This window comes from Pseudomonas sp. Pseusp9, assembly GCF_059491265.1.
This window is the reverse complement of sequence record NZ_CP168500.1, coordinates 5,599,164-5,655,363: the sequence shown is the minus strand read 5'-3', so window position 1 is coordinate 5,655,363 and position 56,200 is coordinate 5,599,164. Positions and strand designations below refer to the sequence as shown.

The following is a 56,200-nucleotide window of genomic DNA, read 5'->3' as shown; positions in this document are numbered from 1 at the left end:
GTCGGGGCCAGCGACGGCGGCATCGACATCACGCCACCGAAAGGGGTGAAGCCCATCGCGATCGAAACAATGGTCACCACCAGAATGCCGATCAGCACCGCACCGCGCACGGCAAGGGCTTCAAGCGCGACGATCAGGGCAAAACCGAGGGTAGCGAGGATCGGCGCCGGTTGTTTCAGGTCACCAAGGCCGACCATGGTCGCCGGGTTGCTGACCACGATACCGGCGTTGTGCAGGGCGATCAGCGCCAGGAACAGGCCGATGCCGGCAGCGATCGCCGAGCGCAGCGGCAGCGGGATGCTGTTGATGATCCATTCACGGATGCGGAAGATCGACAGCAGGAAGAAGCACACCGCCGAGATGAATACCGCGCCGAGCGCCACTTGCCAGGTATGGCCCATGTGCAGGACTACGGTGTAGGTAAAGAAGGCGTTCAGGCCCATGCCCGGTGCGAGGGCGATCGGGTAGTTGGCGATCAGGCCCATGGTCGTCGAGCCAATGGCAGCTGCCAGGCAGGTGGCGACAAACACCGCGCCCTTGTCCATGCCTGTCTCGCCGAGGATGCTCGGGTTGACGAACAGAATGTAGGCCATGGCCAAAAAGGTCGTGACGCCCGCCAGAATCTCGGTCCGCACGTTGGTGTTGTGTGCCTTGAGTTGAAACAGCCTTTCCAGCATGTCTGCTCCCCGTGGCGCGCCGGGCGCCGTGAATGTATCGACCTCAACAGCAAAGCACAGGCAGCAGAACGCGCCTGGAAATTACTGTGGGCCGGAAAAAGCCGCGCATCATACCAGTAGCTTGGGAATATGGCTGCTTATGGTGGTGATCGTCGTCGATGTTTTGCGACAAAGCCAAGTGCGCCATACTGCGCGCTGGTTTTTTGGGGTGGGTGGGTCCTGCATGAAAAAGCGTCTGGTTGCCGCCTTCGGAGTATGGATGGCGTTGTTTCTCGGGGCTCAAACGGCCGTGGCGGCCTCGGCTCCGCCATTGACGCAATTGAAAGTACTCAAAGTCGCGTCGCCGTCCTGTGGCGTCGAGAACATCGAGGAAGGGCAAACCCGGACCCGCTGCGATCACAATGGCCCGAACATCACGGTGTACGTGTTGGAAGTGGGTTACGGGCGCGAGGCCCATGTCGCGCTGGACGGTTTCGAAGTGAATGGCACCCGCACACCGGTCTGCGCGTTCAAGAACGGCAATCTGACCAGTTGTACCCCAGGGGAAAAAACCGTCGGCTATTTGTATGCCTTTGATCTGGCAGGCAAGCAGGAAGGCACGCTGACCTTCAGCAACACTTCGATCAATGCGCCCGGCAATACGATGTCGACGCAGCTTTATATCCAGTAACCGCACGTATCGAACAAGGGGCAGGAAAGCTGGCTACGCTTAAAAGATCACTCCGTGGACAGTACCCGATGACTTTTAGAGCCTTGATTGCCCTCGCCGAGGGCACCGACGACCTGCAAACCGTGACCCTGATCGACGTGCTGCGCCGCGCAAAAATAGAAGTGGTGGTGGCCAGCATCGAAGGGCGGCGCATGCTCACCTGCGCCCGCGGCACTCGCCTGACGTCCGATGCGATGCTGGTGGACTTGCTGGCACAACCCTTCGACCTGATCGCCTTACCGGGTGGTGCGGTGGGTTCGCAGCACCTGGCGGCACACCAACCCCTGCAACAATTGATCAAGGATCAGGCGGCAGCCGGTCGCCTGTTCGCCGGCATCGCCGAAGCACCTGCCGTGGCACTGCAGGCCTATGGCGTATTGCGCCAGCGACGCATGACCTGCCTGCCCTCGGCCAGCCATCAACTGTCGGGCTGCACCTTCGTCGATCAGCCGGTGGTGGTCGACGGCAATTGCATCACCGCCCAGGGCTCAGGCGCCGCTTTGGCGTTTGCCCTGGCACTGGTGGAGCAACTTTGCGGCAAAGCCATGCGTACGGCGGTGGCGGGGGAGTTGCTGGTTTAGATTACTTCAGGCTTTCGCCTCTTCCTTCTCTTCATCTTTAGCCACGTGCATGCGATCGCGGCTGGCCAGTGTCGGGAACAGTTTGACCCACACCCCGGTCACCACCAGCGTGCCGATCCCGCCCATGACCACGGCTGGCACTGTGCCGAACCAGTGGGCAGTCAGGCCCGATTCGAACTCACCCAGCTGGTTCGAGGCACCGATGAACAAGCCGTTCACGGCGCTGACCCGGCCGCGCATTTCGTCCGGGGTTTCCAGTTGCACGAACGAGGCGCGGATCACCATGCTGATCATGTCTGCCGCGCCCAACACCACCAACACCGCCAGGGAAAACCAGAACGAGGTCGACAGGCCGAAGGCGATGGTTGCCACGCCGAAGATGCCCACGGCGGTGAACATCACCCGTCCGACATTGCGCTCCACGGCAAACCGCGCCAGCAACAGTGACATCAGCAGTGCGCCCACCGCCGGTGCCGAGCGCAACAGGCCCAGCCCCCACGGGCCGGTCAGCAGGATGTCCTTGGCGAACACCGGCAGCAGAGCTGTCGCACCGCCCAAGAGCACAGCGAACAGATCGAGGGAGATCGCCCCGAGAATGTCCGGACGACTGCGGATAAAGCGAATACCCGCCAGCAGTGAATCCAGAGTGGCCTTGCCCTTGTTCAGCGGGGTTTGCCGGGCTGGCAGGTTGAGCATCAGCGAACAGGCGATGACATACAGCAGCACCGTCGGGCCATACACCCAGACGCTGCCGAAGGCGTAGAGCAAGCCGCCAAGGGCCGGGGCGACAATGGTGGCCGATTGCTGGGCCGATTGCGCGGCGGCCACCGCACGGGGAAACAGTGCGCTGGGCACGATGCTTGGCAACAGGGCCTGGGTGGTCGGCATTTCAAAGGAACGGGCGGCACCGAGCAGGAAGGCCAGGATGAAGATCATTTCCCGGGTGACATGGTCGGTCGCGCTGCCGATGGCCAATGACAGGGCGATCAGTGCCTGCAAGGACTGGCAGATCGCCGCCACCTTGCGCCGGTCATAGCGGTCGGCGACATGCCCGGTGTGCAGCATGAACAGCACGCGCGGGGCGAACTCGACCAGGCCGACCAGACCCAGGTCGAGCACGTTGCCGGTCAGTTGATACAGGTTCCAGCCGATGGCCACGGTGAGCATCTGGAAGCCGCTGGCGGTGAATATCCGGGCCAGCCAGAACGCGAGAAAAGGGCGATGGTGACGTAACAGCAAGGGCTCTTGGCTGGGCATCTGCGGGCAAATCTGGGGAGAGGGGAACGGCGAGATTATCACCAACCTGTAACAGGAAGTTGCCATTACAAAAAATTTAGTTAGCCAGACATCGATTTCTGTAGAGCTCCCACAAGGAGATGTGTTTCTGCCTGTTGCCGCAGCCATGAGGCAACTTGTCACGCGGCAAAAGACCACGCGGTTCATCCCCGGAAATGGGACTACTCTTTCAACGTTGATTGATCCAGATCAAAACCCGCAAAAGGAATTGATCCGGCGGCCGCAAGGCCAGACTCCCTGCGTTGTGATGCGTGCAAAAAAGAACAAAAAGGGATTCGCCACACTCCATATCCGTGGGGGCCGTGGGTGCAGGCTTCCAGCCGGCAGCCGTACTACCTGACAGAGGAAGACTTATGTTCGGTTTAGAGGCACTTGATCTCGCCCGAATCCAGTTCGCGTTCACCATCTCGTTCCACATCCTGTTTCCGGCCATCACCATCGGCCTGGCGAGTTACCTGGCGGTACTCGAAGGCCTCTGGCTGAAAACCCATAACGACACCTACCGTGACCTCTACCATTTCTGGTCGAAGATCTTTGCCGTCAACTTCGGCATGGGGGTGGTTTCCGGCCTGGTAATGGCCTATCAGTTCGGCACCAACTGGAGCCGCTTCTCGGACTTCGCCGGTTCCGTGACCGGGCCGTTGCTGACCTATGAAGTGCTCACGGCATTCTTCCTCGAGGCCGGGTTCCTCGGCGTCATGTTGTTCGGCTGGAACAAGGTTGGGCGTGGCCTGCACTTCTTCGCCACCGTGATGGTCGCTATCGGTACGCTGATCTCGACCTTCTGGATTCTCGCCTCCAACAGCTGGATGCAGACCCCGCAGGGCTTCGAGATCGTCAATGGCCAGGTCATCCCCACCGACTGGCTGGCGATCATCTTCAACCCCTCGTTCCCCTATCGCCTGATGCACATGGCCACGGCGGCGTTCGTTGCCACGGCGTTCTTCGTCGGTGCCTCCGCGGCCTGGCATTTGCTGCGCGGCAAGGACAACCCGGCGATCCGCAAGATGCTCTCGATGGCCATGTGGATGGCATTGATCGTGGCGCCGATCCAGGCGGTCATTGGTGACTTCCACGGCCTTAACACGCTGGAGCATCAGCCAGCGAAAATCGCCGCGATCGAGGGGCACTGGGAAAACAAAGGCAACGAGGCGACTCCGTTGATCCTGTTCGGCTGGCCCGACATGAAGGAGGAGAGGACCAAATTTGCTGTCGAAATCCCGTACCTGGGTAGCCTGATCCTCACACACTCGCTGGACAAGCAAGTGCCGGCGCTCAAGGAGTTCCCGCCTGAAGACCGGCCAAATTCGACCATCGTGTTCTGGTCGTTCCGGATCATGGTGGGCCTGGGCATGCTGATGATCTTCACCGGGTTGTGGAGCCTGTGGCTGCGCAAGCGTGACACCCTCTACACTTCTCGGCCGTTCCTGTACCTGGCGTTGTGGATGGGGCCGTCGGGCCTGATCGCGATCCTCGCCGGCTGGTTCACCACGGAAATCGGCCGTCAGCCGTGGGTGGTCTACGGGCTGATGCGGACGGCGGATGCGTCGTCCAACCATAGCTTCATGCAGATGAGCATCACCCTGATCCTGTTTGTCGTGGTTTATTTCGCGCTGTTTGGCGCCGGTCTTGGCTACATGATGCGCCTGGTGCGCAAGGGACCGAAGATCGACGAAGGCAAGGAAACCAACGACGGTGGCCCCGGCCAGAAACGCACACCGGCGCGTCCGTTGTCCGCAGCTGACGACGATCACGCCGATGCCGACCACAGCCTGACCAAGGAGATTTGAATCATGGGTATTGATCTTCCGCTGATCTGGGCCGTGATCATCATCTTCGGCATCATGATGTACGTGGTCATGGACGGTTTCGACCTGGGCATCGGCATTCTCTTCCCGTTCATTCCGGGCAAGACCGATCGCGACGTGATGATGAACACCGTTGCCCCGGTCTGGGACGGCAACGAGACCTGGCTGGTGTTGGGGGGCGCGGCGTTGTTCGGCGCGTTCCCGCTGGCGTATTCGGTGGTGCTCTCGGCGTTGTACCTGCCGCTGATTTTAATGTTGATCGGGTTGATCTTCCGCGGTGTGGCCTTCGAGTTCCGCTTCAAGGCCAGGGATGACAAGCGTCACCTGTGGGACAAGGCGTTCATCGGTGGCTCGGTCACTGCGACGTTTTTCCAGGGCGTTGCACTCGGTGCGTTCATCGATGGGCTGCCGGTGGTCAACCGGCAGTTCGCCGGTGGTTCACTGGACTGGCTGACACCGTTCACGATGTTCTGTGGTGCGGCGCTGGTGGTGGCCTATGCGTTGCTCGGTTGCACCTGGCTGATCATGAAAACCGAAGGCAAGTTGCAGGAGCAGATGCATGACCTGGCACGGCCATTGGCTTATGTGCTGCTGGCAGTGATCGGCATCGTCAGCATCTGGACCCCGCTGGCCCACACGGAAATCGCCGCACGCTGGTTCACCATGCCGAATCTGTTCTGGTTCATGCCGGTGCCGATTCTGGTGCTGGTGACGATGTACGGCCTGATCCGCGCCGTGGCCCGCAATGCGCACTACACGCCATTCCTGCTGACCCTGGTGCTGATCTTCCTCGGTTACAGCGGGTTGGGCATCAGCCTGTGGCCGAACATCATCCCGCCGTCGATCTCGATCTGGGATGCCGCCGCGCCGCCGCAAAGCCAGGGCTTCATGCTGGTGGGCACGCTGTTCATCATCCCGTTCATCCTGGGCTACACCTTCTGGAGCTACTACGTGTTCCGCGGCAAGGTCACCCATGAAGACGGTTATCACTAGTCTGCTGCAATACGAACCTGTGGGAGCGAGCCTGCTCGCGATGGCGTCCTGACAGACGCCATTGATCTACATCGGAGGATTTATCAATGAACGGCAAACACACTCTGCACGACATTGAAGAAGCCGAAAAAAAGCCGCTGTGGCAGCGGCTCGGCTGGTTGGCCCTGATCTGGTTCGGCAGCGTGGGCGCCTTGTTCATCGTCGCCAGCCTGATGCGTCTGTTCATGAGCGCGGCCGGCCTGACGACGCACTGACATCTCTCCCGTAGCCTCAAGGCACTGATTTATAACCCTCCGTCCGGAGGGTTTTTTTTTGCCTGTTATTTACGCGCCTTGAGGATCACGAATTTCGGGTTGGCCGCCACTTGCTCGACGCCACGGAACAATCGCGCCAGCTTGCTGTGGTACCCCAGGTGACGATTGCCGACGATGTACAGCGCGCCGCCCACGACCAGCGCTTCGCGCGCTTGCTGGAACATCCGCCAGGCCAGGAAGTCACCCACCACTTGTTGCTGGTGAAACGGTGGATTACACAGCACGACGTCAAGCGATTGCGGTTCCTGGCCGGCAAGGCCATCGCCGGCATGCACGGTCACTTCCCGTTCCCCCAACGCGGCGCGCCAGTTTTCGCGGGCCGATTGCACGGCCATGAAAGACTCGTCCACCAGTGTGTAGTGGGCCTCGGGGTTTTGCAGGGCGCTGGCGATGGCCAGAACGCCGTTGCCGCAACCGAGATCGGCGACCCGTGCCGAGCCGAGATTTTTTGGCAGGTGTGGCAAAAACGCCCGGGTGCCGATGTCCAGGCCTTCGCGGCAAAACACATTGGCGTGGTTGAGCAGTTCGATGGCCGGTTCGTCGAGTCTGTATCGCGTCGGGTAAGGCGATACGACTGGCGTTTTGTCTTGAGCCGTGGCAATCAATAGCCGCGCCTTCTTCACGGCCAACGAGGCTTGCACCGGGCCGATGTAACGCTCCAGCAGGTCGCCCGCCGCCCGGGGCAGATGTTTGATCATGGCCGCGGCAACCACTTGGGCGCCGGGTGCCAGTTGGCCTTGCAGGCGTATCAGTTGTTCTTCCAGCAGCGCCAGGGTTTTCGGCACACGAATCAGCACGCAGTCGAACGGCCCGACAGGGGCCTCGCTGGCGGGGATGCCCGGCACCGCATCAAACGCCAGGCCGTTGCGCACCAGGTTCTTCTCCAGGCCTTGAAAAGCCAGGAACGAATCACCGCTGCTGACCACCCGCACCTTACCTGCCAGGCTGGCCGCCAACGCGCCGAAACTGTCATTGAGCACCAGGACCCGGGTAACCGACGCCGGCTGCTGTTCGGCCAGGTGGTTGAGCAGGTATTCATCGGCCGCGTCGAAAGCTTGCAGCGGTTCGTTCTGCTGTTCGGGCTGGCGGATCAGGTCGAGGCTGGCGAAGGGTGTTTCGAGCAAAGGCATGGGGCGGGGCTCTGGGTAATCAACGGATGTCCCGCTGCCCTAAGGCGTTGGAGCGGGCGGAGCCGTCCGAGTGTACTGCGCCGTGTAGGTCTACACGCTATCACTCAGGAGGGACCGCAAATGGTACGTTTTTTTTGACTGGATTGCCCGCAGGTTTTCCCGCAGTCGGGCGCTTTCAGATGGCGCCGGACCGGGCCGCGGCGATGACGGCTGCAATCTTGTTGTTGACGCCGAGCTTCTCGATAGCCCTGTGCACATGAAAGTTGACTGTGCGCTCACTCAAATTGAGGATCCTGGAAATCTCATAAGCCGTCTTGCCGTCGGCCGACAGTTTCAATACTTCGAGTTCGCGTCGTGACAAGGGGGAAGCCTTGGGGGGAGCCGGCTTTTTCGGTTGCATGGCGATCGCCAGAGCGTGCAGGTGGCGACTGATGAACACCGAGAATCCAAGATTCTCGTACAGCTCGTAGGCTGAAATCGGGCAATGGCTTCTGGCCAGGCTGAGAATGCTGCGCAGACCGGTTTCCTCATCGTGGACCGCCTGGGACCAGCCATGCTGCAAACCTTGTTGCTGCAACAACTGCCAGAGCCATGGCGCACTGGAAAAAAGCTCTTTGCTCCAGAGAACAGGCAACATTGAATGATTGCAATGCGCCACTACTGGATCTATTTGCGTGGCGTTGTTCTTTTCATATTGAATATTCCACTCATGGGGGAAATTGTTCAGGTTCACTGTACTGGTGTCGACCCCGACTGAGTTCAAAGTAATTGAAAATCCACAAAATTTATATCCAAGGTTCCTGGCGAAGTTGAGCGCGATTCTATAGGCGGTATTGATCTCTTGCGTGTGTGCCAGTTGATTAAGCTGTGACTCCTTCCAGATCTCCATGGAAATTCTCCGTTGACATGTCTGCAGGGTGCAATATTGGATCCGAGATCCGGCACGTCACGAAGTGTAGGATATTTCCTAGTAAAATGGTGCGACAATTTTGTTCTTTTGAATGTTGAAAAATTACGTTCAAGGTTCTTAGGTCATAGATGATTTATAAAATGCCATGTGTCATTTTACAAATATGGTTTGTATTTGGTAATCGATCGCCAATGCACGTTAATGCCACTACAAATTGTCGGTGTTTATGTTGCTTTCTTTGCGGGACACTGGGGTGTCTTTTGATTGGAGCCTTCCATGTCCGTCAGTGAAGAAAAATTTACGCGTCAGATCTTGCGCGAGGTTCATCCGTTGACCCCGAATCTGTTTACCCTGCGCGCCACCCGGGACGCAGGGTTTCGTTTTCGGGCGGGGCAATTTGCCCGATTGGGCGTCACCAAGGCTGACGGCGGCACGGTATGGCGCGCCTACTCCATGGTGTCCTCGCCCTTTGACGAATTCCTCGAGTTCTTTTCCATTGTCGTACCGGGTGGTGAGTTCACCAGTGAACTGAGCCGCCTGGGTGTTGGCGATACGCTTCTGGTCGACCGACAGGCCTTCGGGTATCTGACGCTTGACCGCTTTGCAGACGGGCGTGATCTGTGGTTGTTATCCACAGGCACGGGGCTGGCGCCGTTCCTGTCGATACTCCAGGACTTCGAAGTCTGGGAGCGATTCGAGCGGATCATCCTGGTGTACAGCGTTCGAGAAGCCCGGGAACTGGCTTATCTGGAACTGATCGCAGGGCTGACGCAGCGTGAGTACCTGGCGGAGTACGCACACAAACTGCAATTCATCACCACGGTCACTCGTGAGCAGCATCCTGGCGCATTGAACGGGCGGATCACCACGCTGATTGAGAACGGCGAGCTGGAGCGCGTTGCGGGTGTTGCGCTGACGCCTGAGCATTCACGGGTCATGCTGTGCGGCAACCCGCAGATGATTGATGACACGCGCAAGCTGCTTAAACAGCGGGACATGCACTTGAGTCTCAGCCGGCGGCCCGGCCAGGTGGCGGTGGAAAACTTCTGGTAAGAAAAACGGCGCCTCAAAGGCGCCGTTTTTCCCTCTGCCAATGTAGTCACGGCCGGTTGTTCTGGGCCTTGAGCAAGTCGCGGATCTCGCCCAGCAGTTCTTCTTCCTTGGTGGGGGTCGGTGGCAGGCTAGGGGCTACGGCCTCTTCGCGCTTCAGGCGGTTGATGGCCTTGACGCCCATGAAAATCGCAAAGGCGACGATGACGAAGTCGATGATGGTCTGGATGAATTTGCCATAGGCCAGCACCACGGCTGGAGTAGCGCCTTCTGCTGCCTTGAGCGTTATGGCCAGATCACTGAAGTCCACGCCACCGATCAGCATCCCGATTGGCGGCATGACCAGGTCACCTACAAACGACGTAACGATCTTGCCGAAGGCCGCACCGATAATGATGCCGACGGCCATGTCGACCACGTTGCCTTTGACCGCGAAGGCCTTGAACTCGTTTAGCACGCCCATAGGTTATTTCCTTGTTACGGATGAGGTTGATAGACGCAGTGTAAATCAGCAAATCGCATCCTGCTCGAATCAATGGCCTGTTGTGTTTGTCGGCAAGCGAGCCGGGCGGTGTTGAAAAATTCACCGATTGATCTCGTCTGTGAGCAGGTCAGTCCTTCTACGGGGTTCGCAGACGATGTTTCTTTCAGCGATATGGCGACGTTTGTATGAGCGAGGCAGGATTGAGAGACCGCTACTGAATCGTGACGTTGAAGTTGATCGGGAAGTTAGTGATCAGGAGCTAGTGTTGAAAGTTAATTGTGTATGTAGTGATGCGAACTGTTTAGTTAGTTTTTGTTGTTTAATAACTTGTGTATTTCTCTGGATTGGCTCCGTGTTATGTGTGAGTGTTTTCGGGGTTGTGCATGAAGAATGTAAATGAATAGGTCTTGTATAGGTTTTCAAGTCGTGCGGTATGGTATGTCTCTAGAGTTTGTTGGCTGTGTTGAGGAAAAAACTTATACAAAGTTTTATCGGGTCGGTGTATCTCAATATGCATGAGTTGATAAAGGCTATTTGAGATCATCAAGGAGGGTGCGAAATATCTGGACGCACTCGCGTACCTCAGCTGAGCTATCATCGCGTTTTTTTCCGGGAGTTCCGATGGCCAAGGCCAAGCGCATGTACGGCTGCACCGAGTGCGGCTCGACTTTCCCCAAATGGGCCGGCCAGTGCGCTGAGTGCGGGGCCTGGAACACACTCACCGAAACCATGGTGGAAAGCGGCGGGGCAGCCGCCCCCAGCGGACGTACCGGCTGGGCTGGCCAACAGGCGCAGATCAAGACCCTGGCCGAAGTCAGTGTCGAAGAAATTCCACGTTTCTCCACCGCTTCCGGCGAGCTCGACCGGGTTCTGGGTGGTGGTCTGGTGGATGGCTCGGTGGTGCTGATCGGTGGCGATCCCGGTATCGGCAAGTCGACCATTCTGCTGCAAACCTTGTGCAACCTCGCCAAGAGCATGCCGGCGCTGTACGTCACCGGTGAAGAGTCCCAGCAGCAAGTGGCCATGCGTGCACGGCGCCTGGGATTGCCTCAGGATCAACTGCGGGTCATGACCGAAACCTGCATCGAAGCCATCATTGCCACGGCCCGTCAGGAAAAGCCCAGGGTGATGGTGATCGACTCGATCCAGACGATCTTTACCGAGCAACTGCAATCGGCACCGGGTGGTGTATCCCAGGTGCGTGAAAGCGCGGCGTTGCTGGTGCGTTATGCCAAACAGAGCGGTACGGCGATTTTCCTGGTGGGCCACGTCACCAAGGAAGGTGCGCTGGCTGGCCCTCGAGTTCTGGAGCACATGGTCGACACCGTGCTGTATTTCGAAGGCGAGTCCGATGGGCGCCTGCGTCTGCTGCGGGCAGTGAAGAACCGCTTCGGTGCCGTCAATGAGTTGGGCGTGTTCGGCATGACCGACAAGGGCCTGAAAGAAGTCTCCAATCCGTCGGCGATTTTTCTGACCCGTGCCCAGGAAGAAGTCCCGGGCAGTGTGGTGATGGCAACATGGGAAGGTACGCGGCCGATGCTGGTGGAGGTTCAGGCGCTGGTGGACGACAGTCACCTGGCCAACCCGCGTCGGGTCACGCTGGGGCTGGATCAGAACCGGCTGGCGATGTTGCTGGCGGTGCTGCACCGTCACGGTGGCATTCCGACCCACGATCAGGACGTGTTCCTCAACGTGGTCGGCGGGGTCAAGGTGCTGGAAACGGCGTCCGACCTGGCGTTGATGGCGGCGGTGATGTCCAGTTTGCGCAATCGGCCGTTACCCCACGATCTGCTGGTTTTCGGTGAAGTCGGGTTGTCCGGTGAGGTGCGTCCGGTGCCGAGCGGTCAGGAGCGCTTGAAAGAGGCGGCCAAGCACGGCTTCAAGCGGGCCATCGTGCCCAAGGGCAATGCGCCGAAAGAGGCGCCGGCAGGGTTGCAGATCATTGCCGTCACTCGCCTGGAGCAGGCACTCGACGCATTGTTCGAATAAACACTGACCTTGTGGGAGCGAGCCTGCTCGCGAAGGCGGTATGACAGACAACATCAGTGTTGAATGTGATGCCCTCTTCGCGAGCAGGCTCGCTCCCACATTGGACGGTTGTCAGGCCGTCAGACTTCGATCAGCGCACCCAGTTCTCGTTCCAGTTCTTGCGGATCAGCCAGATTGAGCTCGATCAACCGCCGCAGGCGTTCAATAGACTCAAGGCTGATGTGCAGGCAGACAAAACCGAGTTGGCCATGGTCGTCGTGGGCCAGTTGCACATCCATGGTGATGTCGGCCTCTTCGCTCAGATGAATGTCGACCAGAAAATCCTGCTGCGGATTGCCCGACCACGGGTCGGGTCGCTCGATCAGTAACCCCTTGAGCGACAGATCAACCAGCTTCACCGGCCAGGTGGATTCACCCTGACTCAGCTCGGTTCGGGCATCGAACGCAATACGTTTGAAGCGGCGACGTTCGGCAGGGTGCTCGCTCATGGCGCGATCCTCGGAAATGTACGCTGACTATAGACCCGCCTGATCAAAGGCTGCCAGCGGGTGTCGGTATCCAGACCAATGTCGGGGTATGGCCTTTGCCGTCAGGAGCGCTAAACTCGGGGTGGCTGTCTTTCTTGTCCACTCTGGCTGGAATACTAAAATGAAAAATAATAATAGCCCGCTACGCCATTTGCCTTGGCTGCTGCTGGCAATCGTAGGTGCGTGCGCCCTGGGTGTCGTGGCATTGCGCCGAGGCGAGGCAATCAACGCCTTGTGGATTGTGGTCGCTTCCGTGGCCATCTATCTGGTTGCATACCGCTACTACAGTCTGTTCATCGCCAACAATGTCATGCAGCTCGATGCGCGACGGGCCACTCCCGCTGTACTCAACAATGACGGTCTGGACTACGTTCCGACCAACAAACACATTCTTTTTGGTCACCACTTCGCCGCCATCGCCGGTGCGGGGCCGCTGGTCGGCCCGGTGCTGGCCGCGCAAATGGGCTATTTGCCTGGCACGCTGTGGCTGATCGCCGGCGTGGTGCTGGCCGGTGCCGTGCAGGACTTCATGGTCCTGTTCATGTCCACCCGCCGCAACGGTCGCTCCCTGGGCGACATGGTCCGCGAAGAGATGGGCCGCATCCCCGGCACCATCGCGCTGTTCGGTTGCTTCCTGATCATGATCATCATCCTCGCGGTGCTGGCGCTGATCGTCGTGAAGGCCCTGGCCGAAAGCCCCTGGGGTATTTTCACGGTGATGGCGACCATCCCGATCGCGATGTTCATGGGCATTTACATGCGCTACATCCGCCCGGGTCGCATCGGTGAAATCTCGGTGATCGGTGTGCTGTTGCTGCTCGGTTCGATCTGGCTCGGTGGGCAGATTGCCGCGGATCCGGTGTGGGCCAAGGCATTCAGCTTCACGGGCGTGCAAATCACCTGGATGCTGATCGGCTACGGTTTCGTTGCGGCGGTATTGCCGGTGTGGCTGATCCTGGCACCGCGTGACTACCTGTCGACCTTCCTGAAGATCGGCACCATCGTCGCCCTCGCCATCGGCATCCTGGTGACCATGCCCGAGCTGAAAATGCCGGCCCTGACCCAATTCATCGATGGCACCGGCCCGGTATGGAAGGGCGGTCTGTTCCCGTTCCTGTTCATCACCATCGCCTGTGGCGCGGTCTCGGGTTTCCACGCGCTGATCTCGTCCGGCACCACGCCGAAACTGCTGGATAACGAAACCAACGCCCGCTACATCGGTTACGGCGGCATGCTGATGGAGTCGTTCGTGGCGATCATGGCAATGGTCGCTGCCTCGGTGATCGAGCCGGGCGTGTACTTCGCCATGAACAGCCCGGCCGCGGTCGTCGGCGGTGATGTGGTGGCGGTAGCGACAGCGGTCAGCAACTGGGGCTTCGCGATTACCCCGGAAGCCCTGCAGGCGGTGGCCCACGACATCGGTGAAACCACCATCCTGGCCCGTGCCGGCGGCGCGCCAACCCTGGCGGTGGGGATCGCGCAGATCCTGCACAGTGTCCTGCCGGGTGAAAACACCATGGCGTTCTGGTATCACTTCGCGATCCTGTTCGAAGCGCTGTTCATCCTGACCGCGGTCGACGCCGGTACCCGTGCCGGGCGCTTCATGCTCCAGGACCTGCTCGGCTCGTTCGTGCCGGCCCTGCGTCGCACCGAATCCTGGACCGCCAACCTGATCGCCACCGCCGGTTGTGTGGCCATGTGGGGCTGGTTGTTGTACCAAGGGGTGATCGACCCGCTGGGCGGCATCAACACCCTGTGGCCGCTGTTCGGTATCTCCAACCAGATGCTGGCCGGTATCGCGCTGATGCTCGGCACCGTGGTGCTGATCAAGATGAAACGCCAACGCTACATCTGGGTAACTTTGGTGCCTGCGGTATGGCTGCTGATCTGCACCACCACCGCCGGCTTCATCAAGCTGTTCGATGCCAACCCGGCGATCGGCTTCCTGTCACTGGCGAAAAAATACAGCGATGCCCTGGCCAGCGGTCAGATCATCGCCCCGGCCAAGGACATCACCCAGATGCAGCACGTGATCTTCAACGCCTACACCAACGCAACGCTGACGGCGCTGTTCCTGTTCGTGGTGTTCAGCATCCTGTTCTATGCGCTCAAGGTCGGTATTTCCGCTTGGGGCAGCAAGGAGCGTACGGATAAAGAATCGCCATTCCATGCGCTGCCGGAAGCGTGATCGAGGATTTGCACCATGTTCAATGACCTGAGTCGCCTCGGTAAATACCTCGGTCAGGCTGCGCGCCTGATGGTCGGCATGCCCGACTACGACAACTACGTCGAGCATATGCAGACCAAGCACCCGGACAAACCGGTGATGAGCTATGAGATGTTCTTTCGGGAGCGTCAGGAAGCCCGTTACGGTGGCAAGGGTGGGCCGAAGTGCTGTTGATTCGTTAGACCCTCTGTAGGAGCGAGCTTGCTCGCGAAGATCCCAAAGACTGCGCGTGTGTACAGAAAACATGCGTTATCGTTGACGACCTTCGCGAGCAAGCTCGCTCCTACAGTTGTTTTTGTGTCGACTAAAAGCAGGAGATCCAGTTTGTCCTCTCCCATCCCGGTCACGATCCTCAGCGGCTTCCTCGGCGCTGGCAAGACCACCCTGTTGCGTCACCTGCTCAAGGCCGAGCACGGCCTGAAAATCGCCGTGATCGAGAACGAATTCAGCGACGCCGGTATCGACACCCAGTTGTTGGGCGATGAACCGGTGCAAGTGATGACGTTGTCCAATGGCTGCGTCTGCTGCACCATCCACACGGACCTGACCAAAGCGCTGTATCTGTTGCTCGAGCGTCTGGACCAAGGCGACATCGCCTTCGACCGCCTGGTGATCGAATGCACCGGCCTGGCCGACCCGGCGCCCGTGGCGCAAACCTTTTTCATCGACGAAGAATTGCGCGAGCGCTATATCCTCGACGGCATCATCACACTGGTCGATGCGGCACATGCCGACCTGCACCTGACCCAGACCATCGCCCAGGCGCAGATCGGATTCGCCGACCGCTTGCTGGTGAGCAAGCGCGATCTGGTGGACGAGCCGACCTTTACCGCATTGAGCGAGCGCCTGACCCGCATCAACCGGCGCGCGCCGATCCGCGTGGTCGACCACGGCAAGATCGACCTGGCGGAATTGCTCGACGTGCGCGGTTTCAATCTCAACGCCGACCTCGGTGGTGGGGTGAGTTTGCGACCGGTCAGCCAGGCACCGTCCATCGACCGCATTTCCAGCCTGGTGCTGCGCACCGAAAAGCCACTGGATATCGACAGGCTCAGCGAGTTCATGAACGAGCTGCTGGAGGAGCATGGCAAGCAGTTGCTGCGCTACAAAGGCGTGTTGAACATCCTCGGCGAACCGCGGCGCATGGTGTTCCAGGGCGTCTTGAAGCTTTATGGTTTCGACTGGGATACCGAATGGGCCGACGATGAAACCCGCGAAAGCGTGATCGTGTTCATTGCCGATGATTTGCCGGAAGAAAAGATTCGAGAGGGGTTTGCGCGGGTGGCGGCGGAGTAAGCTCCGACATTTTCAGCGGGCCTGATGCCGCCATCGCGAGCAGGCTCACTCCCACATTTGTAATGCAGTCCCCTGTGGGAGCGAGCCTGCTCGCGATAGCAATTTACCCGGCAACACGATTTTGGCTGACTTCCAATCCAGAGTTCAGTAGTACCTCCTCAAGATGATCCAGATGCCGGTTCATCAATATTTCGGCCATCACAATATCCCCACGTTCCACCGCATCGACAATCTGCATGTGCTCTCGCCAACCGCAATAGTCACCTGTCTGCTCCTCACATTGCGCAAGCGCCAATGAAGTCAGCGGCACCAGGCTGCCAAGAAAATGCGCCAGCGGTGCATTTCCCGCCATTTCGGCCAGTTGCAAGTGAAACTCCCCCGATAACCGAATCGATGGACCACGTTCCTTGCATTGGCGCTCGCTTTCGATCAGGACACGCAACCGCTTCAGGTCTTGCGCGCAGGGTCGCTGACACGCAAGCCGCACCAGCATGATCTCGGCCAGTCGCCGGGCATGCAGGGTCTGCCGGGTCTGCTCGGCATCAAGTTCGGCGACGCGGGGGCGATGGTTGGCTCGCAGGAGGATGATTTGCCGATGGGACAGTCGCGTCAGCACATCACGCATGTCGCTGCGTCGAGCACCGAACATCTGCGCCAGGCTTTCTTCCGTAAAGCGGCTGGCCGAATGGATGCGCTGTTCGAAAATGGCATCGAGGACCAGTGAATACAGATCATCCACCGAAGGACGGACGGGCAGGGTAGCGAGTGTTTGTGGCGAGGCGAAGCCGTTCATGGCCAATCTCCAGTGCGAAGAGGTTTCAACTGCCGAGGTTGTCTTCCGGGATGTTCAGTTCGATGCCCATGCGCTGGCCTTCGCGCAAAATGTGCCGACGCATCTCGGCACTGGCCTGGGCGCTGTTCTTGCTGCGGATCGCGCGCACCACGGCTTCGTTTTCTTCAAGGCGTTCAGCCAGATGCTCCGGGGAGTTGCGCAACACTTCGGCGCTTTGCTTGAGGGCATTGCTGGTTTGCTGGACCACGCTCTGGAAGATCGGGTTCGAGGTCAGGGTGAACAACTCTTCGTGGAAGGCGATGTAAGCGCTGACTCCGGCTTCACTGTCGCCAGCCTCAAGGGCTTCGCGCATGTCCATCAGAGTCAGGCGCAGTTGCCCCACTTCCTTGCTGCTGATGGACTGCGCCACCAGGCCGACGATGAACGGTTCGAGGGTGTAGCGCAGTTGCAGCACATCTTCGAGGCTGGCGCCGGCCACGGCGCTGTCCTGGCTTGGGTTGTGGCTGAGTTGCGCGTCGAGCACCACAACGCCTTTGCCCGGCATTGAACGCACGAGGCCGAGGGTTTCCAGCACGATCACCGCTTCGCGCAGGCTCGGGCGGCTGATGCCCAGTTGTTCGGCCAGTTCACGCTGGCCCGGCAGCATGTCGCCGGAGCGCCACTGCCCCTTGGCCAAGGCGGCCCGAAGTTTTTCTACCACTGAGTTGACGACGGTTGATGAGGTAATCACTTGTTCGCTCCGTGAGCCGTGCCTGCGGGTCGGCAGGCACGGCGGTCATTCAGAATTCTTTGGCTGCCGCTTGAGCAACCGCTTTTCGCGGCTGGAAGGTATAACCCACCTGGCCGGAAAGTACCTTGTTCGCCCGCTGCACATCGATGTCCTTTTCCCACCGCGCGATGGCGACGGTCGCCACGCAATTGCCGATCAGGTTGGTCAGTGCCCGGCCGATGCCCATGAACCAGTCCACGGCCAGCACCAGCACCAGACCCACCACCGGAATTGCCGGAATGGCGGTCAGGGTGGCCGCCAGAATCACCAGCGCCGAGCCCGGAATACCGTGGGCACCCTTGGAGGTGATCAACGATACCAACAGAATCGTCAGCAGGTCGGTCATCGCCAGCGGCGTGCCGGTGGCGTTGGCGATGAACACGATGGCCAGGGTCAGGTAGATCGAGAAACCGTCGAGGTTGAACGAGTAACCCGTTGGAATCACCAGGCCGACCGTCGAACTGCCGATGCCCAGATGCTCAAGCTTGCGCATGATTTGTGGCAGCACGGCATCGGACGACGCAGTGCCCATGACGATGAGCAGTTCTTCGCGCAGGTACTTGAGCAACGGCCACATCTTCAGGCCGGAGAGGCGCATCACCAGGCCGAGGATCAGGGCAACGAAGGCCGCACAGGTCAGGTAGAACAAGCCGACCAGGCTACCCAGGTGTTGCAACGAATCCAGGCCATATTTGCTGGTGGTGAAAGCGATCGCACCGAACACACCGATCGGTGCCAGTCGCACGATCATGCCCATGATGCGGAAGATCACGTGGCTGAGTTCATTGATCAGCCGCGAAATACCCGATGCCGCCTCGCCCACCAGATTCAGGGCGCTGCCGAACAACACTGAAAACAGCAGGACCTGCAGGATATTGTTATCGGCAAAGGCCCCGATCACCGAGGTCGGAATCAGGTCCATCAGGAACTGGGTGGTGGTGTGCATGTGCTGGCCGCGCTGGGCAATGTCGCCCATGTCGGCGGCGGAGAGCTGCTCCAGATGAATGTTCGCGCCACTGCCGATACCGGTGCTGAAGGCGAATACCAGGCCGATCACCAGGGCGATGGTGGTCAGCACTTCAAAGTAGATCACCGATTTGAGGCCGATGCGCCCGACCTTTTTCAGGTCGCCGGCACCGCTGATGCCGCTGACCACTACGCAGAACACTATCAGGCCGATGAGCATTTTGATCAGCTTGATAAAACCGTCACCGAGCGGTTTGAGCTGAGCGGAGTATTCGGGAAGGGTCAGCCCACAGACGATGCCGAGCACCAGTCCGAGAACCACTTGGAGGAAGATTGAACGCGAGCACCATCTGAGCATGGGAGGAATCCTGGTCGGTGTCCTGGCTGCCGTGCGCATGGCGCATCGACTTCAGGACTTAATTATTGTGGTCTTACCGGTATGTCCAGTGCAGGCGCAGTCTAGGCGCTGTTTTTAGGTGTTAGCAAGCAAAAATTAGAAAATTGGCATGACCGGTCTTACCAGTTGTGTTGGTCCTGTAGGAGCGAGCTTGCTCGCGAAGGTCGTCAACGATAACGAGTGCTTGCTGGTTCAACGCATCATCATTGAAATCATCGCGAGCAAGCTCGCTCCTGCAGAAGCATTTCACGGGCGAAAAAAAACCGGCCATCTCTGGCCGGTTTCTTATGACTGCGGTTAAGCGGGGCTGATCAAGCACCGTATACCGGCAGCTTCTTGCAGATAGCCTTGACCTTCTCACGAACGGCGTCGATCACCGCTTCGTTGTTCAGGTCAGCCAGGATGTCGCAGATCCAGCCGGCCAGTTCCTTGCACTCGGCTTCCTTGAAGCCGCGAGTGGTCACAGCCGGGGTGCCGAAGCGCAGGCCGGAAGTGACGAACGGGGAGCGTGGGTCGTTTGGCACGGAGTTCTTGTTCACGGTGATGAATGCTTTGCCCAGAGCGGCATCGGCGTCTTTACCGGAGATTTCCTGCTTGATCAGCGACAGCAGGAACAGGTGGTTCTCAGTACCGCCCGACACTACGTCGAAGCCGCGCTCGATGAACACGCTGGCCATGGCCTGGGCGTTCTTCACCACTTGTTGCTGGTAAGCCTTGAACTCAGGCTGCAGCGCTTCCTTGAAGCAGATCGCCTTGGCCGCGATCACGTGCTCCAGTGGGCCGCCCTGGGCGCCCGGGAATACTGCGGAGTTCAGCTTCTTCTCGATGTCGGCGTTGGCGCGAGCCAGGATCAGGCCGCCACGGGGACCGCGCAGGGTCTTGTGGGTGGTGGTGGTCACGACGTCAGCGAATGGAACCGGGTTCGGGTAGACGCCAGCGGCGACCAGACCGGCCACGTGGGCCATGTCGACGAACAGGTAAGCGCCAACCTTGTCAGCGATAGCGCGGAAGCGCGGGAAGTCGAGGATCTGCGAGTAGGCAGAGAAACCGGCCACGATCATTTTCGGCTTGTGCTCAACGGCCAGGCGTTCGACTTCGTCGTAGTCGATCAGACCATTGGCGTCGATGCCGTACTGGATGGCGTTGTACAGCTTGCCGGAAGACGAAACGCTGGCACCGTGGGTCAGGTGACCGCCGTGGGCCAGGCTCATGCCCAGGATGGTGTCGCCAGCCGACAGCAGGGCCAGGTAAACGGCGCTGTTGGCTTGCGAGCCAGCGTGCGGCTGAACGTTGGCGTAGTCGGCACCGAACAGCTCTTTGGCCCGATCGATTGCAAGCTGTTCAACAACGTCTACGTACTCGCAACCACCGTAGTAGCGCTTGCCCGGGTAGCCTTCGGCGTACTTGTTGGTCAAGACCGAGCCTTGAGCTTCCATCACCGCAGGGCTGGTGTAGTTTTCCGAAGCGATCAGCTCAATGTGCTCTTCCTGGCGCTGAGCTTCTTGCTCCATGGCGGCAAAGAGATCGGCGTCGTACTTGGCAATAGTCAAATCACGGCTGAACATGGCGGTCCTCAAGGATCGGGGGCGGAAAAGGGGGGCATTCTAACCCAATGGGTTTTAGATGGCATATGAAACGGCATCATGTCGCAGACAAGTGGTGTTCATGCGGGGATTAGCGGTGATCGTGCCGGCCTCTTCGCGAGCAGGCTCGCTCCCACAGGGGATTGCATTCCAAATGTGGGAGCGAGCCTGCTCGCGAAGAGGACATCCGAATCACCACGAAGCTTCAGTCGAACATGAACAGCGCATCATTGCTGAACTGCCCTTCGAACCGGCCTGCCGGCATCGGACGGCCGAACAGGTAACCCTGCACCTCGTCGCAACCGTGCTCCCTCAGGAAATCAAGCTGCTCCTGGGTTTCCACACCTTCGGCGATCACTGCCAGGTTCAGGCTGTGGGCCATGGCAATGATCGCCCGGGCGATCTGTGCATCCTGCTCACCCGACGGCAGGCCGTCGACGAAGGTGCGGTCGATCTTCAGTACATCGATCGGGAACTGCTTGAGGTAGTTGAGCGATGAGTAACCAGTGCCGAAATCGTCGACCGCAATGCTCAGGCCGAGGTTTTTCAGGCCATCGAGGATCTGCATCGCCTCGCTGACTTCGCGCATCAGGATACTTTCGGTGAGTTCCAGCTCCAGGCACGCCGGCGGCAGGCCGGTTTCCCTGAGGATGGTGGCGATTCGCGTGCCAAGCTGGCCGTCGGAGAACTGCCGCGCCGAGATGTTCACCGACACCTTCGGCACGCGTACATTGGCCAGATGCCAGGCCTTGAGCTGGCGGCAGGCTTCGCTGATCACCCAGTCGCCGACATCCACGACCAGCCCGAGTTCTTCGAGCACTGGAATGAAATCCCCCGGCGGCACCAGCCCGCGGCGTGGATGGCGCCAGCGCAACAGTGCTTCGGCACCGGTCAGGCGCTTGCCGTCGCCGCTGAACTGCGGTTGGTAATACAGTACGAATTCGTTCTGTTCCAGGGCATGGCGCAAGTCGCTTTCCAGCTCCAGGCGTTCCAGCGCACTGGCGTTCATGTCCGCCTGATAGAACTGGAAGTTGTTCTTGCCACGCTCCTTGGCGTGGTACATCGCGGTGTCGGCATTCTTCATCAATTGGCTGAGTTCGTTGCCGTCCTGCGGACTCAGGGCGATGCCGATACTGGCCGTGACGAAGAACTCGCGGCCTTCAAGCACGAACGGTTTCACCAGGCTCGCGAGAATCTGTTCGGCCACATGAATGGCCCGGTTCAGGGCGATTTCACGGTTGGCCCGCGGTTGCAGGAGCAAGGTGAATTCGTCACCGCCCATGCGCGCCACAGTGTCGTCATCGTCGACGCAACCGAGCAGGCGCGTGGCCATTTCCTTGAGCATGCGGTCGCCGGCGGCGTGGCCCAGGGAGTCGTTGATCGGCTTGAAACGATCGAGATCGAGGAACATCAGCACCACCCACGACTTCTGCCGTTCGGCCGATTGCAGTGCCGTGTGCAGTCGATCCTGGAACAGCGTGCGGTTGGGCAAGTGGGTCAGGGCATCGTAGTAGGCGAGGCGGTGAATCCGCTGCTCGCTGGCCTTGCGCTCGCTGATGTCGCTGAAGAAACACACATAACTGGCCAGGTCGCCTTCATCGTCGAGTACGGCGGTGATCCCGACCCAGGCCGGGTAGTGCTCGCCGTTGCGGCGCTTGAGCCAGACTTCGCCCTCCCAGGTGCTGTGCTGGCCCAATTGCTTGAGCACGTAACGCAGATGGGTTTCCTGCTGCTCGTCGACGGTCAGCATGTTCGGCAACTGGTCGAGGACTTGCTCCACGGCATAACCGCTGACACGGCTGAAGGCTTCGTTGGCCTGGACGATGTAGCCGGCCGGGTCGGTGATCAGGATCGCCGAGGTCGAGTGTTCGAATACCGTGGCAGCCATGCGCAAGTCTTTTTCGGCCCGGCGTTGCTGGCTGATGTCGCGTCCGACGCCGAGCACGCCTTCAAACGTGCCGTGTTCGTCCCAGACCAGTACCAGGCGCAGTTCGATCGGGATCTTGCGCCCGTCGGCCCGCAGGCAATCGAACAGGAACAGTTGGGTTTGCACTTGGCTGCGCAACAGCGCCAGTTGGTCCGGCTGATCCAGCGCTTTGCTGACCCGGTCCATCAGGAGGTAGATACCGGTCAGTTGTTGCGGGTTGGCAATGGTCGATTGCCAGCCATTCTGGAAAATCCACTCGGCGTCGTAGCCCAGCACGGCTTGTACCGAAGGGCTGACGTAATTGAGGTTAAGGCGGCTGTCGGTGGAGAAAATCACGTCGCTGATGCTTTCGGCGAGCATCCGGTAACGCTGTTCGCTGTCGCGCAGCGATTCGCTGGCTTCGATCTGGTCGGTGATGTCCTTGGCCACGCCGATGATCCGCGTGACCTGATCGTCCTTGTCCCGCGCCAGTGCCTGTTCGCGAATCTCGAAGCGTCGCCACTGGCCGTCCCGATGGCGGAAGCGCAACTGGCACTGCATCAACTGGCGATAACCGGCCTGGCGCTGGACCTGGCGGGAGCGATGGTAATAGTCGGAGTCTTCGGGGTGCAGAAGGATTTCCCAGAAGTATTCGCCCATCTGGTGCAGTTCAGTGCGGTTGTAACCCAGGGTCTGGCCCAGATGGTGGTTGCTGAAGATCATGCGCTGGCTGATCACATCCTGCACATACAGGTGATCCGGCACCGTGCGCACCACGTCCGACCAGAACCCTTCGCGCTCCTGCAATGACAGTTCGATGAGTTTACGGCTGGTGATGTCGGTGATGCTCAGGATCACCGCGTCATAGTCGTCCGGGGTTTGCGGCAGACGCAGCACCAGCCACAGGTGCTGGTCGCGACCGCTGGCGTCCTGGAGCTTGATTTCCAGCTCCAGCTGTTGCTGCCGGTTGAGCAGCGCGTCGAGCACCTGGTTGCCGATGGCGGTGCCGTCCTGCGGATTGCCGTCGACCAGCAGTTTCCAGGCTTTGTCGGTGCTATCGACATTCAGCAGTTGCAGCGCGACCTGGTTGACCTCGGTGATCCGCAGTTCCTTCAGCAAATGCCGGCGTTGCTCCGGGATCGCCAGCCATGCTTGCAGTTGCTCGCTGTCCTGCAGTTGTGCCTTGTCGAAAATGACCTTGAGCCCCGACATGTCGAGCACGCACAGAGCCACGCCGGTGCCTTCGAAAATGTCTTGATAACGCCGGCGGCCTTCATTCAACTGGCGCTGACGTCGGCGCATGTTCAGCAAGGCAAGAAACGGCAGCATGGAAAACGCCAGGCCCAGCAGGCATTTGCCGATGAACGCCGGTAGCAGCTCCTCCAACACGCGCTGACGGTCAAACAAACCGCGCAATTGCCAATCGCTGCTGCTCAGCGGAACCGTCAGCACGCTGTTGGCGATGTCGTCGGCGGTCAGCGTCCCCGGCTTGACCGATGGCAACGCTTCGTCACGGCTGACGATCTGATGATTGATGCGGTTTTCCACCAGCCACAACGGACGGTCTCCGGCCTCGCTTTGCTTGGTCAGGGACGCAAAGAAGGTGGGGGTCAGGCGCAAGGCCCAGTAACCTCGGGAGCTGCCGCTGGCCTGATGCAACAATAGATGCACCACGGAACCGTCGGTGGCATTGCTGAAGTAGTGCGCCTGGGCGTGGCTGCGGCGTACCAGTTCACCCAGGTAGTCGCCGTCATCGCTGTCGGGAGCGCTGTCACTGATGACTCTTCCCGAGGGGCTGAGCAAAGCCATGCTGCGCAGGTCAGGCAGCGACTGTTGCAGCTTGCGCAGCAGGACCCGCAGCTCATCGGCGTCCTGCGGCTGTTCGACGATCGGCAACAGGTTGAGGGCGATCTGCGCGTTGAGTGCCATGTTCAGGCTGGCCTGCGCGGCCAGATCGGCGGTGTAGTCGATGGTGTACTGACGCTGGTTCTTCTGGGTTTCCCGCAACTGGTCGAGCAACTGCCAGAACAGCAGGGCCAGCAGCAATAATACGAGTGTCGCCAAGGTGCCCTTCAAAGTCCCGCGCAGGGGGGAGCCGGGCGCAGTGACCGGCGCACTGGAAGTCAGAGGCGGGGGGACATTGGACAAGCTGTAATCCTGCGGTTTGGCTGGACTGGCGCGACGTGCACTATAAGCCGGACGCCCGAAGGGCGGCTAGCATGCCTTGAGTTGTGGCGAAGTGCCAGCCCCTGCCCGTCGGCTGGACTGCCATCTGTCATTAAGGTAGCTTTGTCGGTTACGCGGGAGCGTTCCAGCTCCTAAAATCAGGCTTTTTCAGCGCGCTTATATTGAAAGCTCTCAATCGGGCGACGCGCATCGCCTGTGCCCTAATCATTCATCTGTCACTGACCCTAGGTTCTCCATGGCTCAATACGTATTCACCATGCATCGGCTGGGCAAAGTTGTTCCGCCGAAGCGGGAAATCCTGAAAAACATTTCTCTGTCGTTCTTCCCCGGCGCCAAGATCGGCGTACTCGGCCTCAACGGTTCGGGTAAGTCCACGTTGCTGAAAATCATGGCCGGTGTCGACACCGAGTTCGAGGGCGAAGCCCGTCCGATGCCGGAGCTGAACATCGGCTACCTGCCGCAGGAACCGATCCTGGACCCGACCAAGACCGTGCGTGAAGTGGTCGAGGAAGCGGTCAGCGTGATCAAGGACGCCCAGGCGCGTCTGGACGAGGTCTACGCGGCCTACGCCGACCCGGATGCCGATTTCGACAAACTGGCGGCCGAGCAGGCCAAGCTTGAAGCCATCCTGCAAGCCAGCGACGGTCACAACCTGGAGCGTCAGCTGGAAGTCGCCGCCGATGCGCTGCGCCTGCCGGCCTGGGATGCCAGGGTCGAACACCTGTCCGGTGGTGAAAAGCGTCGTGTGGCCCTGTGCCGTCTGCTGCTGTCCGCCCCGGACATGCTGCTGCTCGATGAACCGACCAACCACCTGGACGCCGACTCCGTTGCGTGGCTTGAGCACTTCCTGCACGACTTCCCGGGCACAGTGGTCGCGATCACGCACGACCGTTACTTCCTGGACAACGTTGCCGGCTGGATTCTGGAACTCGACCGCGGCGCGGGCATTCCGTACGAGGGCAACTATTCGGGTTGGCTGGAAGCCAAGTCCGATCGTCTGGCTGCCGAATCCAAGCAGCAGTCGGCCCACGAAAAAGCCATGAAGGAAGAACTGGAGTGGGTGCGTAAAGGCGCCAAGGCCCGCCAGTCCAAATCCAAGGCTCGTCTGCAACGCTTCGAAGAAATGCAGTCGCAGGAATTCCAGAAACGCAGCGAAACCAACGAGATCTATATCCCGGCCGGTCCGCGCCTGGGCGACAAGGTCATCGAGTTCAAGAACGTCACCAAGGGTTACGGTGACCGCGTGCTGATCGACAACCTGTCGTTCTCCATGCCTAAAGGCGCGATCGTCGGCGTGATCGGCGGTAACGGTGCCGGTAAGTCGACCCTGTTCCGCATGCTGATGGGCAAGGAAACTCCGGATTCGGGCAGCATCGAAGTCGGCGAAACCGTGCAGTTGGCCTGCGTCGACCAGAGCCGCGAAGACCTGGACGGCAGCAAGACCGTGTTCCAGCAGATCTCCGACGGTTCCGACCAGATCCGCATCGGCAACTACGAGATTCCGTCGCGTACCTATGTCGGTCGCTTCAACTTCAAGGGCGGCGACCAGCAGAAGTTCGTCAAGGACCTGTCCGGTGGTGAGCGTGGTCGTTTGCACCTGGCCCTGACCCTGAAGGAGGGCGGCAACGTCCTGCTGCTCGACGAACCGTCCAACGACCTCGACGTTGAAACTTTGCGTTCCCTGGAAGAAGCCCTGCTGGACTTCCCGGGCGCCGCCATTGTGATCTCCCACGACCGGTGGTTCCTTGACCGCGTCGCGACGCACATCCTGGCGTACGAAGACGACTCGCAAGCCGTGTTCTTCGAAGGCAACTACACCGAGTACGAAGCCGACCGCAGAAAACGCCTCGGCGAAGCGGCTGCCCAGCCGCATCGTGTACGCCACAAGAAACTGGCCTGATTTCGGGTTGGTTGCATAAAGAGCGGAGCCTTCGGGCTCCGTTTTTTTATGCCTGTGTTTTTCAGGGATACCCAGTCGCGGCATTCGCGAGCAGGCTCGCTCCCACAGGGGAACGCATTTCAATGTGGGAGCGAGCCTGCTCGCGAATGCGATCTCCTTGATGGTGCAAGACCTGAGTGGTGAGTCCCCATTCAGGTGCAAAATCACTCCAAATAACACCCTGATTTATATCCTGCGCACCATTTAATTTCATTAATGCGACATTTTGCGCTGTTCTTGTGCGCGAATCGTTTGTTACAGTCCGGCTCAATCTCCTCCAACGACAATAAATTTGCCGAGACTTTTCCATGATCGAATCCGTCGAATCCTTCCTTGCGCGCCTGAAAAAACGCGATCCGGATCAACCAGAATTTCACCAGGCTGTCGAAGAAGTACTGCGCAGTCTATGGCCGTTTCTTGAGGCCAACCCGCATTACCTGACCTCGGGCATTCTGGAGCGCATCTGCGAGCCGGAGCGGGCGGTGGTGTTCCGCGTGTCGTGGGTCGACGATCAGGGCAAGGTCCAGGTCAATCGCGGATTCCGCATCCAGATGAACAGCGCGATCGGTCCATACAAGGGCGGCCTGCGTTTCCACCCGTCGGTGAACATGGGCGTGCTGAAATTCCTCGCCTTCGAACAGACGTTCAAAAACTCCCTGACGTCATTGCCCATGGGCGGCGGCAAGGGCGGGTCGGACTTCGATCCGAAGGGCAAGAGCGACGCCGAGGTCATGCGCTTCTGCCAGGCCTTCATGAGCGAGTTGTACCGCCACATCGGTGCGGACGTTGACGTGCCGGCCGGGGACATCGGCGTCGGTGCGCGGGAAATCGGCTTCCTGTTCGGCCAGTACAAGCGCCTGAGCAACCAGTTCACCAGTGTGCTGACAGGCAAAGGCCCAAGCTACGGCGGCAGCCTGATTCGCCCGGAAGCCACCGGTTTCGGTTGCGTCTACTTCGCCGAAGAAATGCTCAAGCGCCGTGATCAGTCCGTTGAAGGCAAGCGGGTGGCGATCTCCGGTTCCGGCAACGTTGCCCAGTACGCAGCGCGCAAGGTCATGGACCTGGGGGGAAAAGTGATTTCCCTGTCCGACTCCGAAGGCACGCTGTATTGCGAAGCTGGCCTGAGCGAAGACCAGTGGCTGGCGTTGCTGGAGCTGAAAAACGTCAAACGCGGGCGGATCAGCGAATTGGCGGCAGCGTTCGGCCTGGAGTTCCGCGCCGGCCAGCACCCATGGGCGCTGCCGTGCGACATCGCGCTGCCATGCGCCACGCAGAACGAACTCGATGCCGAGGCTGCACACACTCTGCTGCGTAACGGCTGCGTATGCGTGGCCGAAGGCGCGAACATGCCGACCACGCTGGAGGCTGTGGATATCTTCATCGAGGCCGGCATTCTGTTCGCCCCGGGCAAGGCATCCAACGCCGGTGGTGTGGCGGTGAGCGGTCTGGAGATGTCGCAGAACGCCATGCGTCTGCTGTGGACCGGCGGTGAGGTGGACAGCAAGCTGCACGCGATCATGCAGTCGATCCACCATGCCTGTGTGCACTACGGTGAAGAGAACGGACGAATCAACTACGTCAAAGGTGCGAACATCGCAGGCTTCGTCAAAGTCGCCGATGCGATGTTGGCCCAAGGGGTGGTTTAAGACGGTTCGATGCGGATCACTTCAATCACTTGATCGCCAGCAGGGCGTTGCCACAGCACTTCATCGTTGAGCCGTGCACCGAACAGCGCCCGGCCCAGCGGTGAACCCCAATTGATCAGGCCGTGGGCGGCGTCGGCCTGATCTTCGCCCACCAGTTGTACCCGGCGTTCGGTGTTATGTTCATCGGCATAGGTCACCCAACTGCCGAACTGCACTTTCTCGGTCGACGTCGCATCAGGTACCACCTGAGCGCTGCCCAGGCGCTGCTTGAAGTAACGCAAATCACGTTCGAGATCCACCAGGCGCTGCTTGTCGGCCTCGTCGCCTTTTACCGATTGTTCAGTGTGCTGGGCTTGCAGTTCGGCGACCTTGGCCTGTAACAGGCTGAGGCCTTGCGGCGTGACGTAATTGGGCTGCGCGCTGACCTGCCGTTCGACAGGCTGATCGGTTTGCGCGGCGGCGTTATCTTCATGGACGAAGGCACGGCTCATGGAATTCTCCCGGTACAGGGTTTGGATCATGGTCGCAGGCATCTGGTTTCACTGGATGTCTGAAAGCGACTTACGGCGAGTAATAGGCCCGGGCCTATCACTCACCACATTTCGGACTCCCATGCCCCAACGGCCCATAAGGAAAGTCTAGAAGCAGGCTCGTCAGGACGGTGTGCCAGGGTGGTGAAAAATCCATTGAGCACCGCATACCCCTTGTAGGAGCGAGCAAGCCCGCTCCCACAGGGGCGGTGGTGTGTATCAGGTCAGTAGTGATACCACTTGAGCTCAAGCAGCACTTCGTTCGCGGGCGTCGCCAGATGGCTGAACTCGCGCCGGGCACTCAAGCGCAGTCCGAGATTGCGGGACATTTCCCATTGCTGATTCAGGCTCAGGCTACGACGTACTTCGCCATTGGTGAAGAAATCCCCCTTGGCCTCCAGGCTCAGGTTGCCCAGCGGGTTTTTCCACAGCACACCACTGTTGAAGCCAGCGGCCGGCGCGATGAAGGCGGCGAAGTCATTGTTGTGTTCGATACGCACAGTGCCCAGGGTAAATCCGAGCAGGTCATCGCCCAGTTGCCAGGTCCCACCGCCACCGCCGTTGACGTGGCTGACCAGGGTCTGGTCATCGTGCTTGCCCGGCACTCGCTCCAGACCACCGGTGACTTGCCATGACAGTGGTTGCAGCAATTGGTTACGCGGGGTCAGGGAGCGAATGGTCGCCAGGTCCAGTTGCTGCACTTGCCAGTCATTGCCTTCGTACTGGCGCAGTTTCAATTGCAGGATTTCGATCTGTGCGCCCAGTGGAAAGCTTTCGCTGTTGTCATTGAGGTCGTGATAAGCCATGCGCAAGCCGTACTCGCCAAAGGCCTTGTCACCACGGGTGCCGAGGCCGAGCTGCCAGGTCCGGGACTCGTGACCGTCTTCAGGCAGGCCGGGTTGCGGGATGTCCAGCTCCGGCGCCGGATTCTGGTTGATTGCCCGCAGCAGTTCGAAGCTGCGCTGGGCGCGTGCCGGGTCGCGCTCCTGGCCGTTGGCGCGGTAACGCTCCAGTCGATAGGCCGCATCGATGATCAGTGCCTGGCGCTCGCGGGGTTGTGCCTTGAACGCGGGGTCCTGCAATTGCTTCTGATCGGCGCTGACTTTCAGCACCCATTGCTGTTCTTCAGGGTTCAGCGGCTCGGCACGACTTAGCAGCTCGCGCTCCCGGGACGGACGATACTGGATGGACTCCACCAGCCCGGCATTCTTCACCGCTTTGACGGTGTCGGTCGGGATGGCCGTGAGCGGGAATTGCCCGGTCAGGCGCAAGCTCGGGCGGGCCACTTGCAGCAGTTCCAGTAAACGGTATGAGCAGTTTTCGTCGAAGAAGAAATAGTCGAACCTGATCTGCTTCAGCTCCCAGACGTGCTCGACCATACGTGCGGTTTCCGGCCGGGTCAGGTTCAGCCGGTATTCCCACAGGTCGCGGTTTTCCAGACTGCGGTATTCCGAGAGTTTTTCCTGGTAAGGCACCATTGCGAACAAACCGGGGTAGCCGCCCATCAGGCCTTTCCAGGCATAGAGGATGCTGTTGTCCGAGCCCTCGATATAGGCGCCGAAGTTGATCGCGTAACTGAGCAGCGAAGTCTTGTCGCTTTTCACTTCGGCCTGATCGATGCGCAGCAGGGTGTGGCCAAACATCGAGGACGGGCTGTTCAGATAGGCCGCCGGGAAGATCATCACCGCACTGTCCGGTGAGACGTCCTTGAACCATTGCCTGAACCCGGCGCAGTCCGGCGTTGGCAGGCCGGTCAGGCCGAGTTGTTCTATCAGCCAGCGGGTGCGGGCCGGGTAGACGCATTGAGCGTGTGTTTCACCGGCACTGGCCGGGGCGTACAAAGCTTGTACCGTCGCCGCCAGTTCATGGTCCGGGTGTTCATTGCCGTCGGCGGCGAGGAAGAATTTCCTGTCGCTGACATAGCTGCGCCAGCCGCCGAGCCTGGCGGTTTCGTAATGGCCCAGGGATATCCAGAAAGGGTCGTTGGCCAGTTGCTGTAAACGTTGTGGGTCGATGTGAGGCGCGGCGGACAGCGGGGCGCAGACACACAGCGCCAGCCAGGCAAGGCGTTTGAGCATAGATGGCAACTTGAACAGGAAAAAATGAAGACCCAACGGGGTGGATGCCGTTTACCTGTAGGAGCTGGCTTGCCAGCGATGGTCGTTAACGATTACGCGTGTTTATCGGATAAACACAGCGCCTTTGAAATCATCGCTGGCAAGCCAGCTCCTACAGTAGTCAGCAACATTACCCGGAGTGGGGGCAGGTCCGAAAAACAAAACCCGCTTCTCGAAAGAAGCGGGGCAGGTCGAGCTTATGCCTGGGTGGCGTACTTGGCCAGGCGAGGGTCGGCTCTGAGCACGGCCAGGGTATTGGTATGCACGTCTTCGGCAGTCACGTCAGCCTTGCTGAAGATCTGCTGGAAGTGCTCGTGAGTGACGGCGGCGAAGTGCGCACGGTCTGCCGGCGCCACGCCCAGTACCACGGCATAGGTGGTCAGCGCTTCGCCCTGACCTTTGGCCATGTCTTCGGACAGCTCGTTCATCATGCCATTCATGGCAATCCAGGATTTTCCGCCGTAGGTCAGCGACGCATTGGTCGCGCAACCGTTGGTGCCGGAGGTCATGCCGAAGGTTGCGTTGCCGGAGGTGCCGTTGGTGGTGGATGCCATGAAGTGAGCTGGAGTGCCACGCTGGCCTTCGAACAGCATGTTGCCCCAGCCGCAATCCGGGCCACCCGGCGCCTGAGCCATGGCGTTGATGGATATAGCGGTGAAGAGAGTACCAAGAAGAATCCGTTTCATAGCTTTGTTCTCTATAGGTGCCTACCAATGGACAAGGGTCTGGCCCGTCTGGTGCCAGTGGGCCGGTCATTAGTCCAGCCACGCAGTCTGGAGTTTAGGCACGATCACAGGGTTGCGTGATTTTTTGCAAATCATTCATGGGAAACGGCGGCGAAAGCCCGTCCCACCTGGGGTTGGTGGATTGACGATGCTCCGGCCAACGGCGCTCCTTGCCAGTCGGGCATGGGCGGCGCCAGAATGCTGCCATCTGCCCCGCCTGATTGTTAAGGAAGCCCGATGCCTGATCCTGTTGCTGCCAGCTTGCGTCTAGCGCCCGAAGCGCTGACCCGTCCGTTTTCCGCTGAACAGTTCAGCTTCTCTACCACCAATGATCTGGAGCCCTTTCGCGGTGTGCTTGGCCAGGAACGTGCGGTCGAAGCCTTGCAGTTCGGTGTGGCCATGCCACGCCCCGGTTACAACGTATTCGTCATGGGCGAGCCTGGCACTGGCCGGTTTTCGTTCGTCAAACGCTATCTCAAGGCCGAAGGCAAGCGCCTGCAGACCCCGGCGGACTGGGTCTACGTCAACAATTTCGATGAGCCTCGCGAGCCGCGCGCACTGGAACTGCCGTCGGGCAGCGCTGGCGCATTCATCACAGACATCAACGGCCTGATCGACAACCTGCTGGCGACGTTTCCGGCGGTCTTCGAGCATCCGTCCTACCAGCAGAAGAAAAGCAGCATCGACCGCGCCTTCAATCAGCGCTACGACAAGGCCCTGGACGTCATCGAGCGCCTGGCGCTGGAAAAGGACGTCGCGCTGTACCGCGACGCCAGCAATATCGCCTTCACTCCTATGGGCGACGGCAAGGCGTTGGACGAAGCTGAATTCGCCCAGTTGCCGGAAGCCGAGCGCGAGCGCTTTCACGAGGATATTTCGGCACTTGAGGAGCGCCTGAACGAGGAGCTCGCCAGCCTGCCGCAATGGAAGCGTGAGTCGAGCAACCAGTTGCGTCATCTGAATGAAGAAACCATCACCCTGGCCTTGCAGCCACTGTTGTCGCCATTGTCTGAGAAATACGCCGAGAACGCGGCGGTTTGCGGTTATCTGCAAGCCATGCAGGTGTACTTGCTCAAGACCGTGGTCGAGCAACTGGTGGACGACAGCAAGACTGACGCTGTCGCCCGCAAGTTGCTGGAAGAACAATACGCGCCGAGCCTGGTGGTCGGTCACTCGGCCAGCGGCGGTGCGCCCGTGGTGTTCGAGCCGCACCCGACCTACGAAAACCTCTTCGGCCGTATCGAATACAGCACCGACCAGGGCGCGCTGTATACCACCTACCGCCAGCTGCGGCCGGGGGCCTTGCACCGGGCCAACGGTGGGTTCCTGATCCTGGAAGCGGACAAGATGCTCAGCGAGCCATTCGTGTGGGACGCGCTGAAACGCGCCCTGCAGTCGCGCAAGCTGAAAATGGAGTCACCGCTGGGTGAACTGGGCCGTTTGGCCACCGTAACCCTGACTCCGCAACACATTCCGTTGCAGGTCAAAGTCGTCATCATCGGTGCCCGTCAGCTGTATTACACGCTGCAAGACCTCGATCCGGACTTCCAGGAGATGTTCCGCGTCCTGGTGGATTTCGACGAAGACATCCCGATGGTCGACGAGAGCCTGGAGCAGTTCGCCCAGTTGCTCAAAACCCGTACGTCCGAAGAAGGCATGGCGCCGCTGACCGCTGATGCGGTGGCGCGTCTGGCGACTTACAGTGCCCGTCTGGCCGAGCACCAGGGGCGCCTGTCGGCGCGTATCGGTGACTTGTTCCAACTGGTCAGCGAGGCTGACTTCATCCGCCATCTGGCCAGCGATGAAATGACCGACGCGGGGCACATCGAGCGCGCGCTCAAGGCCAAGGCCACACGGACCGGGCGGGTCTCGGCGCGGATTCTCGACGACATGCTGGCCGGGATCATCCTGATCGACACCGCTGGCGCGGCGGTCGGCAAGTGCAACGGCTTGACCGTGCTTGAAGTCGGCGACTCGGCCTTTGGTATACCGGCACGGATTTCCGCCACGGTGTACCCGGGCGGCAGCGGCATCGTCGACATCGAGCGCGAGGTCAACCTCGGCCAGCCGATCCACTCCAAAGGCGTGATGATCCTTACCGGTTATCTGGGCAGCCGTTACGCTCAGGAGTTTCCGCTGGCGATTTCGGCGAGCATCGCCCTGGAGCAATCCTACGGTTATGTCGATGGCGACAGTGCTTCCCTGGGCGAGGCCTGCACCCTGATCTCGGCCTTGTCGAAAACCCCGCTCAAGCAGTGCTTTGCCATCACCGGTTCGATCAACCAGTTCGGCGAGGTGCAGGCGGTCGGCGGAGTCAACGAGAAGATCGAGGGCTTCTTCCGTCTGTGTGAAGCGCGCGGGTTGACCGGTGAGCAGGGGGCAATCATTCCTCATGCCAACGTCGCCACGCTGATGCTCGACGAGAAGGTACTGGCGGCGGTGCGTGCGGGTCAGTTCCATGTCTACGCGGTCCGTCAGGCCGACGAAGCCTTGAGTTTGCTGGTTGGCGAACCGGCCGGCGAGCCGGACGAGAATGGCGAATTCCCTGAAGGCAGCGTGAACGCGCGGGTCGTTGAACGCCTGCGGGTTATCGCGGAAATGATCAGCGAAGATGATCTGAAAGAGGCCGAGAAAGAGTTGGCGCAAGAGGCTTTGGCGGAAACAAAGCCTGCTTGATGCACACTTGAACTAACTCACACCGCTCTACTGTGGGAGCGAGCAAGCTCGCTTGTATGTTTAGACTTGAAGGGGTGGGCGGGACTAAAAGCTCGATTCCGACTCTAGCCAGTACGGACCGTGGGAGACTTCTCGTTCCGCCCTTTCTACCTAAAGCGCCGATAAGGAATTCATCGGTTAATACCGACGATAGAGGCAAGCCAGCGCTACGGTAGACCCCGACAAGCACTTAAACCCTAGCTCCGAGGATTCGTCATGACAATCCTTACCTCGCCAACGGTGGTTGGTGTCGATGTGGCCAAGGCAGAAATCGTCGTTTACCGCGAAGATCTGAAAATCACTCAGTTCATCAACAACGATCGCACAGCTATTGGGCGCTGGCTCAAATCCCTGCCGGCGCAAAGCTCGATTGCCTTGGAAGCCACCAGTCTCTACCACCTGGATACCGCTGAACTGGCCCATGGCATGGGGCACCGAGTTTACGTTGTGGACCCTTATCGGGTGAGCCACTACCGCGAAAGCATTGGCCAGCGAGCAAAAACCGACCCCTGTGATGCGCGTTTGCTGGCACGTTACCTGACCAGTGAGCAGGATCGGCTTCGCATCTGGAATCCACCTCCGAAGCTCTACACCGTGTTGAAAAGCCTCCTCAACAAACGTGCAGAACTGATGAAAGCCCGGGTTAGCATCATGCTGAGTTGGTCGAGTGAGCCCCTTCTCAAAGACCTTCTGGCCCAAGAGCTGGAGCACTTCAAACAGACTGATCAGGCTATTCAGAAATTGCTGCGCAAAGCCAGCCAAGAGGCCGGGATCACCGAAAACATCAGACGTTGCCAAGCGATTGAAGGGATTGGCGAGCTCACGGCCACGGGTCTGGCAGCCACTTTTATGCGTGGTCAATTCGCCAGTGCCGATGCGTTTATTGCCTTTTTGGGAATGGACCTGAGGCCGAAGGACCCAGGAAAGAAGCACAGTCCGCGCCACTTGAGCAAAAAAGGCGATGGGGAGCTGCGGCGTCTTGCGCACAATGCAGCAATGGCGGCTTGCCGGTCTCCCGTCTGGAAACCGCTCTATGAGTCTTACTTGGCAAGAGGCCTGGCCAGAACTCAGGCTCTGGTCATCCTCGCCCGCAAGCTCTGCCGGGTGGCATTCGCCCTCATGAAAAATCAGAGCGAATACCAGCCAAATTTAAGGCTGCAGGGTTCCCCTGCAACATAGAATCTCCCACAGTTTTTTGTGGTGGGCGTCGAAAAGCGTCGTCAAAATGACGTCAATATCCACGCTATGACCATTCGGCGCCTTTCGGTCTCGCCCAGCCTGCAAGCCAGACTTTTCTTCTATTCTCTGCTCAGGGATATCGAGAGTAATCACAGGATCGAAACAGCCTTCCCGAGGGGGCTGAATACCGGATCTACCGAGGGTCGCCGCCATGTCGCGCAACCTCTGCCTCACCCGTCAATGCCTGGGCCTTGTGACCCGTATCGAGTGTGCCATCCGTCCATTGGCGGGAGACACAGGCATGTGGACTTTGCTGTTCGCCGCCGGAATGGCTGGCGAACAACCTTCGGCCATCAAGGCCCAAGGCCCGTTTCATGGGCCGGTCGTCGCTGAATCAATCCTCGACACCATCGTTGAAAGCCTGACCCTGCACGGCTACGAGTTGGCCGACGATCCGCAAATCTGGTGCCTGCACCTGCAAGCCCAACTGCGGGAAATCAATGGTGGTCGCTGCCGAAACATAGGCGGCTTCGAGTTTCACCCCGAGCACTGATTCGTACTATTGATCAAGGCGCGTCATGTCGGCCTTGTCGAGTCTTACCTCGAAACCATATTGCACAGTGGCGAGGTCGGTGCGCTGATAGGTTTCCAGGCGCGCAGGCTGCCCGTAGAAATAATGCACGGCAAACTGCTCCGGACCTTGTGTGCTCGCGCCATGGCTGACCGATAGAATCTCCTTCAAGTAGTTACCGCTGTCGTCCTTGGCGAAAAAGCGCCAGTCCTGGGCGGGAAATGCCTTCAGATCCACCACCAGTGCATTGTCTTTGAGCTCAAGGCCTTTGGGCAGTTGACGGGCATCTATGGTTTTTTTGTCGACTGTGGCCAGGAACAGCGGCATCGAGCCCACTGCATAGGCCGGCGTTTGCGGAAACAGATTCAGATCGTAGGTGACGGTGCCGCGCAGGGGATCGATCCGGTACGCCTCCGGCGGCAGTTCGATCGGCTCGTCGCGATTGCCGCGAGCGTCTTCGGTGAAAAAGCTCACCGGACTTTCACCGGGGTTGAACGATGTGCCAAGCAGTTCATCGTTGAAGCTGCGCAGATGAGTGAATTCGATTCGCGCAGCGCTGGGGTCGTCGACCGACTGACTGATGCTGACGTTCTTCTTCAGTTGATCCTCAGTCAGCGTTGCCCCTTTCAGCCAGCTCGCCGCCTGGTCGTCATAGACCACCACGGACAAGTTCAAGGGCTGGATGGTCTTGTCCGTGGTAATGGCGTCAAAGCGCCGGATCGGCAGGTCGAGGTCCTTTCGGGTGACGGTGACGGCGGAAAAATCCAGCATGCTGACTTCGAGGGTTTCGATTGTCCCGTTGAAGTACACCTTCGAATAATGTCGAGCCTGCTGTTTCTCGAAGTTGCGTTGCTCTTCGTTTAGCTGTTTTTCCAATGCCTCGCTCCAGCTCTTTTGCTGCTGCATCTTGGCCAGCTGCTGCTGATAGAAGGCAATTTGTACCGCGGTTTCGTTGATTGAGCCGGCGCGCGTGATGAATTGCCCGGTACTGTCCCTGGCCTGGACGATCAGCGGGTTCAGCGGTGTTTCGCTGACTTCGGGAGCCAGCGGCGCGCTGTTGTTGTATTCGATTTCCGCGTAGTTGTTCGTCAATGTGAGCAGGGTGACGCTCAGGTTGTCATTGGTGCGAGTCTGGCCTGCGTCCTTTTTCGTCAGGTCGAAGCTGTAGAGGCGGCGTGGCGCGATGACTTCGACTTTGCCTTGCAGGCTCACCGGTTGCGGTTGCTGCTTTCTGTCGATGTCGAGGCCTTCGATGAAGGGGTAGGCCACGGTCAGGTCATCGGGGTTGGTCAGGTTGGAGCTCGATGGGCTGAGTTGAATGCCGGGGTCGGTTTCCGACCATTCCGGCTGGAATGGAATCACTCGTTTATTGCTCAGGGTGACCGACTGCCATTCCAGGCCATGGGGAAACAAAAACGCGGCAGGAACACTGAATGTGAATGGGAACACCGGTTGCAGATCGGTCAGGTAGTCGGAACCGGAGTCCTTTTGCAGCACGAACAACCCTTTGATGTAGGTGTCGACCAGGGCCTGCGGGGTCGGGTAGTGCTTGAGCATGGCGAGGGCGTCTTCGCCGTATTCGGTTTCCACCGGTTTGCTGTCGAGCTTGAGTCGCGCGCGCTCGAGCAGCAGCAGTGAGCCGCCCAGCTCCGACACGGCATCCTTGAGTTTCGGATCCTGGATGGCGTCCAGCGACTTTTCGAATTGCGCGGTTTTTTCTTCGAGGCTGACCTGGCGTTTTTCATCGCTGGGTGAGCAGCCGCTTAGCAGCAGCACCAGGCAAATACCGGCACTCGTCAAAGGCAATCGCACATCCATTTCCAGTCTTCCCGTCCGGCATCACTGAGCAGTCAATGATTTGGACACTAGCAGAAAAATTTTGATACACAGGCGCAGGTGGCGGATTTTTCGACGGTTTCTGGCTGTGGACGGGCGGCTGGTATACTCGCGGCCATTTCCAATCCAACGTGTGAGATTCAATGGAACGCTTTATCGAAAATACAATGTACGCCTCGCGCTGGCTGCTGGCGCCGATCTATTTCGGCCTGTCCCTCGGATTGCTGGCGTTGGCGCTGAAATTCTTCCAGGAAGTCTTCCACGTCATCCCGAACGTGTTTTCGATGGCTGAATCGGATTTGATCCTGGTGCTGCTGTCACTGATCGACATGGCACTGGTAGGCGGATTGCTGGTGATGGTGATGATTTCCGGCTACGAGAACTTCGTCTCGCAACTGGACATCGACGATAGCAAGGAAAAGCTCAACTGGCTGGGCACCATGGATTCGTCGTCGCTGAAAATGAAGGTGGCTGCGTCGATCGTGGCGATCTCGTCCATTCACCTGCTGCGCATCTTCATGGACGCCAAGAACGTCGATCCTGAGCATCTGCAGTGGTACGTGATCATCCACATGACCTTCGTGGTCTCGGCATTCGCCATGGGTTATCTGGATAAAGTCACCAAGCACTGATCCACTGCCGGCCCCATGAAACACGCCGCCCGTCTGTTGCAAAACAGACGGGCGGCGTCGTTTGTGGCTTGTACTTTGATGCTGTGAGGCATATCCCTGTAAAGGTATAGGCACGCCACTGCATGAGGTGCGTTCATGAACCTGCAAGAGTTGAATGCGTATGCCATCGCCGGGAAGGTCGATGAGCTGAACCTGATCTCCATGGAGGGGGGCATTTACCTGCTTGAAGCGCGTATGCACGGAGCGGCGTATCCCTTGAACGATACGCCAGGTCACACGATGCAGTTGCGCTCGGTGGAGCATGCCCGTGATGTGCTGCGCTCCTTTCCCAAGTTGCACTTCAACCTCGTGCACACGGTCGTGCATGATGAAATGTGTGGGCTGGTTGCCGAAGTGGAGGAAAACCTGAAGGTGCCGATCGCCTGACGTCCCTCATCAATGACATGACATCTGTGCTAGTCTGCTGGCCCTTTTGGTTCCGGGCGCTCCGGGACGCGCTGTGCACGCATGGCAAGTTCCCGAGCCGTCCGCACAGCGGAGCAGTGTCATGTCCGAAGTAAATCTGTCCACCGACGAAACCCGCGTCAGCTACGGTATTGGCCGTCAGCTGGGCGACCAACTGCGCGACAACCCGCCACCGGGCGTAAACCTGGACGCGATCCTGGCAGGTCTGACCGACGCATTCGCCGGCAAGCCAAGCCGCGTGGGTCAGGAAGAAATGTCCGCCAGCTTCAAAGTCATCCGCGAAATCATGCAGGCCGAAGCTGCAGCCAAGGCTGAAGCAGCTGCTGGCGAAGGCCTGGCTTTCCTGGCTGAAAACGCCAAGCGTGAAGGCATCACCACTCTGGCTTCCGGCCTGCAGTTCGAAGTCCTGACCGCTGGCGAAGGCGCCAAGCCATCCCGTGAAGACTCCGTGCGTACTCACTACCACGGCACCCTGATCGACGGCACTGTGTTCGACAGCTCCTACGAGCGCGGCCAGCCTGCAGAATTCCCGGTTGGTGGCGTGATCGCCGGCTGGACCGAAGCCCTGCAACTGATGAACGCCGGCAGCAAATGGCGCCTGTACGTGCCGAGCGAACTGGCTTACGGCGCTCAAGGCGTTGGCAGCATCCCGCCGCACAGCGTGCTGGTGTTCGACGTCGAGCTGCTCGACGTTCTGTAAGACCTGCTGATTACCTGTACCTGTAGGAGCGAGCTTGCTCGCGATGGGCGTTAACGATAACGCGGCCATCCTGAATGAACGCGGTGTGTTTGAGTTCTTCGCGAGCAAGCTCGCTCCTACAAAGTTTTGCAGCGTTTTTCATACTTCGATCTTGTGGTGCAGTTCGCTGTGCGGGCGCAACGCTCGGGCATAGCAGAATAGAAACAGGTTTCTCACCACCTCCTTGAGCACCACCGGTTCGCTGGAACTCAAGCCATTGAGATCCAGATCACCCTGATCCTGCAGCTCGTTCAAGGCTTCCTCTTCCAGTACGGCACAGACTTCCCCGGTTTCCCGGTGCAGGATCCTGAGGTAAGGGTGTGGGCGGTCCAGCCAGGCATCGATCAAATAAGTCATGGTTCTCATCTCCACTGAGGGTTTTATGAGAATAATTCCTATTCGCAGAATAGCAAGAGCCTATTGGCGGTTTGCGCTTTTTTCCGGTTAAAGAGTGCGTCAGGTCAAAACGAATGGCGTTTGGCTATTACGAGGGGGATTGGGTGAAGCGGGGGAGGGCGAAGCGCCATCCCACGACAGGCGCGGGATGGGGTGCAGCACAATCAGACTTTTCTGACGAACTCGGACTTGAGTTTCATCGGGCCGATGCCGTCGATCTTGCAATCGATGTCGTGATCGCCATCGCACAGGCGGATGTTCTTGACCTTGGTGCCGACCTTGACCACCAAAGACGTGCCCTTGACCTTGAGGTCCTTGATCACGGTGATCGTATCGCCGTCCTGCAGGACATTGCCGACCGAATCCTTTTTCACTGTGTCATCGGACGCCGCTTCGGCTTCACCGCTGGCGGACCATTCGTGGGCGCACTCGGGGCAGATCAGCTGGGCGCCGTCTTCATAGGTGTATTCGGAATTGCATTTTGGGCAGGGTGGCAACGTGCTCACTAAGGCTCCTTGGATTCAGGATCGCAAAAAAGCGCACATTATATAGGGTTTTAGGCGGGGAGGGGGGGCAGTGCCGGAAAACCTGTAGGAGCGAGCTTGCTCGCGAAAAACTCAAGGACGCCGCGTTTATCCAGGATACCCGCGTTTTCGTTAGCGTCCATCGCGAGCAAGCTCGCTCCTACAGATATCCTTTAGTGCGTGCGGGCTACCGCAAACTCACTCAATTCAATCAGTGCATCGCGATATTCGCTGGCTGGCAGCGCTTCGAGGCACTTGATTGCGCGGGCCACATAGTCTCGTGCCAGTTGCGCGGTGTACTCCAGCGAGCCCGAGGCTTCCACGGCTTCGCGGATGCTTTCCAGGTCTTCGATTCCGCCTTTCTGGATCGCTTTGCGTACCAGGGCGGCCTGCTCTGGCGTACCTTCGCGCATGGTGTAGATCAGCGGCAGGGTCGGCTTGCCTTCGGCCAGATCGTCACCGACGTTCTTGCCCAGGGTTTCGGCGTCGCCTTTGTAATCAAGCAGGTCGTCGACCAGCTGGAAGGCCACACCCAGGTGGTCGCCGAATGTACGCAGGGCTTCGGCCTGCTCCGGCGTGGCTTCGCACAGGGCGGCAGCACTGTGGGTCGAGGCCTCGAAGAGCATCGCGGTCTTGCCGCGGATGACCTCCATGTAGGTTTCTTCGGTGGTGCTGGCGTCACGCACCTTCGACAGCTGCAGCACTTCGCCTTCGGCGATGATGCGCGTGGCCTGCGAAAGGATCTTCATCACTGGCATGGAGCCCAGCTCGACCATCATTTCGAAAGAGCGCGAATACAGGAAATCACCGACGAGCACGCTAGGCGCGTTGCCCCACATGGCGTTGGCGGTCGAGCGGCCACGGCGCATGCCGGACATGTCGACCACGTCGTCATGCAGCAGGGTAGCGGTGTGCAGGAACTCGATGGTGGCGGCCAGCAGGCGCAGGTCGTCGCCTTCACGGCCCAGGGCCTTGCCACACAGCAACACCAATAAAGGACGCAGGCGTTTGCCACCGGCCGAGGTAATGTAATCGCCGATTTTCGATACCAGCGGCACTCGGGAAGTCAGCTGCTTCTTGATGATGCCGTCGACGGCGCTAAAATCGTCCGCCACCGCGCGGTAGAAAGCTTGGGGTTGCATCAGCGACAGTTGCTCCAGAAGGGTTGCGCGGCATGCTAGGACCCATGCCTGCAGGTGTCAAGGCGCGATGGACGGCCCCTTGCAAGGCTGGCGTGGCTTGCGTACAATCGCGCACCCTGAACTTCCTGGGCAGCACCTGCCTTACGCAATTGCAAGCGGGCCTCCAGCCCCATGCAGCCATGCCAGCCAATACCTCTTCTTATAAAGAGCTGGGTGAGCAGGATTATCGGAGAAATACCATGTCTTATGCAGTAATCGTTACTGGCGGCAAGCAGTACAAAGTCGCCCCAGGTGAATACCTGAAGATCGAAAAACTGGAAGTCGCTACCGGCGAATCCGTTACCTTTGATCGCGTTCTGTTGGTTGCCAACGGTGACGACGTGAATATCGGCGCTCCAGTTGTTGCTGGCGCTACCGTTGTGGCTGAAGTGATCTCCCAAGGTCGTCACGATAAAGTCCGCATCATCAAGTTCCGTCGCCGTAAGCACCACATGAAGCGTATGGGCCACCGCCAGTGGTACACCGAGATCAAAATCACCGGTATTCAGGCTTAATTTCAGCCTAATTCCTCACTAGGAGAATTGAACTCATGGCACACAAAAAAGCTGGTGGTAGTACCCGTAACGGTCGCGACTCAGAAGCCAAACGCCTTGGCGTGAAGATGTATGGCGGCCAGGCTATCAAAGCAGGCAACATCATCGTGCGTCAGCGCGGCACCCAATTCCACGCTGGCTACGGCGTTGGCATGGGTAAAGATCACACCCTCTTCGCTAAAGTCGAAGGCGTGATCAAGTTCGAAGTAAAAGGCGCCTTCGGTCGTCGTTACGTGAGCGTAGTCGCAGCTTAATTGCGCGATCGCTGGAAAAGCCCTGTCTCGCGACGGGGCTTTTTCGTTTGTGGGGTGAGTCTCTTGCAAAGCTGTTTGTATGGGCTGTCGGCGTACGATGTAGGTGTCGTGGTTTGGGGTCGCTGCGCTCATTTTTGCAAGAGTCTTATGTCTTGATTGTTTTTCGGCTCGTCCGTATGGCGAGAGGCGTTTGTTATGAAGTTTGTTGATGAAGTATCGATTCGAGTAAAGGCTGGTGACGGCGGCAATGGCGCCATGAGTTTCCGTCGGGAAAAATTTATCGAGAACGGTGGCCCGAACGGCGGTGACGGCGGTGACGGCGGTTCCATCTACATGATGGCCGACGAAAACCTCAACACCCTGGTGGACTACCGTTACACCCGGCACTTCGATGCCGAGCGTGGCTCCAACGGCGGCAGCACCGACTGCACCGGCAAGAAGGGTGAAGACTTGATCCTGCGCGTTCCGGTCGGCACCACGGTGATCGACTCGGCAACTCAGGAAGTCATCGGCGACCTGACCAAGGCCGGTCAGAAATTGATGGTAGTGCAGGGCGGCTGGCACGGTCTGGGCAACACCCGTTTCAAATCCAGTACCAACCGTGCGCCGCGCCAGACCACTCCGGGCAAGCCGGGTGAGCAGCGCGACCTGAAGCTGGAAATGAAAGTACTGGCTGACGTCGGTCTGCTGGGTTTGCCGAACGCGGGTAAAAGTACCTTTATCCGTTCGGTTTCGGCTGCCAAACCGAAAGTTGCCGACTATCCATTCACCACGCTGGTGCCGAACCTGGGTGTGGTCAGCGTCGATCGCTGGAAGAGCTTCGTCATTGCCGATATTCCGGGCTTGATCGAGGGCGCTTCCGAAGGTGCTGGTCTGGGCATTCGCTTCCTCAAGCACTTGGCGCGTACGCGTCTGCTGCTGCACCTCGTGGACATGGCGCCGCTGGATGACGCCAGTGCACCGGATGCCGCAGAAGTGATCGTCAACGAACTGATCAAGTTCAGCCCGTCCCTGGCGGAGCGTGATCGCTGGCTGGTCCTGAACAAGTGCGACCAGATCCTTGATGAGGAGCACGATGCTCGCGTCAAGGAAATCGTTGATCGCCTGGAATGGACTGGTCCGGTCTACGTGATCTCGGCTATCTCCAAGCTCGGCACCGAGCGTCTGTGTCACGACATCATGCGTTACATGGAAGATCGTGCTGATCGCCTGGCCAATGACCCGGCCTACAAGGAAGAGCTGGCCGATCTCGATCAGCGCATCGAAGACGAAGCTCGCGCGCAACTGCAGGCGCTGGATGACAAGCGTGCCCTGCGTCGCAGTGGCGTGAAGTCGGTCCACGACATCGGCGACGATGATTGGGATGAAGAAGATGTGGATGACGAAGATGGTCCGGAAATCATTTACGTGCGTGACTGATTCGTTGCGATAAACTTAAGCGCCGCTCAATCGAGCGGCGTTTTGGTATCTGGAAATCGATCGTTGGTCACGAATTACCACGAATAATGTCACGGGTAGTGCTAGGTCGTGCTGCCCTCAAGCTAAGGTTGAAGATGATGCGGAGCAAGGTGACAGGTGCGCAGCGTTGGGTCGTGAAGATCGGCAGCGCTTTGCTGACGGCGGACGGCAAGGGCCTGGATCGCGCGGCAATGGGTGTCTGGGTTGAACAGATGGTGGCCTTGCATGAGGCGGGTGTCGAGCTGGTGCTGGTGTCTTCCGGGGCTGTGGCGGCCGGTATGAGCCGTCTGGGCTGGACCTCGCGACCCAGTGCAATGCACGAGCTGCAGGCCGCTGCTGCAATCGGCCAGATGGGGCTGGTGCAAGCCTGGGAGTCGAGCTTTGCCGAGCATGGCCGGCATACCGCGCAGATTCTCCTGACCCATGACGACCTGTCCGACCGCAAGCGCTACCTGAATGCCCGCAGTACCTTGCGTGCGCTGGTCGAGCTCAAGGTTATTCCGGTGATCAACGAGAACGATACCGTGGTCACCGACGAAATCCGTTTTGGCGACAACGACACCCTGGCGGCGCTGGTGGCGAACCTGGTCGAGGCGGATTTGCTGGTGATTCTCACGGATCGCGACGGCATGTTCGACGCTGATCCGCGCAACAATCCGGATGCCCAGCTGATTTACGAGGCGCGTGCCGATGATCCGGCGCTCGACGCGGTGGCAGGTGGTACTGGTGGTGCGCTGGGGCGTGGCGGCATGCAGACCAAGCTGCGCGCTGCGCGTCTGGCGGCGCGTTCCGGTGCTCACACCATCATCGTCGGTGGGCGGCTTGAGCGCGTGCTGGATCGCCTCAAGGCGGGCGAGCGCATAGGTACCTTGCTTTCGCCGGAGCGCGGCATGCTGGCGGCGCGCAAGCAATGGCTGGCCGGTCATCTGCAAACCCGTGGCACCCTGGTGCTGGATGCGGGTGCCGTGACCGCGTTGTCCGAGGGCAACAAGAGCTTGCTGCCGGTTGGAGTCAAATTGGTTCAGGGCAGCTTCCGTCGCGGTGAGATGGTGGTCTGCGTGGCGCCGGACGGTCGTGAAATTGCCCGTGGCCTGGCCAACTACAGTGCGCTGGAAGCGCAAAAAATCATCGGTCAGTCGTCTGATGCGATTGTTGGGCTGTTGGGTTATATGGCGGAGCCGGAGCTGGTTCATCGCGATAACCTGATCCTGGTCTGAAGGAATATCTGAATGCGCATTGCAAAAGGATTGTTGGGGTTGTTGCTGGCGATGCCGCTGCTGGCTTCGGCTGAAGAGATCGGTCAGGTGTCGACGGTGTTCAAGTTCGTTGGCCCGAACGACCGGATCGTTGTCGAGGCGTTTGATGATCCCAAGGTCGACGGTGTGACTTGCTACCTGTCCCGTGCCAAGACCGGTGGGGTGAAGGGTGGTCTTGGTTTGGCCGAGGATCGTGCCGAAGCGTCCATCGCTTGTCGCCAGGTCGGGCCGATCAGCTTCAAGGGTGAGCTCAAGGATGGCGACGAGGTGTTCAAGGAGCGCACGTCCCTGGTGTTCAAGACCATGCAGGTGGTGCGTTTCCTCGACAAGAAGCGCAATACGCTGGTGTACCTGGTGTATAGCGATCGCTTGATCGAGGGTAGCCCGCAGAATGCGGTGACGGCGATTCCGATCTTGCCGTGGGCGAGCGCTCAATAAGCTAGCGAATATCCAAAATGTGGGAGCAAGTCCGCTCCCACATTTTTTGTGTCTAATTCATCAAATCGCGGTCAATAAAAAACCGACCCTGAGGTCGGTTTTTTAATGAGCGTATCGCTTAGGCAGCAGCGGCAACGTTCAGGGCCTTGACGTGGCCATTCAGGCGGCTCTTATGACGAGCGGCCTTGTTCTTGTGGATGATGCCTTTATCGGCCATACGGTCGATAACTGGCACAGCCAGAACGTAAGCGGCTTGAGCTTTGGCAGCGTCTTTTGCGTCAATGGCCTTAACTACATTCTTGATGTAGGTACGAACCATGGAACGCAGGCTGGCGTTGTGGCTGCGACGCTTCTCAGCCTGTTTTGCACGTTTTTTGGCGGAAGGTGAGTTGGCCACCGTCGAGCTCCTCGAAAGACTTTTTAGGAAATAGCAAACAAAATAGGCCGCGAATCATGCCGATGAGTTGATGTGTTGTCAAGGGCGGTTGATGCGTTCCGCTGAGTGGTCGATCTAAAGAGGCGGGATATTTATTTCCGGCGCTTGACCTGTAAACTCGCGAGCTTTGGCTCTGTGCTGTTGCGGCGCGGAGTATCGCATAAGTGGGCGCGTAGTTCGCCTGCTGTTTATCGACAGGCACAAACTCTTTCCATGAATCTGCTCAAATCGTTGGCCGCCGTCAGCTCTATCACGATGCTTTCCCGGATTCTGGGATTTGTTCGAGACACTCTCATTGCGCGCACATTTGGCGCGGGAATGGCGACTGACGCCTTCTTTATCGCCTTCAAATTGCCCAATCTGCTGCGGCGGATCTTTGCCGAGGGGGCGTTTTCCCAAGCGTTCGTGCCGATTCTTGCCGAATACAAAAGCCAGAAGGGCGAAGAGGCGACGCGAACCTTCATCGCTTATGTCTCGGGCCTGCTGACGCTGGTACTGGCGCTGGTCACGGTGTTGGGCATGATCGCCGCGCCGTGGGTCATCTGGGTGACTGCGCCGGGTTTCGCCGACACCCCGGAAAAATTCGAGCTCACTTCCAACCTGTTGCGGGTGACCTTTCCGTACATCCTGCTGATTTCCCTGTCGTCGCTGGCGGGCGCGATCCTCAATACCTGGAACCGCTTTTCGGTGCCGGCCTTCGTGCCGACCCTGCTGAACGTCAGCATGATCATCTTTTCGGTGTTTTTGACGCCATACTTCGATCCGCCCGTAATGGCGCTGGGCTGGGCGGTGCTGGCGGGCGGCCTGGCGCAGTTGCTCTATCAGCTGCCGCACCTGAAAAAGATCGGCATGCTGGTGCTGCCGCGCCTGAACCTGCGCGACACGGGTGTCTGGCGGGTGATGAAGCAAATGCTGCCGGCAATCCTCGGTGTCTCGGTGAGCCAGATTTCGCTGATCATCAACACCATCTTCGCTTCGTTCCTGGTTGCCGGCTCCGTGTCGTGGATGTACTACGCCGATCGTTTGATGGAATTGCCGTCCGGGGTGCTGGGCGTGGCACTGGGGACGATTCTGTTGCCGACCCTGGCCAAGACCTACGCCAACAAGGATCGTCACGAGTATTCGCGCATTCTCGACTGGGGATTGCGCCTGTGCTTCGTGCTGGTGCTGCCTTGCTCGCTGGCATTGGGGATTCTGGCGGAGCCGCTGACGGTTTCGCTGTTCCAGTACGGTCAGTTCGATGCCCATGATGCGGCCATGACCCAGCGCGCGTTGATCGCCTATTCCGTAGGTTTGCTTGGAATTATCGTGATCAAAGTGCTCGCGCCGGGCTTTTATGCGCAACAAAACATCCGCACGCCGGTAAAAATCGCGATTTTCACGCTGGTCGTCACTCAGTTGTTCAACCTGATGCTGATCGGTCCGCTGGCTCACGCGGGACTGGCGCTCGCCATCAGCGCTGGCGCCTGCCTCAATGCAGGGTTGCTCTTCTATCAGCTGCGTAAACAGCAGATGTACCAGCCGCAACCGGGATGGGCAAAGTTCGGCTTCAAGCTGGTGATAGCGGTCACGGTGATGTCTGGTGTGTTGCTGGCAGGGATGCATTTCATGCCGGCCTGGGGTGAGGGGCAGATGCTTGAGCGTTTCCTGCGTCTGGGTGCCTTGGTCGTTGCCGGTGTGGTGGCTTATTTCGGCATGTTAGTGTTGATGGGCTTCCGTTTGCGCGACTTCAATCGCAAGGCGCTTGGCTGAGGTTCTGGCCTCGATAAACACGGGCGAGCCGGCGATTTTGTCGGCTCGATCACTTTGGGTTACGGTGTTGCCTGTCGTCGGCCGCCGGGTGTGGTTATAATCGACCACTTTATGAGCAAGAAGCGCGTTATGCAGCTGGTTCGAGGCCTCCAAAATCTGCGCCCCCAGCATCGGGGCTGTGTCGCCACTATTGGCAACTTTGACGGTGTACACCGTGGCCACCAGGCTATCCTGGCGCGGCTGCGTGAGCGTGCGCTCGAGTTGGGCGTGCCCAGTTGCGTGGTGATTTTCGAGCCGCAACCGCGAGAGTTCTTTGCTCCGGAAACTGCGCCGGCCCGTCTGGCCCGTCTGCGGGACAAGCTGCAATTGTTGGCCGCCGAAGGCGTCGACCGTGTCCTGTGCCTGGCTTTCAACCAGCGCCTGAGCAAGCTCAGCGCCAGCGAGTTCGTCGATACCATTCTGGTCGATGGCCTGGGTGTCCAGCACCTGGAGGTCGGTGACGACTTCCGCTTCGGCTGTGACCGCGCGGGAGATTTCGATTTCCTGCAACAGGCCGGCATCCGTCAGGGGTTTACCGTCGAAGCGGCGCAAACCGTCGAGCTCGATGGCATCCGGGTCAGCAGCACGCAGGTCCGCAATGCCCTGGCCGCCGCGGATTTCGCCCTGGCCGAACGCCTGCTCGGGCGGCCGTACCGGATCGCCGGTCGTGTATTGCATGGCCAGAAGCTCGCTCGGCAGTTGGGTACGCCCACCGCCAACATACAACTCAAGCGTCGTCGCGTGCCGTTCACCGGGGTTTACCAGGTGGATATCGAGATCGACGGCAAGACCTGGCCCGGCGTCGCCAATATCGGCGTGCGGCCCACGGTTCAAGGTGATGGCAAAGCCCACCTGGAAGTGCATCTTTTAGATTTTGCCGGCGATCTGTATGACCGGCGTTTAACGGTGGTTTTCCACCACAAGCTGCGTGAAGAGCAGCGTTTCGCCTCTCTGGAGGCGCTGAAAACGGCGATCAACGCGGATGTCGCCGCCGCCCGTGCACTAGCCGCACCTAGCGCCCATCGCTAATGAAGAGCCTTAAATGACCGACTATAAAGCCACGCTAAACCTTCCGGACACCGCCTTCCCAATGAAGGCCGGCCTGCCACAGCGCGAACCGCAGATTCTGCAGCGCTGGGACAGTATTGGCCTGTACGGAAAGTTGCGCGAGATTGGCAAGGATCGTCCGAAGTTCGTCCTGCACGACGGTCCTCCGTACGCCAACGGCACGATTCACATCGGTCACGCACTGAACAAGATTCTCAAGGACATGATCATCCGCTCGAAGACCCTGTCGGGTTTCGACGCGCCTTATGTTCCGGGCTGGGACTGCCACGGCCTGCCGATCGAGCACAAGGTCGAAGTGACCCACGGCAAGAACCTGGGCGCGGACAAGACCCGCGAACTGTGCCGCGCGTACGCCACCGAGCAGATCGAAGGGCAGAAATCCGAATTCATCCGTCTGGGCGTATTGGGCGACTTCGCCAACCCGTACAAGACCATGGACTTCAAGAACGAGGCCGGCGAAATCCGCGCCTTGGCCGAGATCGTCAAGGGCGGTTTCGTGTTCAAGGGCTTGAAGCCCGTGAACTGGTGTTTCGACTGCGGTTCGGCCCTGGCTGAAGCGGAAGTCGAGTACGAGAACAAGAAGTCCTCGACCATCGACGTGGCGTTCCCGATTGCCGACGAATCCAAACTGGCTGCCGCCTTCGGTCTGCCATCGCTGGGCAAACCGGCCTCGATCGTCATCTGGACCACCACCCCGTGGACCATTCCGGCCAACCAGGCGCTGAACGTTCATCCGGAATTCAACTACGCCCTGGTCGACGTCGGCGACAAGCTGCTGGTGTTGGCTGAAGAGCTGGTCGAGTCGTGCCTGGCGCGCTATTCGCTGCAAGGCTCGGTGATCGCTACCGCCAACGGTTCGGCGCTGGAACTGATCAACTTCCGTCACCCGTTCTACGACCGTCTGTCGCCGGTATACCTGGCCGACTACGTTGAACTGGGCGCCGGCACCGGTGTGGTTCACTCTGCTCCGGCCTACGGTGTGGACGACTTCGTGACCTGCAAGAAGTACGGCATGGTCAACGATGACATCCTCAACCCGGTGCAAAGCAACGGCGTTTACGTACCGTCACTGGAGTTCTTCGGTGGCCAGTTCATCTGGAAAGCCAACCCGGCCATCGTCGACAAGCTGACCGAAGTCGGTGCGCTGCTGCACACCACCGTCATCGAACACAGCTACATGCACTGCTGGCGCCACAAGACCCCGCTGATCTACCGCGCCACCGCACAGTGGTTCATCGGCATGGACAAGCAGCCGACCACTGGCGACACCCTGCGCCAGCGTTCGCTCAAAGCCATCGAAGACACCAAATTCGTCCCGGCCTGGGGCCAGGCGCGCCTGCACTCGATGATCGCCAACCGTCCGGACTGGTGCATTTCCCGTCAGCGCAACTGGGGCGTGCCGATCCCGTTCTTCCTGAACAAGGAAAGCGGCGAGCTGCACCCACGTACCGTCGAGCTGATGGAAGAAGTTGCCAAGCGCGTTGAAGTCGAAGGCATCGAAGCCTGGTTCAAACTGGATGCCGCCGAACTGCTGGGCGATGAAGCGCCGCAGTACGACAAGATCAGCGACACCCTGGACGTCTGGTTCGACTCGGGCACCACGCACTGGCACGTCCTGCGCGGTTCGCACCCGATGGGCCACGAAACCGGCCCGCGCGCCGACCTGTACCTGGAAGGCTCGGACCAGCACCGTGGCTGGTTCCACTCGTCGCTGCTGACCGGTTGCGCCATCGACAACCACGCACCGTATCGCGAACTGCTGACTCACGGCTTCACTGTCGACGAGTCTGGCCGCAAGATGTCCAAGTCCCTGGGCAACGTGATCGCGCCGCAGAAAGTCAACGACACCCTGGGCGCCGACATCATGCGTCTGTGGGTCGCCTCGACCGATTACTCGGGTGAAATGGCGGTTTCCGAGCAGATCCTGCAGCGCAGTGCGGACGCCTACCGGCGTATCCGCAACACCGCGCGCTTCCTGCTTTCGAACCTGACCGGCTTCAACCCGGCCACCGACCTGCTGCCGGCTGAAGAAATGCTGGCACTGGACCGTTGGGCCGTGGACCGTACCCTGCTGCTGCAACGCGAGCTGCAGGAGCACTACGGTGAATACCGCTTCTGGAACGTGTACTCGAAGATCCACAACTTCTGCGTGCAGGAGCTGGGTGGTTTCTACCTGGACATCATCAAGGATCGCCAGTACACCACTGGCGCCGACAGCAAGGCCCGCCGTTCGTGCCAGACCGCGCTGTTCCACATCTCCGAAGCGCTGGTACGCTGGATCGCGCCGATCCTGGCGTTCACCGCCGACGAACTGTGGCAGTACCTGCCGGGCGAACGTAACGAGTCCGTCATGCTCAACACCTGGTACGAAGGCCTGAGCGAACTGCCGGCAGGCTTCGAGCTGGATCGCGCTTACTGGGACCGGATCATGGCGGTCAAGGTCGCGGTCAACAAGGAAATGGAAATCCAGCGTGCAGCCAAGGCTGTCGGTGGCAACCTGCAAGCCGAGGTGACGCTGTTCGCCGAAGACGCGCTGACCGCCGATCTGGCCAAGCTGAGCAACGAACTGCGCTTCGTACTGATCACTTCGACCGCCAGCGTTGCGCCATTGGCGCAGGCACCGGCCGATGCCGTGGTCACCGAAGTCAGTGGCCTGAAGCTCAAGATCGTCAAGTCGGGCCACGCCAAGTGCGCCCGTTGCTGGCACTGCCGTGAAGACGTCGGTGTGAACCCGGAGCATCCGGAAATCTGCGGCCGTTGCGTGGATAACATCAGCGGTGCTGGCGAGGTCCGTCACTATGCCTAATGCCGTTGGCCGTTTCGGACGGCTGAGCTGGCTCTGGTTGAGTTTGCTGGTCCTGGTCATCGACCAGGCCAGCAAGTTCTACTTCGAAGGCAAGCTCCAGATGTACCAGCAGATCGTGATCATTCCCGATTACTTCAGCTGGACACTGGCCTACAACACGGGCGCGGCGTTCAGCTTCCTGGCTGACAGCTCCGGCTGGCAGCGCTGGCTGTTCGCGTTGATCGCTGTCGTGGTCAGTGCGGTGCTGGTGGTGTGGCTCAAGCGTCTGGGGCGTAACGAGACCTGGCTGGCGGTTGCGCTGGCACTGGTGCTCGGCGGCGCGCTGGGCAATCTGTATGACCGCATTGCCCTGGGCCATGTGATCGATTTCATTCTGGTGCATTGGCAGAACCGCTGGTATTTCCCGGCGTTCAACTTTGCCGACAGTGCAATCACTGTAGGCGCTGTCATGCTGGCACTGGATATGTTCAAAAGTAAAAAGACTGGAGAAACCGTTCATGACTGAACAGGTATTGGCTGAGCAACGCATTGGCCAGAACACGGAAGTCACCCTGCATTTCGCATTGCGCCTGGAGAACGGCGACACGGTGGACAGCACCTTCGACAAAGCCCCGGCGACCTTCAAGGTCGGTGACGGCAACCTGCTGCCAGGTTTCGAAGCAGCCCTGTTCGGTTTCAAGGCCGGTGACAAGCGTACACTGAGCATTGAACCGGAAAACGCTTTCGGTCAGCCTAACCCGCAAAACGTGCAGGTCATCCCGCGTTCACAGTTCCAGGACATGGAGCTGTCGCCTGGCTTGCTGGTGATCTTCAACGATGCGGCCAATACTGAATTGCCGGGCGTGGTCAAAGAGTTCGACGATGCGCAAGTGACCGTCGACTTCAACCACCCGCTGGCGGGCAAGACGCTGACCTTTGATGTGGAAATCATTTCCGTCAAAGCGTTGTAACTGCTTTTCTGTAGGAGCGAGCTCGCTCGCGATGATCGTTAACGAATACGCGTTCTTCTGGATGAACGCGTTGTCCTTTAGTTTTTCGCGAGCAAGCTCGCTCCTACAGGGCAAGACACGAGGCACAGCATGCAAATCAAACTCGCCAATCCCCGTGGCTTCTGCGCCGGAGTGGACCGGGCGATCGAAATCGTCAACCGCGCCCTGGAAGTTTTCGAGCCGCCGATCTACGTGCGCCATGAAGTGGTCCACAACAAATTTGTCGTCGAGGACCTGCGCTCCCGTGGTGCAATTTTCGTCGAAGAGCTGGATCAGGTGCCGGATGACGCCATCGTGATCTTCAGTGCCCATGGCGTTTCCCAGGCTGTGCGCAGCGAAGCGGCTGGTCGTGGACTGAAAGTGTTCGACGCCACCTGCCCACTGGTGACCAAAGTCCATATCGAAGTGGCGCGCTACAGCCGTGACAGCCGTGAATGCATTCTCATCGGTCACGCCGGTCACCCGGAAGTCGAAGGCACCATGGGCCAGTACGATGCCAGCAATGGCGGCGCGATCTACCTGGTCGAAGATGAGAAAGATGTTGCGGCATTGCAGGTCAACAACCCTGAAAAGCTCGCCTTCGTGACCCAGACCACCTTGTCGATGGACGACACCAGCCGTGTTATCGACGCCCTGCGTTCACGCTTCCCGGCCATCGGTGGACCGCGCAAGGACGACATTTGCTACGCCACGCAAAACCGTCAGGACGCAGTCAAGCAACTGGCCGATGAGTGCGACGTGGTGCTGGTGGTCGGCAGCCCGAACAGCTCCAACTCCAATCGCCTGCGCGAATTGGCAGAACGCATGTCCACTCCGGCCTACCTGATCGACGGTGCCGAAGACCTGCAAAAGAGCTGGTTCGACGGTGTCGAGCGTATCGGCATCACCGCTGGCGCCTCCGCCCCGGAGGTCCTGGTGCGCGGCGTGATCCAGCAGTTACAGGCCTGGGGTGCAACGGGGGCCGATGAACTGGCCGGTCGCGAGGAGAACATCACCTTCTCGATGCCTAAAGAACTGCGCGTTCGTTCGTTGCTCTGAGTTTCTTCCTTTCTTCGCATAACGCCTGCTCAGCCTTGTCGCTGCGCAGGCTGACGCGACCGGTCCGAGCCAACACCACCTGATGTTGGCTCACCGGTTTGTGAGCCTTGCAAACGTGTAATGTCCCGCCAAACTGTGATTCGCCCTGACCTCTGAATCGTATAAAGCTTTCGACCGGACCGTTCCCCACAATCGACACCCGTGTGCCGTTCAGGCGTTCGGCCAATAGTGGATTGTCGCTGTCCATATCGCCTTTGCCGCTGATATCCAGAATGATCCGCCAGCCCTGGCTCCAGTCACCATTGATGCCGTGAATCACCACGTCCTGTTTGCGGACGATGGCTTCGGTTCGGGCGGTGCGAATACCACTGAAAAGAGCCTGTGCCGCTTGCTCTCTCTGGTTCGACTCGATCAGCGTTGTGAACGCCGGACTGACCAGTTGCAGAACAATTCCTGTAATTGCCAGTCCCATGAGCAGTTCGATCAGGCTGAAGCCTTGTTGGCGCATGACATCTCCCTCCGTGGCGCGCTGTGCAAGAGCAGGTATAGCCGAAGGAAACAGAAGGCCCCGATGGATCATCGTACAAAAGGTTTCACTCTGATCGAGTTGCTGATCGCGATCGCGATCCTTCTGATTCTGCTGACTCTGGCTGTCCCGGCGTTTACCCGTTCGACGCAAACAACGAGGGCTGACACTGAAATCCTTGGTCTGCGTCGAGCCCTGAGCTTTGCCCGCCTCGAAGCCATCGATCGGGGCAATACCACACGGGTGCGCCCGACCGCCGGAGGGAATTTCTGGAGTGGGGAGCTGGCGGTCTACGACGGTACTGGCGCTTTGGCCAAAGTATTGCGGGTTGTTCCGGCGATGAGCAGCGGCGCAACTCTGACGCTAACCTCGGGCGTGACTGCCATCGATTTCAACAGCATGGGCGGATTGTCGTCACCGTCGTCAGAGGTGGTGATCAGCTATGGGCGGGGAGCACAAAGCAGGACGCTGACCCTGTGTTTGAATGGACGAATTGCAATAGGTGGAAGTTGCGGATGAGGGCAGGGAAGCAAGGCGCACAGGAGGGTATGACACTGGTCGAAGTCCTGGTGGCATTAGTCATTCTGGGGGTGGGGTTGCTGGGGGCGGCGGCGTTTCAGCTCAATGCGCTGAAGTACACGGACAGTGCGCGCATGACCAGTCAGGCCAGTTTTATCGCTTACGACATGATGGACCGCATTCGCGCCAACGCCGCTGCGGACTACACCATCGCTCCGCCGGCTACGGGCAACCCGGGTGTTGCACGGGATCAGGACCTGTTTGACTTCAACGCCAACATTGTCAGCTCGCTCGGCGCCACTGCGACGGGCAGTGTCACCGTCAATCAGCAGGTGCACACCATCACGATTACCTGGGATGACTCACGGGCTGCGAATGCTGCCGACTCACGGCGCAGTTTTGTCCTGAGCAGTCGCACGGCCATTGGGCCGGTGGTGGTCCCGTGAGTCGCCGCAGCAGAGGCTTTGGCCTGGTCGAATTGCTGATCGCCCTGGCATTGAGCCTGATCGTGGTGCTGGGCGTGGTGCAGGTTTTCATCGCGGCCAAGAGCACTTACCTCAGCCAGAATGCGGCCGCGAACATGCAGGAGGACGCACGTTTCGTGTTGAGCAAAATGATTCAGGAAATTCGCATGGTCGGGATGTTCGGTTGCCTGGAAACGATCACTGATTCAAGTAAGAAAAGTGATTTCCATAGCAATCGTATAACGCCGATCCGTTGGGACAATGGCAGTCGCAGTTTGACGCTGGTAACGGCGGATATCGGCGGCAATGGCGACAAACCGGACTGGACCGTGCTTTCTGATTGTCGAAACAATTCGACGGCCTACAGCGACAGTGCGACACCCGTGGCAGGGCAACTGGCCTTTCCAATACGGCAACTGACTTACCGCTTCAGCAACCACCAGCTGCTTATGGGGGGCGGGGCCGCAAAACCACGGGTCTTGGTGGACAACGTAAGCGCTTTTGACGTGAGCTTCGGCCTGGCCAGCACTGCCACTGATCTGGCTGCTTCGCGCTACAGCAGCAACCCGCCTGACCCCGCGCTGATTCGTAGCGTTCGCCTGAGCCTGACGCTTACCGATCCGAACCACCGGGTGAGCGAGCAAACCTTCAACGCAGTGGCCGCTCTGCGCAACCGCTTGCCATGAAGGAGCGCCAATGAACCGTTCTGCCATGACGTATTGCACCCAACGCGGCATGGCACTGCTGGTCAGTCTGGTGTTTTTGCTCTTGCTGACGCTGATTGGTCTTTCATCGATGCAAAGCGCCACCCTGCAG

Annotated in this window: 54 protein-coding genes (2 of these 54 only partly in view); 34 read left to right on the top strand and 20 right to left on the bottom strand. The window is 59.2% G+C overall.

The features are described 5' to 3' along the window. Positions 1–677: the 5' portion of an NCS2 family permease gene (locus ACEN8E_RS25750; RefSeq protein ID WP_495590362.1), read on the bottom strand. The gene continues 619 nt to the left of window position 1, outside the view; the window shows 677 of its 1,296 coding nt (coding positions 1–677); it begins with the start codon at positions 675–677; the stop codon falls past the left edge of the window. Between the two features lie 223 nt (positions 678–900). Between ACEN8E_RS25750 and ACEN8E_RS25745 the strand changes: the two genes are divergently transcribed. Then, positions 901–1,347 (top strand): DUF4879 domain-containing protein, encoded by a 447-nt coding sequence (locus ACEN8E_RS25745; protein WP_495593398.1) that lies wholly within the window; start codon positions 901–903, stop codon positions 1,345–1,347. A gap of 68 nt (positions 1,348–1,415) precedes the next feature. After that, on the top strand, positions 1,416–1,967 hold the full coding sequence (locus tag ACEN8E_RS25740) for a DJ-1 family glyoxalase III (protein WP_495590361.1): 552 nt from the start codon (positions 1,416–1,418) through the stop codon (positions 1,965–1,967). Between the two features lie 6 nt (positions 1,968–1,973). On the opposite strand, the gene ACEN8E_RS25735 is transcribed toward ACEN8E_RS25740, so the two are convergent. Beyond that, positions 1,974–3,224, bottom strand: coding sequence for an MFS transporter (locus tag ACEN8E_RS25735; protein ID WP_429371542.1), 1,251 nt, complete (start codon positions 3,222–3,224; stop codon positions 1,974–1,976). 392 nt (positions 3,225–3,616) lie between these two features. Between ACEN8E_RS25735 and ACEN8E_RS25730 the strand changes: the two genes are divergently transcribed. The 3 genes from ACEN8E_RS25730 to ACEN8E_RS25720 all read left to right on the top strand — a co-directional run bounded on the left by ACEN8E_RS25730 (position 3,617) and on the right by ACEN8E_RS25720 (position 6,318). Next, a complete protein-coding gene (locus ACEN8E_RS25730) occupies positions 3,617–5,053 on the top strand; it encodes a cytochrome ubiquinol oxidase subunit I (RefSeq protein ID WP_495590360.1) in 1,437 nt (478 codons plus the stop codon). A 3-nt stretch (positions 5,054–5,056) separates the two neighbouring features. Further along, positions 5,057–6,064 carry a cytochrome d ubiquinol oxidase subunit II gene (gene cydB / locus ACEN8E_RS25725; protein WP_429371538.1) on the top strand — a complete coding sequence of 336 codons (1,008 nt, stop codon included), beginning with the start codon at positions 5,057–5,059 and terminating at the stop codon, positions 6,062–6,064. Between the two features lie 86 nt (positions 6,065–6,150). Continuing rightward, a complete protein-coding gene (locus ACEN8E_RS25720) occupies positions 6,151–6,318 on the top strand; it encodes a DUF2474 domain-containing protein (RefSeq protein WP_495590359.1) in 168 nt (55 codons plus the stop codon). A 65-nt stretch (positions 6,319–6,383) separates the two neighbouring features. Here ACEN8E_RS25720 and ACEN8E_RS25715 read toward each other — a convergent pair whose 3' ends face one another. Together ACEN8E_RS25715 and ACEN8E_RS25710 are read right to left on the bottom strand one after the other, a co-directional pair. Further along, positions 6,384–7,508 (bottom strand): methyltransferase, encoded by a 1,125-nt coding sequence (locus ACEN8E_RS25715; protein WP_495590358.1) that lies wholly within the window; start codon positions 7,506–7,508, stop codon positions 6,384–6,386. 175 nt (positions 7,509–7,683) lie between these two features. Beyond that, the gene (locus tag ACEN8E_RS25710) at positions 7,684–8,397 is read right to left on the bottom strand and encodes a helix-turn-helix transcriptional regulator (protein ID WP_495590357.1); all 714 of its coding nucleotides are present in this window, start codon (positions 8,395–8,397) and stop codon (positions 7,684–7,686) included. 297 nt (positions 8,398–8,694) lie between these two features. On the opposite strand from ACEN8E_RS25710, the gene ACEN8E_RS25705 reads away from it, so the two are divergent. Then, complete coding sequence (locus ACEN8E_RS25705) at positions 8,695–9,471, top strand: ferredoxin--NADP reductase (RefSeq protein ID WP_495590356.1); 777 nt, start codon at positions 8,695–8,697, stop codon at positions 9,469–9,471. A gap of 46 nt (positions 9,472–9,517) precedes the next feature. Here ACEN8E_RS25705 and mscL read toward each other — a convergent pair whose 3' ends face one another. After that, positions 9,518–9,931 (bottom strand): large-conductance mechanosensitive channel protein MscL, encoded by a 414-nt coding sequence (mscL, locus tag ACEN8E_RS25700; protein WP_495590355.1) that lies wholly within the window; start codon positions 9,929–9,931, stop codon positions 9,518–9,520. A 642-nt stretch (positions 9,932–10,573) separates the two neighbouring features. On the opposite strand from mscL, the gene radA reads away from it, so the two are divergent. After that, on the top strand, positions 10,574–11,941 hold the full coding sequence (gene radA, locus ACEN8E_RS25695; protein WP_085718422.1) for a DNA repair protein RadA: 1,368 nt from the start codon (positions 10,574–10,576) through the stop codon (positions 11,939–11,941). 119 nt (positions 11,942–12,060) lie between these two features. Here the strand turns inward: radA and ACEN8E_RS25690 are convergent, their stop codons facing one another. Continuing rightward, the gene (locus tag ACEN8E_RS25690; protein ID WP_495590354.1) at positions 12,061–12,429 is read right to left on the bottom strand and encodes a PilZ domain-containing protein; all 369 of its coding nucleotides are present in this window, start codon (positions 12,427–12,429) and stop codon (positions 12,061–12,063) included. 160 nt (positions 12,430–12,589) lie between these two features. Between ACEN8E_RS25690 and ACEN8E_RS25685 the strand changes: the two genes are divergently transcribed. From ACEN8E_RS25685 to yjiA, 3 genes are all read left to right on the top strand, one after another. After that, complete coding sequence (locus ACEN8E_RS25685) at positions 12,590–14,656, top strand: carbon starvation CstA family protein (protein ID WP_495590353.1); 2,067 nt, start codon at positions 12,590–12,592, stop codon at positions 14,654–14,656. Between the two features lie 15 nt (positions 14,657–14,671). Further along, the gene (locus ACEN8E_RS25680; RefSeq protein ID WP_007895266.1) at positions 14,672–14,869 is read left to right on the top strand and encodes a YbdD/YjiX family protein; all 198 of its coding nucleotides are present in this window, start codon (positions 14,672–14,674) and stop codon (positions 14,867–14,869) included. Positions 14,870–15,019: 150 nt separating this feature from the next. Further along, positions 15,020–15,991, top strand: coding sequence for a GTPase (gene yjiA, locus ACEN8E_RS25675; protein ID WP_495590352.1), 972 nt, complete (start codon positions 15,020–15,022; stop codon positions 15,989–15,991). 103 nt (positions 15,992–16,094) lie between these two features. Here yjiA and ACEN8E_RS25670 read toward each other — a convergent pair whose 3' ends face one another. From ACEN8E_RS25670 to ACEN8E_RS25660, 3 genes are read right to left on the bottom strand one after another with little or no spacing between them, the layout of a single operon-like run. Next, positions 16,095–16,784 (bottom strand): GntR family transcriptional regulator, encoded by a 690-nt coding sequence (locus tag ACEN8E_RS25670; RefSeq protein ID WP_495590351.1) that lies wholly within the window; start codon positions 16,782–16,784, stop codon positions 16,095–16,097. 25 nt (positions 16,785–16,809) lie between these two features. After that, a complete protein-coding gene (locus ACEN8E_RS25665; RefSeq protein WP_495590350.1) occupies positions 16,810–17,514 on the bottom strand; it encodes a FadR/GntR family transcriptional regulator in 705 nt (234 codons plus the stop codon). Between the two features lie 49 nt (positions 17,515–17,563). Then, positions 17,564–18,877 carry a C4-dicarboxylate transporter DctA gene (locus ACEN8E_RS25660; RefSeq protein WP_495590349.1) on the bottom strand — a complete coding sequence of 438 codons (1,314 nt, stop codon included), beginning with the start codon at positions 18,875–18,877 and terminating at the stop codon, positions 17,564–17,566. 148 nt (positions 18,878–19,025) lie between these two features. Here ACEN8E_RS25660 and ACEN8E_RS25655 point away from each other — a divergent pair, with 148 nt between their 5' ends. Next, positions 19,026–19,217, top strand: coding sequence for a hypothetical protein (locus ACEN8E_RS25655; protein WP_495590348.1), 192 nt, complete (start codon positions 19,026–19,028; stop codon positions 19,215–19,217). A 10-nt stretch (positions 19,218–19,227) separates the two neighbouring features. On the opposite strand, the gene glyA is transcribed toward ACEN8E_RS25655, so the two are convergent. Beyond that, complete coding sequence (glyA, locus tag ACEN8E_RS25650) at positions 19,228–20,481, bottom strand: serine hydroxymethyltransferase (RefSeq protein WP_008022534.1); 1,254 nt, start codon at positions 20,479–20,481, stop codon at positions 19,228–19,230. A 223-nt stretch (positions 20,482–20,704) separates the two neighbouring features. Further along, on the bottom strand, positions 20,705–24,553 hold the full coding sequence (locus ACEN8E_RS25645) for a bifunctional diguanylate cyclase/phosphodiesterase (RefSeq protein ID WP_495590347.1): 3,849 nt from the start codon (positions 24,551–24,553) through the stop codon (positions 20,705–20,707). Positions 24,554–24,827: 274 nt separating this feature from the next. Between ACEN8E_RS25645 and ettA the strand changes: the two genes are divergently transcribed. Beyond that, positions 24,828–26,492 (top strand): energy-dependent translational throttle protein EttA, encoded by a 1,665-nt coding sequence (ettA, locus tag ACEN8E_RS25640; RefSeq protein ID WP_111288331.1) that lies wholly within the window; start codon positions 24,828–24,830, stop codon positions 26,490–26,492. 347 nt (positions 26,493–26,839) lie between these two features. Next, the gene (gene gdhA, locus ACEN8E_RS25635) at positions 26,840–28,177 is read left to right on the top strand and encodes an NADP-specific glutamate dehydrogenase (RefSeq protein WP_495590346.1); all 1,338 of its coding nucleotides are present in this window, start codon (positions 26,840–26,842) and stop codon (positions 28,175–28,177) included. Here the strand turns inward: gdhA and ACEN8E_RS25630 are convergent. The 3 genes from ACEN8E_RS25630 to ACEN8E_RS25620 all read right to left on the bottom strand — a co-directional run bounded on the left by ACEN8E_RS25630 (position 28,174) and on the right by ACEN8E_RS25620 (position 31,510). Further along, the gene (locus ACEN8E_RS25630; protein ID WP_495590345.1) at positions 28,174–28,668 is read right to left on the bottom strand and encodes a GreA/GreB family elongation factor; all 495 of its coding nucleotides are present in this window, start codon (positions 28,666–28,668) and stop codon (positions 28,174–28,176) included. The genes gdhA and ACEN8E_RS25630 overlap by 4 nt on opposite strands. A 263-nt stretch (positions 28,669–28,931) precedes the next feature. Then, the gene (locus tag ACEN8E_RS25625; RefSeq protein WP_495590344.1) at positions 28,932–30,785 is read right to left on the bottom strand and encodes an Lnb N-terminal periplasmic domain-containing protein; all 1,854 of its coding nucleotides are present in this window, start codon (positions 30,783–30,785) and stop codon (positions 28,932–28,934) included. A 236-nt stretch (positions 30,786–31,021) separates the two neighbouring features. After that, a complete protein-coding gene (locus ACEN8E_RS25620; RefSeq protein WP_495590343.1) occupies positions 31,022–31,510 on the bottom strand; it encodes a DUF3015 domain-containing protein in 489 nt (162 codons plus the stop codon). Positions 31,511–31,786: 276 nt separating this feature from the next. Between ACEN8E_RS25620 and ACEN8E_RS25615 the strand changes: the two genes are divergently transcribed. The 3 genes from ACEN8E_RS25615 (at position 31,787) to ACEN8E_RS25605 (ending at position 35,996) form a co-directional block, all read left to right on the top strand. Further along, positions 31,787–34,225 carry a Lon protease family protein gene (locus ACEN8E_RS25615; RefSeq protein ID WP_495590342.1) on the top strand — a complete coding sequence of 813 codons (2,439 nt, stop codon included), beginning with the start codon at positions 31,787–31,789 and terminating at the stop codon, positions 34,223–34,225. Positions 34,226–34,480: 255 nt separating this feature from the next. Further along, the gene (locus ACEN8E_RS25610) at positions 34,481–35,443 is read left to right on the top strand and encodes an IS110 family transposase (protein ID WP_495589916.1); all 963 of its coding nucleotides are present in this window, start codon (positions 34,481–34,483) and stop codon (positions 35,441–35,443) included. 211 nt (positions 35,444–35,654) lie between these two features. Then, positions 35,655–35,996 (top strand): PA4575 family protein, encoded by a 342-nt coding sequence (locus ACEN8E_RS25605; RefSeq protein ID WP_495590341.1) that lies wholly within the window; start codon positions 35,655–35,657, stop codon positions 35,994–35,996. Positions 35,997–36,002: 6 nt separating this feature from the next. Here ACEN8E_RS25605 and ACEN8E_RS25600 read toward each other — a convergent pair whose 3' ends face one another. Then, complete coding sequence (locus ACEN8E_RS25600) at positions 36,003–37,832, bottom strand: hypothetical protein (protein WP_495590340.1); 1,830 nt, start codon at positions 37,830–37,832, stop codon at positions 36,003–36,005. A gap of 161 nt (positions 37,833–37,993) precedes the next feature. Between ACEN8E_RS25600 and ACEN8E_RS25595 the strand changes: the two genes are divergently transcribed. The 3 genes from ACEN8E_RS25595 to bamJ all read left to right on the top strand — a co-directional run bounded on the left by ACEN8E_RS25595 (position 37,994) and on the right by bamJ (position 39,647). Then, positions 37,994–38,482, top strand: a complete 489-nt coding sequence (locus ACEN8E_RS25595) for a TIGR00645 family protein (RefSeq protein WP_007990463.1) — start codon at positions 37,994–37,996, stop codon at positions 38,480–38,482. Positions 38,483–38,617: 135 nt separating this feature from the next. After that, positions 38,618–38,908: a DUF6482 family protein gene (locus ACEN8E_RS25590; protein ID WP_495590339.1), complete on the top strand. Its 291-nt coding sequence runs from the start codon at positions 38,618–38,620 to the stop codon at positions 38,906–38,908. A gap of 121 nt (positions 38,909–39,029) precedes the next feature. Beyond that, positions 39,030–39,647 (top strand): BamJ family beta-barrel-assembly machinery protein, encoded by a 618-nt coding sequence (bamJ, locus tag ACEN8E_RS25585; RefSeq protein WP_495590338.1) that lies wholly within the window; start codon positions 39,030–39,032, stop codon positions 39,645–39,647. A 138-nt stretch (positions 39,648–39,785) separates the two neighbouring features. On the opposite strand, the gene ACEN8E_RS25580 is transcribed toward bamJ, so the two are convergent. From ACEN8E_RS25580 to ACEN8E_RS25570, 3 genes are all read right to left on the bottom strand, one after another. Further along, positions 39,786–40,043 carry a PA4570 family protein gene (locus ACEN8E_RS25580; RefSeq protein WP_495590337.1) on the bottom strand — a complete coding sequence of 86 codons (258 nt, stop codon included), beginning with the start codon at positions 40,041–40,043 and terminating at the stop codon, positions 39,786–39,788. A gap of 203 nt (positions 40,044–40,246) precedes the next feature. Further along, a complete protein-coding gene (locus ACEN8E_RS25575; protein WP_010467527.1) occupies positions 40,247–40,588 on the bottom strand; it encodes a zinc ribbon domain-containing protein YjdM in 342 nt (113 codons plus the stop codon). 191 nt (positions 40,589–40,779) lie between these two features. Next, positions 40,780–41,748 carry a polyprenyl synthetase family protein gene (locus ACEN8E_RS25570; RefSeq protein ID WP_008022502.1) on the bottom strand — a complete coding sequence of 323 codons (969 nt, stop codon included), beginning with the start codon at positions 41,746–41,748 and terminating at the stop codon, positions 40,780–40,782. A 239-nt stretch (positions 41,749–41,987) separates the two neighbouring features. Between ACEN8E_RS25570 and rplU the strand changes: the two genes are divergently transcribed. From rplU to ACEN8E_RS25545, 5 genes are all read left to right on the top strand, one after another. Beyond that, positions 41,988–42,302, top strand: a complete 315-nt coding sequence (gene rplU / locus ACEN8E_RS25565; protein WP_007950961.1) for a 50S ribosomal protein L21 — start codon at positions 41,988–41,990, stop codon at positions 42,300–42,302. A gap of 35 nt (positions 42,303–42,337) precedes the next feature. Beyond that, complete coding sequence (gene rpmA, locus ACEN8E_RS25560; protein ID WP_003281574.1) at positions 42,338–42,595, top strand: 50S ribosomal protein L27; 258 nt, start codon at positions 42,338–42,340, stop codon at positions 42,593–42,595. Positions 42,596–42,790: 195 nt separating this feature from the next. Further along, entirely contained in the window at positions 42,791–44,014 is a 1,224-nt protein-coding gene (cgtA, locus tag ACEN8E_RS25555; RefSeq protein ID WP_008052064.1) for an Obg family GTPase CgtA, read from the top strand. 137 nt (positions 44,015–44,151) lie between these two features. Further along, the gene (gene proB / locus ACEN8E_RS25550) at positions 44,152–45,270 is read left to right on the top strand and encodes a glutamate 5-kinase (RefSeq protein ID WP_043302662.1); all 1,119 of its coding nucleotides are present in this window, start codon (positions 44,152–44,154) and stop codon (positions 45,268–45,270) included. A 12-nt stretch (positions 45,271–45,282) separates the two neighbouring features. Then, on the top strand, positions 45,283–45,747 hold the full coding sequence (locus ACEN8E_RS25545; RefSeq protein ID WP_495590336.1) for a CreA family protein: 465 nt from the start codon (positions 45,283–45,285) through the stop codon (positions 45,745–45,747). 118 nt (positions 45,748–45,865) lie between these two features. Here ACEN8E_RS25545 and rpsT read toward each other — a convergent pair whose 3' ends face one another. Further along, positions 45,866–46,144: a 30S ribosomal protein S20 gene (gene rpsT / locus ACEN8E_RS25540; RefSeq protein WP_007970922.1), complete on the bottom strand. Its 279-nt coding sequence runs from the start codon at positions 46,142–46,144 to the stop codon at positions 45,866–45,868. 252 nt (positions 46,145–46,396) lie between these two features. On the opposite strand from rpsT, the gene murJ reads away from it, so the two are divergent. The 6 genes from murJ to ispH all read left to right on the top strand — a co-directional run bounded on the left by murJ (position 46,397) and on the right by ispH (position 53,875). Beyond that, on the top strand, positions 46,397–47,935 hold the full coding sequence (gene murJ, locus ACEN8E_RS25535; protein ID WP_495590335.1) for a murein biosynthesis integral membrane protein MurJ: 1,539 nt from the start codon (positions 46,397–46,399) through the stop codon (positions 47,933–47,935). A gap of 129 nt (positions 47,936–48,064) precedes the next feature. Next, positions 48,065–49,003 (top strand): bifunctional riboflavin kinase/FAD synthetase, encoded by a 939-nt coding sequence (gene ribF, locus ACEN8E_RS25530; RefSeq protein ID WP_429372537.1) that lies wholly within the window; start codon positions 48,065–48,067, stop codon positions 49,001–49,003. 13 nt (positions 49,004–49,016) lie between these two features. After that, positions 49,017–51,848 (top strand): isoleucine--tRNA ligase, encoded by a 2,832-nt coding sequence (gene ileS / locus ACEN8E_RS25525; RefSeq protein WP_495590334.1) that lies wholly within the window; start codon positions 49,017–49,019, stop codon positions 51,846–51,848. Continuing rightward, positions 51,841–52,353, top strand: coding sequence for a signal peptidase II (lspA, locus tag ACEN8E_RS25520; RefSeq protein WP_007970932.1), 513 nt, complete (start codon positions 51,841–51,843; stop codon positions 52,351–52,353). The genes ileS and lspA overlap by 8 nt, the downstream gene beginning before the upstream one ends. Positions 52,354–52,360: 7 nt before the next feature. After that, complete coding sequence (gene fkpB, locus ACEN8E_RS25515; protein ID WP_431759708.1) at positions 52,361–52,798, top strand: FKBP-type peptidyl-prolyl cis-trans isomerase; 438 nt, start codon at positions 52,361–52,363, stop codon at positions 52,796–52,798. Between the two features lie 129 nt (positions 52,799–52,927). Continuing rightward, positions 52,928–53,875 carry a 4-hydroxy-3-methylbut-2-enyl diphosphate reductase gene (gene ispH, locus ACEN8E_RS25510; RefSeq protein ID WP_495590333.1) on the top strand — a complete coding sequence of 316 codons (948 nt, stop codon included), beginning with the start codon at positions 52,928–52,930 and terminating at the stop codon, positions 53,873–53,875. Here the strand turns inward: ispH and ACEN8E_RS25505 are convergent. Then, positions 53,844–54,383 carry a GspH/FimT family pseudopilin gene (locus tag ACEN8E_RS25505; RefSeq protein ID WP_495590332.1) on the bottom strand — a complete coding sequence of 180 codons (540 nt, stop codon included), beginning with the start codon at positions 54,381–54,383 and terminating at the stop codon, positions 53,844–53,846. The two genes, ispH and ACEN8E_RS25505, sit on opposite strands and share 32 nt — an antisense overlap. Positions 54,384–54,446: 63 nt before the next feature. Between ACEN8E_RS25505 and ACEN8E_RS25500 the strand changes: the two genes are divergently transcribed. The 4 genes in view from ACEN8E_RS25500 to ACEN8E_RS25485 are tightly spaced (at most 10 nt apart) and all read left to right on the top strand, a layout consistent with a single transcriptional unit that may run on beyond the window. After that, complete coding sequence (locus tag ACEN8E_RS25500) at positions 54,447–54,920, top strand: GspH/FimT family protein (RefSeq protein WP_495590331.1); 474 nt, start codon at positions 54,447–54,449, stop codon at positions 54,918–54,920. Next, positions 54,917–55,366, top strand: a complete 450-nt coding sequence (pilV, locus tag ACEN8E_RS25495) for a type IV pilus modification protein PilV (protein WP_495590330.1) — start codon at positions 54,917–54,919, stop codon at positions 55,364–55,366. The genes ACEN8E_RS25500 and pilV overlap by 4 nt, the downstream gene beginning before the upstream one ends. Then, positions 55,363–56,070 carry a PilW family protein gene (locus tag ACEN8E_RS25490; protein ID WP_495590329.1) on the top strand — a complete coding sequence of 236 codons (708 nt, stop codon included), beginning with the start codon at positions 55,363–55,365 and terminating at the stop codon, positions 56,068–56,070. The genes pilV and ACEN8E_RS25490 overlap by 4 nt, the downstream gene beginning before the upstream one ends. Positions 56,071–56,080: 10 nt before the next feature. After that, on the top strand, positions 56,081–56,200 hold the beginning of the coding sequence (locus tag ACEN8E_RS25485; RefSeq protein ID WP_495590328.1) for a pilus assembly PilX family protein. 360 nt of this gene lie beyond the right edge of the window; 120 of the gene's 480 nt are visible here — the first part of the coding sequence; its start codon is at positions 56,081–56,083; its stop codon lies off the right edge, out of view.

Coding starts and splice junctions, on each gene's coding strand:
- ACEN8E_RS25745 (WP_495593398.1), top strand. CDS start 901: ATGAAAAAGCGTCTGGTTGCCGCCTTCGGAGTATGGATGGCGTTGTTT.
- ACEN8E_RS25740 (WP_495590361.1), top strand. CDS start 1,416: ATGACTTTTAGAGCCTTGATTGCCCTCGCCGAGGGCACCGACGACCTG.
- ACEN8E_RS25735 (WP_429371542.1), bottom strand. CDS start 3,224: ATGCCCAGCCAAGAGCCCTTGCTGTTACGTCACCATCGCCCTTTTCTC.
- ACEN8E_RS25730 (WP_495590360.1), top strand. CDS start 3,617: ATGTTCGGTTTAGAGGCACTTGATCTCGCCCGAATCCAGTTCGCGTTC.
- cydB (WP_429371538.1), top strand. CDS start 5,057: ATGGGTATTGATCTTCCGCTGATCTGGGCCGTGATCATCATCTTCGGC.
- ACEN8E_RS25720 (WP_495590359.1), top strand. CDS start 6,151: ATGAACGGCAAACACACTCTGCACGACATTGAAGAAGCCGAAAAAAAG.
- ACEN8E_RS25715 (WP_495590358.1), bottom strand. CDS start 7,508: ATGCCTTTGCTCGAAACACCCTTCGCCAGCCTCGACCTGATCCGCCAG.
- ACEN8E_RS25710 (WP_495590357.1), bottom strand. CDS start 8,397: ATGGAGATCTGGAAGGAGTCACAGCTTAATCAACTGGCACACACGCAA.
- ACEN8E_RS25705 (WP_495590356.1), top strand. CDS start 8,695: ATGTCCGTCAGTGAAGAAAAATTTACGCGTCAGATCTTGCGCGAGGTT.
- mscL (WP_495590355.1), bottom strand. CDS start 9,931: ATGGGCGTGCTAAACGAGTTCAAGGCCTTCGCGGTCAAAGGCAACGTG.
- radA (WP_085718422.1), top strand. CDS start 10,574: ATGGCCAAGGCCAAGCGCATGTACGGCTGCACCGAGTGCGGCTCGACT.
- ACEN8E_RS25690 (WP_495590354.1), bottom strand. CDS start 12,429: ATGAGCGAGCACCCTGCCGAACGTCGCCGCTTCAAACGTATTGCGTTC.
- ACEN8E_RS25685 (WP_495590353.1), top strand. CDS start 12,590: ATGAAAAATAATAATAGCCCGCTACGCCATTTGCCTTGGCTGCTGCTG.
- ACEN8E_RS25680 (WP_007895266.1), top strand. CDS start 14,672: ATGTTCAATGACCTGAGTCGCCTCGGTAAATACCTCGGTCAGGCTGCG.
- ACEN8E_RS25670 (WP_495590351.1), bottom strand. CDS start 16,784: ATGAACGGCTTCGCCTCGCCACAAACACTCGCTACCCTGCCCGTCCGT.
- ACEN8E_RS25660 (WP_495590349.1), bottom strand. CDS start 18,877: ATGCTCAGATGGTGCTCGCGTTCAATCTTCCTCCAAGTGGTTCTCGGA.
- ACEN8E_RS25655 (WP_495590348.1), top strand. CDS start 19,026: ATGACCGGTCTTACCAGTTGTGTTGGTCCTGTAGGAGCGAGCTTGCTC.
- glyA (WP_008022534.1), bottom strand. CDS start 20,481: ATGTTCAGCCGTGATTTGACTATTGCCAAGTACGACGCCGATCTCTTT.
- ettA (WP_111288331.1), top strand. CDS start 24,828: ATGGCTCAATACGTATTCACCATGCATCGGCTGGGCAAAGTTGTTCCG.
- gdhA (WP_495590346.1), top strand. CDS start 26,840: ATGATCGAATCCGTCGAATCCTTCCTTGCGCGCCTGAAAAAACGCGAT.
- ACEN8E_RS25630 (WP_495590345.1), bottom strand. CDS start 28,668: ATGAGCCGTGCCTTCGTCCATGAAGATAACGCCGCCGCGCAAACCGAT.
- ACEN8E_RS25625 (WP_495590344.1), bottom strand. CDS start 30,785: ATGCTCAAACGCCTTGCCTGGCTGGCGCTGTGTGTCTGCGCCCCGCTG.
- ACEN8E_RS25620 (WP_495590343.1), bottom strand. CDS start 31,510: ATGAAACGGATTCTTCTTGGTACTCTCTTCACCGCTATATCCATCAAC.
- ACEN8E_RS25615 (WP_495590342.1), top strand. CDS start 31,787: ATGCCTGATCCTGTTGCTGCCAGCTTGCGTCTAGCGCCCGAAGCGCTG.
- ACEN8E_RS25610 (WP_495589916.1), top strand. CDS start 34,481: ATGACAATCCTTACCTCGCCAACGGTGGTTGGTGTCGATGTGGCCAAG.
- ACEN8E_RS25605 (WP_495590341.1), top strand. CDS start 35,655: ATGTCGCGCAACCTCTGCCTCACCCGTCAATGCCTGGGCCTTGTGACC.
- ACEN8E_RS25600 (WP_495590340.1), bottom strand. CDS start 37,832: ATGGATGTGCGATTGCCTTTGACGAGTGCCGGTATTTGCCTGGTGCTG.
- ACEN8E_RS25595 (WP_007990463.1), top strand. CDS start 37,994: ATGGAACGCTTTATCGAAAATACAATGTACGCCTCGCGCTGGCTGCTG.
- ACEN8E_RS25590 (WP_495590339.1), top strand. CDS start 38,618: ATGAACCTGCAAGAGTTGAATGCGTATGCCATCGCCGGGAAGGTCGAT.
- bamJ (WP_495590338.1), top strand. CDS start 39,030: ATGTCCGAAGTAAATCTGTCCACCGACGAAACCCGCGTCAGCTACGGT.
- ACEN8E_RS25580 (WP_495590337.1), bottom strand. CDS start 40,043: ATGACTTATTTGATCGATGCCTGGCTGGACCGCCCACACCCTTACCTC.
- ACEN8E_RS25570 (WP_008022502.1), bottom strand. CDS start 41,748: ATGCAACCCCAAGCTTTCTACCGCGCGGTGGCGGACGATTTTAGCGCC.
- rplU (WP_007950961.1), top strand. CDS start 41,988: ATGTCTTATGCAGTAATCGTTACTGGCGGCAAGCAGTACAAAGTCGCC.
- rpmA (WP_003281574.1), top strand. CDS start 42,338: ATGGCACACAAAAAAGCTGGTGGTAGTACCCGTAACGGTCGCGACTCA.
- cgtA (WP_008052064.1), top strand. CDS start 42,791: ATGAAGTTTGTTGATGAAGTATCGATTCGAGTAAAGGCTGGTGACGGC.
- proB (WP_043302662.1), top strand. CDS start 44,152: ATGCGGAGCAAGGTGACAGGTGCGCAGCGTTGGGTCGTGAAGATCGGC.
- ACEN8E_RS25545 (WP_495590336.1), top strand. CDS start 45,283: ATGCGCATTGCAAAAGGATTGTTGGGGTTGTTGCTGGCGATGCCGCTG.
- murJ (WP_495590335.1), top strand. CDS start 46,397: ATGAATCTGCTCAAATCGTTGGCCGCCGTCAGCTCTATCACGATGCTT.
- ribF (WP_429372537.1), top strand. CDS start 48,065: ATGCAGCTGGTTCGAGGCCTCCAAAATCTGCGCCCCCAGCATCGGGGC.
- ileS (WP_495590334.1), top strand. CDS start 49,017: ATGACCGACTATAAAGCCACGCTAAACCTTCCGGACACCGCCTTCCCA.
- lspA (WP_007970932.1), top strand. CDS start 51,841: ATGCCTAATGCCGTTGGCCGTTTCGGACGGCTGAGCTGGCTCTGGTTG.
- ispH (WP_495590333.1), top strand. CDS start 52,928: ATGCAAATCAAACTCGCCAATCCCCGTGGCTTCTGCGCCGGAGTGGAC.
- ACEN8E_RS25505 (WP_495590332.1), bottom strand. CDS start 54,383: ATGCGCCAACAAGGCTTCAGCCTGATCGAACTGCTCATGGGACTGGCA.
- ACEN8E_RS25500 (WP_495590331.1), top strand. CDS start 54,447: ATGGATCATCGTACAAAAGGTTTCACTCTGATCGAGTTGCTGATCGCG.
- pilV (WP_495590330.1), top strand. CDS start 54,917: ATGAGGGCAGGGAAGCAAGGCGCACAGGAGGGTATGACACTGGTCGAA.